Origin of the sequence: Geminisphaera colitermitum TAV2 (assembly GCF_000171235.2) — a bacterium.
Lineage (GTDB): Bacteria > Verrucomicrobiota > Verrucomicrobiia > Opitutales > Opitutaceae > Geminisphaera > Geminisphaera colitermitum.
On sequence record NZ_ABEA03000005.1, the window covers coordinates 1 to 57,022 of the forward strand.

Annotated in this window: 50 protein-coding genes and 1 pseudogene (1 of these 51 cut by a window edge); 31 read left to right on the top strand and 20 right to left on the bottom strand. The window is 59.9% G+C overall.

Going from position 1 to position 57,022, the window contains the following annotated elements; translation table 11 throughout:
* Positions 1 to 32 precede the first annotated feature (32 nt).
* From OBACDRAFT_RS00480 to OBACDRAFT_RS00490, 4 genes are all read right to left on the bottom strand, one after another.
* The gene (locus OBACDRAFT_RS00480) at positions 33 to 1,322 is read right to left on the bottom strand and encodes a uroporphyrinogen decarboxylase family protein (protein WP_043581979.1); all 1,290 of its coding nucleotides are present in this window, start codon (positions 1,320 to 1,322) and stop codon (positions 33 to 35) included.
* Between the two features lie 159 nt (positions 1,323 to 1,481).
* A complete protein-coding gene (locus OBACDRAFT_RS24745) occupies positions 1,482 to 1,688 on the bottom strand; it encodes a hypothetical protein (RefSeq protein WP_157836848.1) in 207 nt (68 codons plus the stop codon).
* Positions 1,636 to 2,346 carry a radical SAM protein gene (locus OBACDRAFT_RS00485; RefSeq protein ID WP_052360785.1) on the bottom strand — a complete coding sequence of 237 codons (711 nt, stop codon included), beginning with the start codon at positions 2,344 to 2,346 and terminating at the stop codon, positions 1,636 to 1,638. Before OBACDRAFT_RS00485 ends, OBACDRAFT_RS24745 begins: the two co-directional genes overlap by 53 nt.
* Before the next feature lie 9 nt (positions 2,347 to 2,355).
* Positions 2,356 to 4,650, bottom strand: a complete 2,295-nt coding sequence (locus OBACDRAFT_RS00490) for a pyruvate formate lyase family protein (RefSeq protein WP_052360786.1) — start codon at positions 4,648 to 4,650, stop codon at positions 2,356 to 2,358.
* A gap of 130 nt (positions 4,651 to 4,780) precedes the next feature.
* Here OBACDRAFT_RS00490 and OBACDRAFT_RS00495 point away from each other — a divergent pair, with 130 nt between their 5' ends.
* Positions 4,781 to 6,163, top strand: a complete 1,383-nt coding sequence (locus OBACDRAFT_RS00495; protein WP_052360787.1) for a GntR family transcriptional regulator — start codon at positions 4,781 to 4,783, stop codon at positions 6,161 to 6,163.
* 94 nt (positions 6,164 to 6,257) lie between these two features.
* Positions 6,258 to 6,878, top strand: coding sequence for a hypothetical protein (locus OBACDRAFT_RS00500; RefSeq protein WP_043581980.1), 621 nt, complete (start codon positions 6,258 to 6,260; stop codon positions 6,876 to 6,878).
* Positions 6,879 to 7,023: 145 nt separating this feature from the next.
* On the opposite strand, the gene OBACDRAFT_RS00505 is transcribed toward OBACDRAFT_RS00500, so the two are convergent.
* Both OBACDRAFT_RS00505 and OBACDRAFT_RS00510 read right to left on the bottom strand, forming a co-directional pair.
* A complete protein-coding gene (locus OBACDRAFT_RS00505; RefSeq protein ID WP_198529821.1) occupies positions 7,024 to 9,321 on the bottom strand; it encodes a pyruvate formate lyase family protein in 2,298 nt (765 codons plus the stop codon).
* 34 nt (positions 9,322 to 9,355) lie between these two features.
* Positions 9,356 to 10,273, bottom strand: a complete 918-nt coding sequence (locus tag OBACDRAFT_RS00510; protein ID WP_043581981.1) for a glycyl-radical enzyme activating protein — start codon at positions 10,271 to 10,273, stop codon at positions 9,356 to 9,358.
* An 89-nt stretch (positions 10,274 to 10,362) separates the two neighbouring features.
* On the opposite strand from OBACDRAFT_RS00510, the gene OBACDRAFT_RS00515 reads away from it, so the two are divergent.
* Complete coding sequence (locus tag OBACDRAFT_RS00515; protein ID WP_043581982.1) at positions 10,363 to 11,205, top strand: helix-turn-helix transcriptional regulator; 843 nt, start codon at positions 10,363 to 10,365, stop codon at positions 11,203 to 11,205.
* Between the two features lie 66 nt (positions 11,206 to 11,271).
* Here OBACDRAFT_RS00515 and OBACDRAFT_RS00520 read toward each other — a convergent pair whose 3' ends face one another.
* On the bottom strand, positions 11,272 to 12,309 hold the full coding sequence (locus OBACDRAFT_RS00520) for a LacI family DNA-binding transcriptional regulator (RefSeq protein WP_043581983.1): 1,038 nt from the start codon (positions 12,307 to 12,309) through the stop codon (positions 11,272 to 11,274).
* Positions 12,310 to 12,450: 141 nt separating this feature from the next.
* Between OBACDRAFT_RS00520 and OBACDRAFT_RS00525 the strand changes: the two genes are divergently transcribed.
* From OBACDRAFT_RS00525 to OBACDRAFT_RS00545, 5 genes are all read left to right on the top strand, one after another.
* Complete coding sequence (locus OBACDRAFT_RS00525) at positions 12,451 to 13,206, top strand: prepilin-type N-terminal cleavage/methylation domain-containing protein (RefSeq protein ID WP_052360789.1); 756 nt, start codon at positions 12,451 to 12,453, stop codon at positions 13,204 to 13,206.
* Positions 13,207 to 13,283: 77 nt separating this feature from the next.
* Entirely contained in the window at positions 13,284 to 16,682 is a 3,399-nt protein-coding gene (locus OBACDRAFT_RS00530; RefSeq protein ID WP_043581984.1) for a glycosyl hydrolase, read from the top strand.
* Positions 16,683 to 16,761: 79 nt separating this feature from the next.
* Positions 16,762 to 18,078, top strand: coding sequence for an MFS transporter (locus tag OBACDRAFT_RS00535; protein WP_052360804.1), 1,317 nt, complete (start codon positions 16,762 to 16,764; stop codon positions 18,076 to 18,078).
* A 61-nt stretch (positions 18,079 to 18,139) separates the two neighbouring features.
* The gene (locus OBACDRAFT_RS24750) at positions 18,140 to 20,791 is read left to right on the top strand and encodes a heparinase II/III domain-containing protein (protein WP_052360790.1); all 2,652 of its coding nucleotides are present in this window, start codon (positions 18,140 to 18,142) and stop codon (positions 20,789 to 20,791) included.
* The gene (locus OBACDRAFT_RS00545) at positions 20,788 to 21,633 is read left to right on the top strand and encodes a DUF2334 domain-containing protein (protein WP_052360791.1); all 846 of its coding nucleotides are present in this window, start codon (positions 20,788 to 20,790) and stop codon (positions 21,631 to 21,633) included. Before OBACDRAFT_RS24750 ends, OBACDRAFT_RS00545 begins: the two co-directional genes overlap by 4 nt.
* A 56-nt stretch (positions 21,634 to 21,689) precedes the next feature.
* Here the strand turns inward: OBACDRAFT_RS00545 and OBACDRAFT_RS00550 are convergent, their stop codons facing one another.
* The 4 genes from OBACDRAFT_RS00550 to OBACDRAFT_RS00565 all read right to left on the bottom strand — a co-directional run bounded on the left by OBACDRAFT_RS00550 (position 21,690) and on the right by OBACDRAFT_RS00565 (position 29,869).
* Positions 21,690 to 23,048, bottom strand: a complete 1,359-nt coding sequence (locus OBACDRAFT_RS00550) for an MFS transporter (RefSeq protein WP_232766466.1) — start codon at positions 23,046 to 23,048, stop codon at positions 21,690 to 21,692.
* A gap of 98 nt (positions 23,049 to 23,146) precedes the next feature.
* Positions 23,147 to 24,865 (bottom strand): glycosyl hydrolase family 28-related protein, encoded by a 1,719-nt coding sequence (locus OBACDRAFT_RS00555; protein WP_052360792.1) that lies wholly within the window; start codon positions 24,863 to 24,865, stop codon positions 23,147 to 23,149.
* Positions 24,866 to 24,890: 25 nt separating this feature from the next.
* Positions 24,891 to 25,496: a hypothetical protein gene (locus OBACDRAFT_RS00560; RefSeq protein ID WP_043581986.1), complete on the bottom strand. Its 606-nt coding sequence runs from the start codon at positions 25,494 to 25,496 to the stop codon at positions 24,891 to 24,893.
* A gap of 35 nt (positions 25,497 to 25,531) precedes the next feature.
* Positions 25,532 to 29,869: a glycosyl hydrolase family 28-related protein gene (locus tag OBACDRAFT_RS00565; RefSeq protein ID WP_043581987.1), complete on the bottom strand. Its 4,338-nt coding sequence runs from the start codon at positions 29,867 to 29,869 to the stop codon at positions 25,532 to 25,534.
* 183 nt (positions 29,870 to 30,052) lie between these two features.
* On the opposite strand from OBACDRAFT_RS00565, the gene OBACDRAFT_RS00570 reads away from it, so the two are divergent.
* The 13 genes from OBACDRAFT_RS00570 (at position 30,053) to OBACDRAFT_RS00630 (ending at position 41,958) form a co-directional block, all read left to right on the top strand.
* Positions 30,053 to 31,468, top strand: coding sequence for an alpha-L-fucosidase (locus OBACDRAFT_RS00570; protein ID WP_081721729.1), 1,416 nt, complete (start codon positions 30,053 to 30,055; stop codon positions 31,466 to 31,468).
* Between the two features lie 23 nt (positions 31,469 to 31,491).
* The gene (locus OBACDRAFT_RS00575; protein ID WP_232766458.1) at positions 31,492 to 32,583 is read left to right on the top strand and encodes a hydroxyacid dehydrogenase; all 1,092 of its coding nucleotides are present in this window, start codon (positions 31,492 to 31,494) and stop codon (positions 32,581 to 32,583) included.
* Between the two features lie 47 nt (positions 32,584 to 32,630).
* On the top strand, positions 32,631 to 33,587 hold the full coding sequence (locus OBACDRAFT_RS00580) for a hypothetical protein (RefSeq protein ID WP_043581989.1): 957 nt from the start codon (positions 32,631 to 32,633) through the stop codon (positions 33,585 to 33,587).
* 39 nt (positions 33,588 to 33,626) lie between these two features.
* Entirely contained in the window at positions 33,627 to 33,860 is a 234-nt protein-coding gene (locus tag OBACDRAFT_RS00585; RefSeq protein ID WP_043581990.1) for a hypothetical protein, read from the top strand.
* A gap of 159 nt (positions 33,861 to 34,019) precedes the next feature.
* Entirely contained in the window at positions 34,020 to 34,295 is a 276-nt protein-coding gene (locus OBACDRAFT_RS00590) for a hypothetical protein (RefSeq protein WP_157836849.1), read from the top strand.
* Positions 34,296 to 34,770: 475 nt separating this feature from the next.
* Positions 34,771 to 36,459, top strand: a complete 1,689-nt coding sequence (locus OBACDRAFT_RS00595) for a hypothetical protein (protein ID WP_043581994.1) — start codon at positions 34,771 to 34,773, stop codon at positions 36,457 to 36,459.
* A 63-nt stretch (positions 36,460 to 36,522) separates the two neighbouring features.
* Complete coding sequence (locus tag OBACDRAFT_RS00600) at positions 36,523 to 36,756, top strand: hypothetical protein (protein ID WP_157836850.1); 234 nt, start codon at positions 36,523 to 36,525, stop codon at positions 36,754 to 36,756.
* Between the two features lie 30 nt (positions 36,757 to 36,786).
* Positions 36,787 to 37,627, top strand: a protein-coding gene (locus OBACDRAFT_RS00605) for an IS5 family transposase (protein ID WP_088179263.1) whose coding sequence is annotated in 2 segments (ribosomal slippage) — positions 36,787 to 37,194 and positions 37,196 to 37,627 — 840 coding nt in all. Because the reading frame shifts where the segments join, the coding sequence is not laid out codon by codon here.
* A 904-nt stretch (positions 37,628 to 38,531) separates the two neighbouring features.
* Positions 38,532 to 39,224, top strand: a complete 693-nt coding sequence (locus OBACDRAFT_RS00615; protein ID WP_081721730.1) for an RNA polymerase sigma factor — start codon at positions 38,532 to 38,534, stop codon at positions 39,222 to 39,224.
* A 308-nt stretch (positions 39,225 to 39,532) separates the two neighbouring features.
* On the top strand, positions 39,533 to 39,661 hold the full coding sequence (locus OBACDRAFT_RS30440) for a hypothetical protein (protein WP_269799043.1): 129 nt from the start codon (positions 39,533 to 39,535) through the stop codon (positions 39,659 to 39,661).
* Between the two features lie 50 nt (positions 39,662 to 39,711).
* Positions 39,712 to 40,680 carry a hypothetical protein gene (locus OBACDRAFT_RS00620; protein ID WP_043581997.1) on the top strand — a complete coding sequence of 323 codons (969 nt, stop codon included), beginning with the start codon at positions 39,712 to 39,714 and terminating at the stop codon, positions 40,678 to 40,680.
* A gap of 119 nt (positions 40,681 to 40,799) precedes the next feature.
* Positions 40,800 to 41,540: an RNA polymerase sigma factor gene (locus OBACDRAFT_RS00625; RefSeq protein ID WP_052360795.1), complete on the top strand. Its 741-nt coding sequence runs from the start codon at positions 40,800 to 40,802 to the stop codon at positions 41,538 to 41,540.
* Positions 41,541 to 41,631: 91 nt separating this feature from the next.
* Positions 41,632 to 41,958, top strand: coding sequence for a BON domain-containing protein (locus OBACDRAFT_RS00630; RefSeq protein ID WP_043581998.1), 327 nt, complete (start codon positions 41,632 to 41,634; stop codon positions 41,956 to 41,958).
* Between the two features lie 124 nt (positions 41,959 to 42,082).
* Here the strand turns inward: OBACDRAFT_RS00630 and OBACDRAFT_RS31090 are convergent.
* Together OBACDRAFT_RS31090 and OBACDRAFT_RS00635 are read right to left on the bottom strand one after the other, a co-directional pair.
* Positions 42,083 to 42,169: pseudogene (locus OBACDRAFT_RS31090) on the bottom strand (IS5/IS1182 family transposase); the annotation flags it as partial.
* Positions 42,170 to 42,203: 34 nt separating this feature from the next.
* Complete coding sequence (locus OBACDRAFT_RS00635; protein WP_043581999.1) at positions 42,204 to 43,940, bottom strand: cation:proton antiporter; 1,737 nt, start codon at positions 43,938 to 43,940, stop codon at positions 42,204 to 42,206.
* 302 nt (positions 43,941 to 44,242) lie between these two features.
* On the opposite strand from OBACDRAFT_RS00635, the gene OBACDRAFT_RS00640 reads away from it, so the two are divergent.
* From OBACDRAFT_RS00640 to OBACDRAFT_RS00660, 5 genes are all read left to right on the top strand, one after another.
* Positions 44,243 to 44,974: a BON domain-containing protein gene (locus OBACDRAFT_RS00640; RefSeq protein ID WP_232766460.1), complete on the top strand. Its 732-nt coding sequence runs from the start codon at positions 44,243 to 44,245 to the stop codon at positions 44,972 to 44,974.
* Positions 44,975 to 45,098: 124 nt separating this feature from the next.
* Positions 45,099 to 45,305, top strand: coding sequence for a DUF3185 family protein (locus OBACDRAFT_RS00645; RefSeq protein WP_043582055.1), 207 nt, complete (start codon positions 45,099 to 45,101; stop codon positions 45,303 to 45,305).
* Positions 45,306 to 45,318: 13 nt separating this feature from the next.
* The gene (locus OBACDRAFT_RS26085) at positions 45,319 to 45,477 is read left to right on the top strand and encodes a DUF1328 domain-containing protein (RefSeq protein WP_043582001.1); all 159 of its coding nucleotides are present in this window, start codon (positions 45,319 to 45,321) and stop codon (positions 45,475 to 45,477) included.
* A gap of 42 nt (positions 45,478 to 45,519) precedes the next feature.
* The gene (locus OBACDRAFT_RS00655; RefSeq protein ID WP_043582004.1) at positions 45,520 to 45,837 is read left to right on the top strand and encodes an ElaB/YgaM/YqjD family protein; all 318 of its coding nucleotides are present in this window, start codon (positions 45,520 to 45,522) and stop codon (positions 45,835 to 45,837) included.
* Positions 45,838 to 45,850: 13 nt separating this feature from the next.
* The gene (locus OBACDRAFT_RS00660; protein ID WP_043582005.1) at positions 45,851 to 46,243 is read left to right on the top strand and encodes a phage holin family protein; all 393 of its coding nucleotides are present in this window, start codon (positions 45,851 to 45,853) and stop codon (positions 46,241 to 46,243) included.
* A gap of 365 nt (positions 46,244 to 46,608) precedes the next feature.
* Here the strand turns inward: OBACDRAFT_RS00660 and OBACDRAFT_RS00670 are convergent, their stop codons facing one another.
* The 6 genes from OBACDRAFT_RS00670 to OBACDRAFT_RS00695 all read right to left on the bottom strand — a co-directional run bounded on the left by OBACDRAFT_RS00670 (position 46,609) and on the right by OBACDRAFT_RS00695 (position 53,351).
* Positions 46,609 to 47,988 carry a PAS domain-containing sensor histidine kinase gene (locus tag OBACDRAFT_RS00670; protein WP_043582006.1) on the bottom strand — a complete coding sequence of 460 codons (1,380 nt, stop codon included), beginning with the start codon at positions 47,986 to 47,988 and terminating at the stop codon, positions 46,609 to 46,611.
* Positions 47,985 to 50,711, bottom strand: a complete 2,727-nt coding sequence (locus tag OBACDRAFT_RS00675) for a chemotaxis protein CheB (protein ID WP_043582058.1) — start codon at positions 50,709 to 50,711, stop codon at positions 47,985 to 47,987. Before OBACDRAFT_RS00675 ends, OBACDRAFT_RS00670 begins: the two co-directional genes overlap by 4 nt.
* Before the next feature lie 151 nt (positions 50,712 to 50,862).
* Positions 50,863 to 51,735: an ice-binding family protein gene (locus tag OBACDRAFT_RS00680; RefSeq protein ID WP_081721732.1), complete on the bottom strand. Its 873-nt coding sequence runs from the start codon at positions 51,733 to 51,735 to the stop codon at positions 50,863 to 50,865.
* Positions 51,736 to 51,861: 126 nt separating this feature from the next.
* The gene (locus tag OBACDRAFT_RS00685; protein ID WP_043582007.1) at positions 51,862 to 52,083 is read right to left on the bottom strand and encodes a dodecin; all 222 of its coding nucleotides are present in this window, start codon (positions 52,081 to 52,083) and stop codon (positions 51,862 to 51,864) included.
* On the bottom strand, positions 52,080 to 52,277 hold the full coding sequence (locus OBACDRAFT_RS00690) for a CsbD family protein (protein ID WP_043582060.1): 198 nt from the start codon (positions 52,275 to 52,277) through the stop codon (positions 52,080 to 52,082). The genes OBACDRAFT_RS00685 and OBACDRAFT_RS00690 overlap by 4 nt, the downstream gene beginning before the upstream one ends.
* A gap of 183 nt (positions 52,278 to 52,460) precedes the next feature.
* Complete coding sequence (locus tag OBACDRAFT_RS00695) at positions 52,461 to 53,351, bottom strand: hypothetical protein (RefSeq protein ID WP_052360798.1); 891 nt, start codon at positions 53,349 to 53,351, stop codon at positions 52,461 to 52,463.
* A gap of 395 nt (positions 53,352 to 53,746) precedes the next feature.
* On the opposite strand from OBACDRAFT_RS00695, the gene OBACDRAFT_RS28770 reads away from it, so the two are divergent.
* The 5 genes from OBACDRAFT_RS28770 to rpmI all read left to right on the top strand — a co-directional run bounded on the left by OBACDRAFT_RS28770 (position 53,747) and on the right by rpmI (position 56,989).
* A complete protein-coding gene (locus OBACDRAFT_RS28770) occupies positions 53,747 to 53,968 on the top strand; it encodes a hypothetical protein (protein WP_198529824.1) in 222 nt (73 codons plus the stop codon).
* Positions 53,965 to 54,642 (top strand): response regulator, encoded by a 678-nt coding sequence (locus OBACDRAFT_RS00700; protein ID WP_043582008.1) that lies wholly within the window; start codon positions 53,965 to 53,967, stop codon positions 54,640 to 54,642. Before OBACDRAFT_RS28770 ends, OBACDRAFT_RS00700 begins: the two co-directional genes overlap by 4 nt.
* Positions 54,643 to 54,865: 223 nt before the next feature.
* The gene (locus OBACDRAFT_RS00705) at positions 54,866 to 55,084 is read left to right on the top strand and encodes a DNA-directed RNA polymerase subunit omega (protein WP_043582009.1); all 219 of its coding nucleotides are present in this window, start codon (positions 54,866 to 54,868) and stop codon (positions 55,082 to 55,084) included.
* Between the two features lie 91 nt (positions 55,085 to 55,175).
* Positions 55,176 to 56,756: a chaperonin GroEL gene (gene groL, locus OBACDRAFT_RS00710; protein ID WP_043582012.1), complete on the top strand. Its 1,581-nt coding sequence runs from the start codon at positions 55,176 to 55,178 to the stop codon at positions 56,754 to 56,756.
* A 38-nt stretch (positions 56,757 to 56,794) separates the two neighbouring features.
* Complete coding sequence (rpmI, locus tag OBACDRAFT_RS00715; protein WP_043582014.1) at positions 56,795 to 56,989, top strand: 50S ribosomal protein L35; 195 nt, start codon at positions 56,795 to 56,797, stop codon at positions 56,987 to 56,989.
* Between the two features lie 11 nt (positions 56,990 to 57,000).
* On the opposite strand, the gene OBACDRAFT_RS00720 is transcribed toward rpmI, so the two are convergent.
* A protein-coding gene (locus OBACDRAFT_RS00720; RefSeq protein ID WP_043582016.1) for a B12-binding domain-containing radical SAM protein crosses the window boundary here: on the bottom strand, positions 57,001 to 57,022 show its final stretch. 1,451 nt of this gene lie beyond the right edge of the window; the window shows 22 of its 1,473 coding nt (coding positions 1,452-1,473); its start codon lies off the right edge, out of view; the stop codon is at positions 57,001 to 57,003.

Here is a 57,022-nt window from a genome sequence, read left to right on the forward strand (position 1 = left end):
GGGGATTGTGTCGTTGTTGTTGGGAGCGGGTTTTATGCTTTGGTTTCTCGGAGGGCTTCGAACATGGCGGTGATGTTTTGCGGGGGGACGTTGGCCATGATGTTGTGGACTTGTTGGAAGACGTAGCCGCCGGGGGAGGGGATTTGGGGGGTGGTCCAGGTGTGGAGTTGACGGGTGACGTGGGCGCGGACTTCGGCTGGGGAGGCGTGGGGGAGGATGTCGCGGGTGTCGCAGCCGCCGCCCCAGAATACGATGTCGCGGCCGTATTCGCGGCGGAGTTCGGTGGGGTCCATGCCGCGGCAGGTGATTTGCACGGGGTTGATGGCGTCGAGGCCCGCTTCGATGAGGTCGGGGAGGAGGTCGCGGATGCTGCCGCAAGAGTGGAGTTGAACTTTGATGTGTGGGGTGAGTTGTTTGGCGCGTTGCCACATGAGGGCATGGCGGGGTTTGAAGAATTCGCGGTACATGGCGGGGGACATGAAGGGGCCGTTCTGGGTGCCGAGGTCATCGCCGAAGAGGATGATGTCAACATGGGGGCCGACGGCGGCGAGGTAGTTTTCGAGGTTGGAGAGGTGGAGTTGGGTGGCGACGTCGAGGAAGGCGTGGGCTTTTTCGGGTTCGGCGGCCAGGAGCATGAAGAAGTTGTCGTTGCGGTAGAGGTATTGGCCGAGTTCGAAGAGGTTGCCGCCGAAGATGGCGATGATGGCTTTGTCGGTGGTGGCACGGAGGCGGGCGGCGCCGTCGGCGAGCGCGGTGCGGCCGGCGGGAGTGTTGAGGGGGGTCTGGGGCCCTGGGGGGGAGGCGATGGCGGTCCAGAGGCAGTTGGCGAGGGCGTCGGTGAGGAGCGCAGGTGTGATGTCTGCGGGGGCGTGGGTGTCGAGGGTGGAGGCGAGGGGGTAGCGGGTTTGTTCAAAGTAAATGGCTTCGCGGGGCATGGCGCCGAGGGGATGGCGGGCGGGGGGCGGGCCGTGGAGTATCCAGTCGCCGGATGCGTCGCGTTCGGGGGAGGCCCAGGCTGGCATCTGGCAGGGGGTGCCGTCGGGGAGTTCCCAGTCGGTCCACCATTGGTCGTCGAGGGCGAAGGCGCGTCCGAGTTCGATGGTGTCTACGCCGAAAAGGTCGAGGATGTCGTCATCAACGATGGCGAGTTGTTGAATGGGGTCGTAAACACGGAGGGGGCGGGGGGGGAGGGCGAGGTGTTTGCGGAGCCGGGTGTAGGCGAGGGCTGCGATGCCGGAGGAGCGGTGTCCGGAGAAGTCAATGGGGGTGCGGTCGGGCTGGCGGTGGTTGAGAGCAGCCTGGATGCGTTCGAGGGAGGTCATGGGTAATTTGTGTGGAGGGTGGGTTGGAGGATCCGGTGAGGTGGAGTGATCTTTCGTGGTTTTTGTAGAGCAATTGGCAAGCATTTTGCGAGGTTTTGCGAAAATGCTTTGTTCTCGGCCAAGGGGGGGAGGGGGAGGGGGAGGGGGGGGAGGGGGTTTTTAGTGTATTATCACTGGAAATACGCAGTGGTTTTGAAAGAAGGTGCGCCATGCGTTTTTAATTTTTAGGTCGGGGAGGGAGGGCGTGATTGCGGGGCGGGGAAGTCCGAGGCGGTCGTATTTGGTGAGGCCTGTGGGGTGCCAGGGGAGGATTTCAATGCCGGCTATGCGCGGATAGTCGGTGGCGTGGCCGTGCAATGGCTTCAAGGTGTTCCGGGGTGTCGTTGATTCCGGGAACGAGGGGGCAACGAAGGATGATGGTGGCTCCGGCATCGTAGAGGGTTTCAAAATTGCGGTGGATGAGGTCGGGGGGGGAGCCTGTAAGTTTGCGGTGGGTGTGGGGCGCGTCGGGGGTGTTGGTGGCCTTGTAATCCCAGAGGAAGAGGTTCACGTGGGGAGCGAGGCGCGCGTAAACAGCGGGAGGGGCGCAGCCGGAGGTGTCGAGGCAGGTGTGGATGTTTTCGGCACGGGCGGCGCGCAGGAGTTTTTCGGCGAAAAGGGGTTGATGTGCGGGTTCGCCTCCGGAGAGGGTGAGGCCGCCGCCGGTTGCGTCGTAATAGGCGCGGTCTTTGCAAATGAGTGGGAGGATTTTTTCGATGTTTGTCGTATGTCCGAAAAGTTGTGGTTCTTCGCCCGGGCGGGCGGGGGCGGCGTATTGGGGTTGTGGTGACAGAGATTCAGGGTTGTGGCACCAGAGGCAGCGGAGGGGGCAGCCTTTGAGAAATATCGTGGTGCGGACGCCGGGGCCGTCGTGCAAGGAGCCGCGTTGCAGGTCGAAGATGATGCCCGCAGTGTCATCGTCGGCGATGGTGGCAGGCGAGATGCGAAGCGTGGTTCGGGAAACGGGTTGCGCCTGGTGGAGCACGGGGATGGCTTATTCGTTGAGGGTGCGGGCGAGGACTTCGCGCTGGATTTCGGGGGAGAGGTCGATGAAGCGGGCGCTGAAGCCGCCGACGCGCACGATGAGGTGAGCCCAGTTTTCGGGTTCGCGCATGGCGGCTTCGAGGTCGTTGCGGTTGACGACGGTAATCATGGCTTGGGTGCCGCCGGAGGCGAACCAGGCGGAGAGGAGGGCGGTGGTCTTGGCAAGGAGGGGCGGGGTGAAAAGGGAGCGGGCAAATTTCATGTTGTGCACGGCTCCGGCATGGTGATGGGCAGGGAGTTTTTTGAGGGAATTGAGGAAAGCGGTGATGCCGCTGCGGTCGCGTCCGGGGGCGGGGTTGATGGCGTTGGCCATCGGGGCGCCGGCCAGGCGTCCGTCGGGCGAGGCGGGGGTGTTGAGGCCGAGGACGGTGTTGGCGCCGTTGTTGATGACGACGGCGAGGTAGGTGCGGAGGCCGACGCGGGGGGCCTGAGCCCGGGTGGTCTGGCAGATATGGTCGTGGACGCGGATTGCCATGGCGTCGGCGGTGTCGTCGTCATTGCCAAATTTGGGGGCGGCGAGGAGGGCGCGGCGGAGGCGGGCGGCAGCAGTGGAGCGGAAGTTGTCGTCGCAGGCGCGGGCGAGTTCTTCGAGGGTGCAGGTTTTGTGTTGGTAAACGTGGTGGTGGATGGCGGTGAGGCTGTCGGCGGTGTTGATGTTGCCGTAGGTTTCGAGGGTGCCGCCGGGGTGGCGCGCGCCGCCGGAGTGGAGGGGGGCGTGGCGGGCGGCACAGTCGTCGAAGAGGTGGCTGACGAGGAGAAGGGGGGCGTCGTTGGCGGTGATGTCGTGAGTGATTTTCTGGTGTCGTGAAAGGGCGGATACGGCGGTTTCGACGTTGGTGGCGTAAGCAGTCCAGAGGGTTTCGAAATCGGGGTAGAGTTCGTCAAGGGGGGGGGGGGAGGAGGGCGGCGCTGGGGGGTGAAGCGTTTCGTGGAGGAGGTGAAGGAGGTTGATGAGGCCGTTGGGGGAGCCGGTGCCGGAGTGGTCGATTATGTATTCGCCACATCCATACGGGATGTAATGGAGGGCTTCTTCGCGGGGGAGATCAAAGGCGGTGGCGACGGCGGGGATGTTGGCGTCGTCGTTGTAGAGAAGGGGGAAGGTGCGGCCTTCGCCAATGCTGGTGAGTGCGGCGCGCATGAGGGCGGGGTTTTGGCCGCGGTGGAAACGGAGGGTGAGTTGGGGCTGGTTAAGGGGAACGGTGCGAGTGGCTTCGATGGCGATGAGAGCGAAGCGGTCGGAGGAGCTTTCGTCGGGCCGTCCGAGGCCACCCACGACAATGCGGTTGTTAAACATGTTGTCATAGGTGGTGGCGATGTGGCGCCAGAAGTCCTTGAGTTGTTCGAGCGCAGCGTCGGGTGTGAGGAGGCCGGCGTCGAGGTCGTGATCGAGGAAGGGCGCGAGCCAGATGTCCATGCGTCCGTAGTTGACGACGCCGGCGGCGAGGGAGGCGAGCCATGCGAGTTGGATGGCTTCGCGGAGGGTCGCGGGGGGACGTTGTGTGAGGGCGTCAAGGGTGTCGGCAATGGCGGCGGCGCCACTGGCAGGGTGAGCGCGGGCAAGGGTGCGGGCTTCGGTGGCGTGCCGGCGGATGATGGCAAGAAGGGTTTCGAGGACGGTGCAGGTGTTTTCCAAAAGGTCGTGCGCGTCGTGTGGGAGCGGGAGGGGGCCGGGGGGGGCGGCGAGTTGGCGTTGGATGTTTTGGATGAGGCCGGGGAGTCCGTTGCGAAGGAGTTTTTTGTAATCGAGCGTGATTCCGGCGATGCGGTAGAGGGGGAAGGCGGAGCCGGGGTGGTTCGGCCAGTTGTCTTCGGGGAGGAGGCGGCGGACGTCTTCGGGGTGGGCGGCACGGATTTTCGCGTGGGTGGTGCGGGTGCGCCAGTAATCGAGCATGTCTTCGACGTGGCGCCGGTGCGTGGTGTCGATGGTTTGCGACGAGGCGTTGGCAAGGATTTGGCGGATGGGTTTTTCGAGGCAGTAGCAGCCGATGCCCATGAGCTCGGGGCTGAGGCCAACGAGAGGGTAACGGATGCGTCCGGCGAGAGGATCGCCGGGTTGGAGGGGTTGGAACATGGCGGGGAGTTGAAAGCGAAGGATTTCAGCTTCGCGCCGGGCGGGGGATGCGTCATTGAAATGTTGATACGCGTCGGTGATGGCGAGTTCGAGAGAGAGGGGGGGGGCGGCGTCCCAAGGAGGGGGGAGGGGGCGGAGTTCGAGGGCTGCGGCAATGCTGTGGTCGGTTATCATGAGGTGAGAGGGGCGGGCGCGGGGAGAGAAAATCCGGGTGGCTTGAATGGGCTGAGAATGTGAGAGCGCGGGCTTGCTTTTGATAAAAAGCTCTGTTTCAAGTAGAGCAAATTGCTACACTGTCAATCCAATGAATGCTCTGCCAGCTCCCCAGTTGAAGTATCGCCACGTCGAAGATGAGCTTCGGAAACTTGCCCGGACTTTGCCTGTTGGCGCACGGTTTCCAGCCGAACGAAATCTCGCGGTCACCTATGATTGCAATGTGCTCACGGTGCGTCGGGCGCTAAAACATCTGGTGGATGATGGGATCATTGTGCGGCGCATCGGGAGCGGGACGTTTGTGGCGCTGCAGGGGGAATTGGCGGGCAGCGTCGGGGAAGGAATGGCGGCGGAGGCGGGTGTCAATGAAGCAAGGAGAGGTCTGGCTCCGGACCGTGCGGCAGTGGCGGCGCCTGTGGCCAACCGGATCGGTTTGCTGGTATCGACCAAGGGCGGGGCATATGCCTACCGGATTTTGCAGGCGATCGCACACGAGGGATTGGAGGAGAATGTCGATATGTGCTCGCGGTGGGTGCGCGATTTTTGTGACGACGCGTTTTATCAGGCGGAGCTTTTGCGCAAGGAGGGTTGCGTAGCGCTGGTAATCCCGTGGTTCCCGCACGAGCGGATGGATGACGTGCGTGTGTTTGTGCAGCGCAGTTTGTTGCCGGTCTGTTTGCCGATGGCGATTCCCGGGTTGGAGCGCAACAGCTTCGTGGAACCGTCATTGTTTGGTGCGGGCACGGGCGAGGCAGTGGAGGCGTTATGCCGTTATTACCGTTCCATGGGGCGGTCGCGCATTGCATTTCTCGGCCCAGATGCGCCTGCGGATGTGATTTTCCAGCGCTTCGTGAGCGCCTACGTGTGCGACATGTCGCGCGAGGGCTTGCCTGCGTTGTGCGGTCTGGTGAAACCGGGTTCACAGGCGATGGATCAGCTCGCGGAGCGGTGGCGTGAATTTACCGGCGATGGCGACTTGGCGGTAATCAGCTATGACGACGAACACGCGTTGCGGTTCATGACCGCGATGCACAAGCTCGGACTGAGCGCACCAGGAGATTTTCGCATCATCGGTTTTAACGACACAGATGCCAGCATCTACAGTGATCCGCCGTTGAGCACGATCCACCAGAATTTTGATTTCATCAGCCACTGGCTGGTGAAAAACGCGCTGGCCTTGGCACAGGGTAAGGTATGCCAGGCGACAAAGGTGCCGCCAATTTCGTTGTTGATCCGCGGGACATGCGGCGGGCTAGGCAAGATCAACCGGGAATTGCGTGAACAACTTGAAACACTCGGCCTGCTGATTGAGGAGGGCGGGGGCGGAGATAACCGCAACAACGCGTCCGGTTCGCCCGTGTCCGCATCCACCGTTACCAATGCTGGTGACCGCGCCGGGTCCTTGGCCAGAGCCGCGAACGTGAAAAAAAACCTGACGAACAAACGCGAACGGCCTTCGCGCAAAACCGGATAATGGCAGCGTTCACATGGTTGCCGCCAATCCCGTTCCCCGCTTCCGGAGTATTCCCCGACATCTCATGTCTGTATCATAATAAAACTACAAAACCATGAAACACACCCAAACCTCACGGATTGGCCAAAAGGCCGGTTTGTATTCGTTATTCACGACGGCAATTTTGTGCGTCTTCGTTCTGGCCGCGCTCGTGACAACAGCTCCAACGGTATTCGCCGCCGAAAACCTCATCCCGAACGGCGATTTTTCCGCCGCGACCAAAGATCCTGCGTGGCCCGACCACTGGGGAAAAATCAAAACAGGCAAATGTACATGGGAAACCGATGCCGATGGCAAAAAGTTCATGCGCCTCGAATCCACTGCTCCCGGCCAGACCGTGTTGCAATACCGGGTCATCCTGATTCCCGCCGACGCGAAGGCTGTCGAATTGAGCTGCCGTGCGCGCGTGACTGGCCTGAAGCGTGTCCCCGGTCAGTGGTTTGATGCGCGAATCATGGCGAATTTTTTGAGCGATTTCCCGACAGGCGCGAAGGTGAAGGGTGCCAAGCCCGTGGCCTTTAACAAGGATACCGATGGTTGGGTCGAAAAGAAGGTGATGTTCAACGTCCCAGAAGGTGCGAAAGCGATCGAACTCATGCCGACCTTGTTCCAAGTGGAGGCAGGACAGTTTGATTTGTCAGAGGTCGCATTGCGCGTGATTCCGGTTACTCCATAAGTAAGCGCGGAATTGAGACGACTTCGACCCGCCACGAGAACGCCGTTACGATTGCGAAAACGGCGGATGTTGAACATGGGATTGTGGCTTATATTTCATCAACCGAACCTCCCCCCTCCTCTGCTATGGGACAACTGTGGTTTTGTCACAATTTTCGCCTGGACAGGATGCGATCCACCACGAGTTGGCGAAATTGCGGCGAGAGCATGGCAAAATAGGAAGTGAATCCCGTCACGCGCACGATGAGGTCGGGAAACTTCGAAGGGTCCTTGTGCGCCTCAAGCACGCGCTCCTCGTCAATCAGGTTGATGTTCAGCAGCGTGCAGCCTTGGTCGAACATCGTCTTGATGAGAGCTGTGATTTTTTCAATCGCCTCCGGACTTTCGGCGATGGACGGATCGAGTTCCAGTTGCACTGGCGCCGTGTTGCCGTAGCCTGGTTGCACGGCGGCGATGGCGTTGACCAAAGCCGTGACCGCGCCGTCCTTGCGAAAGCCGGGCAGCGGATTCGCCCCGTGATTGATGGGCTGGCCGGCGCGACGGCCGTTCGGTGTGGCCGAAACCGCCTCGCCAAATTCGATCGTGTTGGCCCAGGAAAAAAGTCCGGGGATGAAATTGTAGTCGGGATAGCGCCGGTTTTGGTCGCGCACCATGCCACTCCACGTCCCGGTGATCCGCACGGCCCAGCGTTCGGCGCGATTGCCGGTGGCCTGGCCGTAGCGTTCGCTGCTTTGTAGCATGAGCCGCACACGTTCGCCCTCGATGTCGGGGAAGTTTTTTTCGATATGCCAGTTCACCTCGGCCCAGGTGAGGCAGCCTTCGTCCGCCACTCGTTGTTCGAGCGCGGCAAACGAATCGGCTACGACGGCGATGCCCGCGCCGTCAATCGCGAGATTGCAATACCGCGCGCCACCGGCGGCCATGTCCAAACCTTTTTCGAGCGGACCGTGGCAAAGGAGATTTGTCACCAGTTCCGGCTCGTTGTGCGTTTGGTGGCACATGTGAAAATGGTTTCCATCAGCGGTCTTTTCCACGGCCACGCGCAGGTGCGCGAGATAGATTTCCCAAAGCCGTTCGAGGCCTGGCGCGGCGGTGCCGTCGTTGGCGGCAGCGAACATTTCTTTCCATGCGACTTCAAAGACCTTGGCGAGATTCACTTTGACCACGTCGTTGAGCGTGTATTCGAGGCCGGGGAGTGACATCCAGTTGCAACCGACAGCGATGCGTTGCCGCGCGAGTTCTTCCGAGTAGCCGGCGCGCATGAACCCGGCCACCAGCGCCTTGTCGCCGCTGAAGCGCGGCCAGCCTTTCTTGTGATGGAAAAGCAAATACACCCCGCGCCGGAACAGTTCGGGATCGAGGTCGTCGTGAACGCGGATCGTGAGATTGCACGGGCCGTCCATCAATTCGGCGGCATCCAAGATGATGTGCGAAATGCGGCTCGTCATGTCGCGTCCGTCCGGGCCGGGACCAGCGAGTTGGTAATACTGCGCGTCAACCAGCAGCAGGCAGGCGATGGTGAAAGCGGCCTCCTCGTCGTCGATCAATCCGGCGGCGGCATCGCGCTCGTAGTAAGGCCGGAGCAATTCGTCCAACTGGCCGCCCGCGCCGCAGCGGTTGTAAGTGCGCTTGGCCAACACAAACCACGCGAGCCACTGGCAGGCTTCGCGCAATGTGCGCGGCGCGCCCTCCACTACCCACTCGTTTACAGCTTTCATCTCGCGCAAATTCTCGCGGAGTCGCGGGTCGGCTTCGGTAGCGAGTTGGCGGTCAACTTCGGCGATGGTGCGACGAATCCAGCCTTGAATCGCCAGCGCGGTGCGCTCCTCGCATTCATAGAAAACCGCCTTGTCGTGGCCGTTCAAGGCGCGGTAATGCCGAAGTTTTTCCAGAATGCCGCCCCAGCCGAGCCGCAATCCCATCGCGAGGTCGCAGGCATAGTGCGCGTCGTTGCCGATGCCATGCACGATGTTGTATTTTTCGTGAAAGGGCTTGAGGTGCGTGTATTCAAAATCAGCATTCCAGATGCAACTGGCCGCGCCGGGTTTTTTGCGCGCCTTTGGGCCGGCGCCATTCGCGTTGTTGGCGCAGGATGGAGCTTTCATTTTGGAGAGATAAAAATAAGTCTGCCCGGCTAGCGCATCATGAGGGTTGACGTAAACCGGCTGCGCTGCGAGCAGGCTTTCAAAATTCCGAGTCCAGCCCATGAAGCCGTAAAACGAACCGTCGGCATGGTTTGGCGTGATCCGCCAGTGGAAGTCCGCCGGGGCGACGTGACGCCCGTAATCGCCTTCGTCCATGCCGCCTTCGTGGTCGATTTTTTCCTGGGTAACGGTGAGTTTTTTCTCTCTGAGTCGGCGCATCCGTTCGGCGAAGGAAAGCGACGCGAAATTCTCGGCAACGGGATTTTCAGTGATGATCATGGCGGCGGTCTGGTTTTTCATAATACGGGGGGAGAGAGGGGGAGGGGACCAGCATTCAAGCGATGCGAACCTTGATGCCGTGTTTTGCGGCGACGGCGCGAAACCGGCCCATGGCCGCCTCGGAAATCATGGGCGCGTCCTTGAGCAGATAGGGTTTGCCCATGCAGCGATATTTGTCTGAGCCGAGCGGATTGTAGGCGAGCAGTTCATAGTAATCCAATGCGGGCAGCGTGGCAGCAAACATTGCGATGGCCTCGATCGCATTTGCGTTGTCGTTAAAATCGGGAATGACCGGCGTGCGAACAACCAGCGGCAAATCTAGCGCGCCGAGATGGCGAGCATTTTCGAGGATGCGCTCGTTGGCGACGCCCGTCCATTCGCGATGCGTGACGGAATCCATGTGCTTGATGTCGAACATGACCAGATCCAGCAACGGCAGGAGCGATTCGAGCTGTTCCCACGGCACGGCCAGATTCGTTTCGATGGCCGTGTGGATGCCGCTGGCTTTCAGCAGCGCGAGGGTTTCGAGTGCGAAGTGCGTTTGCACCGTCACCTCGCCTCCGGAAAGTGTCACGCCGCCGCCGGAGTTCGCATAGAAATTTTTGTCCTGCAACGCCTCGGCCAGAACATCCTGCGGCGCCACTTCGCGGCCAACCTTCACCAAAGCTTCCGCGTGGCAATCACCCCGGTAATGCCGCGCCACGCCGGTGTCGTCGGTGAAACACAACGCTGCATCGGCGCTGGCGCCAGCGCCGGATGTATCCGGAGCGGCAAGACAATGTCCGCAACCGATGCACCGTGAGCGGAAGAACTGAAGTTCGGGACGCGGGTTGATCGTCTCCGGGTTGTGACACCACGCGCAACGCATGTTGCAGCCCTTGCAAAAGACCGTCGTGCGGATGCCCGGCCCGTCATGCAGCGCGAACCGCTGGATGTCGGTGATGATTCCGGTGATGACGTGAGCGGCGGGCATGGTTGTTTCCACGCATCCAGCTTAGTCCGCGTCCCGACTGCGGGAACGAATCTTGAACGCGCCGCGCAAATTGATTGAATGATCATGCTATGCCAAGCCGCGCCACCAAGCATCTCTATCTCCCCGCACGCGACCGTTCGTTTTGGAGAAATGAGGCCAGCGCCGCATTTCCTCTCCTTTATCTGGCTTGGGGACGCCGCGACTTCCATGAGCAAGGCGTTCCCGTCAGCACGCATGAAGGCTGGGTCTGTGTCTGCATCGAGGAAGGAACCCCCACCATCATTCTGAATGATTGTCCCATCAAGCTCGCCCCCGGCCAGCTCGTTTTCATACGCGAAAACTGTCCATACGGATGGGCACGCGCCGGACACAAAAGCTGCAAGTTTTTGCTCTGGATGTGGCGGCGCCCCTTGCGTCCGGAACTAGCCGACATGGTAGACAATGCCAGCGTCATACAAAAAACTCCCGTCGCCCGGCGTCCGCTATGGAATCGGCTTCATGCGATGTGCCGTGAGGAAATCCTGCGTCAGGATGAGTGGAGCCCCGGCTGGCTTGAGAGTTGCCAGCTCCAGATTGAGGTTCTCCTGCTGCGTTTGATGAAGGCCGTTCCCGAGGAAAAACCCGTTGCCCACCGCGTTGCCCTCGCGCTGGCGTGGATGCGTCTGCATCCGGACAGTCAGGAGCCCATCGGACGTCTTTGCGACTACTTGGGCCTCTCGCAGCCCACGCTTTACCGGCTCTTCAAAAACCAGACCGGTGAAAGTCCGCTCGCCCATTTCCATCGCATCAAGATGAATCGTGCGCGCGAACTCCTCGGCAATCCGAACGTTTCAATCAAAGAGGCGGCCTTCATGCTCGGATACCGGCATTTCAATGATTTCAGCCGGGCCTATCGCCAGCACTTCGGTCACGCTCCGTCGCTGATGCGATAAGGTGCGACGACGCCAACTCCATTGCCACCCGCAGCAATTTCCACATCCCCACTGCGAAAATTGCCATCAGGGTTCCGGTCTCGGTCGCAATGTTTTCCCTTCCACCCATGTGCCTTCGACCAGCACCCGTTGCGGATGAGCCGGGATGCCGCGCTCGCCGCGATGCAAGGCCGAGACCAAAAAATCCACTGCTGCCGCCCCGATTTGTTCGTTGTCCTCCCGCATCCCGGACACCGTTTCATCAGACGATGCCAATGACGGGCACGCGATCCCAACCTCGTCCGGCACCTTGACGCCAAGCGTCTCCAGCACCTTTTCCCAACCTGAGTAAACAGGTGTCAGGATGACATCGGGGCGGTGGCGTTCAAACCATGACCGGGACTGCCACTCCGCGCACACCGGCACATGCCGACCCTTCCCATATAGTTCCCAAGCGGCTAGATAGCCGGCCAGATAATTGTGGTCCGTGCGCTGGTCATGCCCGGCCTCCATGCTCAGACCGACGCGTTTGTATCCACGCGCCAATACCTCTTTCGTTGTTGCAAACGCCGCCCGATACTGCGCCGAGGCCACGGAATGCAGTTTCGGCTCCACGATGCTGTAACCAAACGTCACCGCCGCAAAATCCTGCCACGGAAACGCCATCAGATTCATGTCCGGATACGGCTGCGGGCACAACAATACCCCATCAATACCGCGTGATTTTGCGATTCCCGCCGCACGCGCCCAGGAGACGCCCATCTCCTGCAAGTCGAGCACCTCGATTTGGTAACCATGCGTCTCCGCCCGCTGCCGGGCCGCCTTGAAATAGGCGGCGAAATGCGACAACTCGCGCCAGCGAAATGGCCCCACGGTCTGCGCCAGCCATCCCAGCGTCCCGCGAAACTCTGTTGTTCTCCGCCCATGCCGGTAGGCCGCCAGCACGGACAGCATCGGATCGGGTACATAACCCATCTGTTCGCAGATTTTAAGAATCCGTTCTTTGGTTGTCGCCGGCAGCCCCGGATGTCCGTGCAGCGCGAGCGATACAGTCGCGCGATTCACACCGGCGACTCGAGCCACATCCAATTGCGTTACGCGTGTTTTCTGGGGAGGGGAGGGCATTCACCTGTGTAAATTACACGCCCATTGCTTGGGTAAAGCAAAAACATGAACTTTTGCGCCATACCGACCTGATTGCCCCGGCATCCGTTCCCGATTTCGTCCCCTGTGCATTCGCTCCATCCCTGAATTCAACCCAAACCCATGAATATCCAAATCCCAAATCATCGCCACTCCGTCAGGGCATTCACCCTGATCGAATTGCTGACCGTCATTGCCATTATCGGCATCTTGGCGGCAATCATCATCCCGACTGTCGCGGCCGTCCGGAAAACCGCAAAATGGGCGCATGGCACCTCCAACATCCGACAGGTAACCATGAGTGCGTTGCTCTGGGCGCAGGACAACAAGGGACAGATCCTCTATAATCAAGCCAACGTAAGTTACAGCGGAAACAGCAACTGGGATCGCATCCTCTCCATGTATATCGCCAACTATCCGGACAATACCGGGCGCCCCTGTCCGCCTGTCATGCACGACCCGCTTGTCTCGGCACGACCCGCCCCCGGCAGCGGAAATGAAAATAAAATTCTGCACTTCCAACCCCTAGGCAACTTTACGATTACAGAAGCCACGAAAAGCAGTAATGTCTTTCTGAAATACCAAAACATCAATGCCTTCACCGCCCCATCCCAGCAAATTTATATCATGGATGTTTGCGTTCAGGATGACGGGACTCCTTTCGGGATAACCATTTCTCAAATTGACAGTGAGGCTTACCTGGCCCGCGCATCCACCAGCCCCGACGACATGGCCAACACATTGAATGTTGATGCTCCGGGCAGCGGCAGAATCCGCTGGACGGACAAAAAAACCAAGGTCGGGTTTATGGACGGTCACGCCAGAATCATGAAGCCGGAAGAGATCAAAAAACGGATGACGAATCCGTATAACCAGTGACAAAAACCGGCGCGTTTCCATGCGCCCTCCCCCCCCCCCCCCCCCCCCTCCCTCCATAGTCATAGTCATCCTCTTTCATGCAGAAAAAAACGCCCACGATCGCCCACGCTCTTTTTGTAGTTATTTTTTCGATATTCACATCCATCCACGTCGGCGCCGCAGACGGCGTTGGGGATGATCCGCTTGAGGCGGGTTTTGTGCAACCGCCGCCCTCGGCGCGTCCGCTCACTTGGTGGCACTGGATTAACGGACACGTGAGCAAAGACGGCATCCGTGCCGATCTCGAAGACATGAAGGCCGCAGGAATCGCGGGTCTCCAATTTCTTGACGTGGACGGTCACGGCCTCGCCGCCGGGCCGATTCGGCACGGTTCGGATGCATGGCACGAAAACGTTCAATATGCGATTGAAACGGCAACCCGTCTCGGCCTCACGTTTGACATCATGAATTGCGCGGGCTGGTCCACCAGTGGCGGACCGTGGATCACGCCGGAGCACTCCATGAAAATGCTCGTCTGGAGCGAGACGCCGGTCGTTTCGGAAAACCCGGCGCGAAACATCACCGTGACGCTCCCACAGCCGGAAGCCGTGCGAGGACTTTACCGCGATGTCGCCGTTATCGCCGTGCCGTCCGATCTCGAATCCGATTCCGAATCCGGCGGGACAGACGCGGCGTTTTCCTGCAACATTATTGCTGGTCTCGACCCTACGCCGCTTGCCGCCGCCGGAAATACCAAGGCTCTGCGTCTTCCGGCCGACGCGGCCACGCCGTCATTCACCTGGAAATATGCGGATGCGCGCGAACGCCGCATGGCGCGCCTCATATTTGGTGACAAACAACAAAAAGGACGGCTCGCCGGACAAATCGAGGCGTCCGACGATGACGGGAAAACGTTTCGCGATGTTGGCAAATTCGACTTGCAGTTTGGCCACGCCAACACGCGGACGGTTGAAATCAATTTTTCGTCGACCAAGGCGCGGATATTTCGCCTCACCTTTCGCCGCGCCACTCCCGACGCCGCGCCCTGGCCGCTTTCGCTCGCCAGCCTTTCGCTCTCAAACGAGGACCGTATCGAAAATTTTCGCACAAAAAGTTTATCGACCCTCCTTTGGGGACAATTTCCTCAAAAACCCCGCGTCGCCACCGCGTCGTCCGAGGCCGCTTTGCGCCCCGAACAGATTATCAATCTCACCCAACAATTCTCCGAGGCGAACGGGCGCGTCGAGGCCGCGCTTCCTGCCGGACGCTGGACGCTGTTGCGTTTCGGTTACACGACGACCGGTAAAATCAATCATCCCGCGCAACCCGAAGGCCGCGGCCTCGAAGTTGACAAATTCGACGCCTCTGCCGCGCGGTTTCACTTTGAAAAATCCCTCGGGCGTATTCTGGACACTGCTGCCGCTCGTAATGGAAAATCGGTGACAGGCGTGCTGGTGGACAGTTGGGAGGCCGGTTTGCAAAACTGGACGCCGACGTTTCCCGACGAATTTCGCGAACGGCGCGGTTACGATTTGCTGCCGTGGTTGCCGGCCCTCGCAGGTCGCGTGATCGGTTCCGTCACGGAGACTGATGCCGTGTTTCGCGACTTTCGCCAGACGGCCTCCGATCTCGTGGCTGAAAACTACTACGGTACGCTCCGAAAGCTGGCCAACGCGCAGGGACTCAAACTCTACACCGAACCCTACCACGGGGGGGCGTTTGAGGAGTTTCAGGCGGGCGCGCAGGCGGATGTCGTCATGACCGAGTTCTGGGTGAGCAACTGGGATGAGCATTCGAAGCGCGTCAAAAAAATGGCATCACTCGTTCACAGCTTGGGAAAAAATGTGCTTGCGGGAGAAGCATTCACCACAATGCCCGAAGCCGGACGCTGGCGACAGACTCCCGGCAATCTCAAATACTACGGCGACCGCGCCTTTCTCGAAGGACTCAACCGCATCGTGTTTCACACCTACGTCCACCAGCCGCGTTCCGACTTGCAGCCCGGTTTCACTCTGGCGCGCTGGGGCAGTCAGTTCGGGCGGCTCAACACTTGGTGGACGCTGGGCGCACGCGCATGGACCGACTACCTCGCCCGCTCGCAATGGCTGCTGCAACAGGGCCATTTTGTCGGTGATGTGCTTGTCCTGAAAACTGTCGGCATAAATACGCTGGAAGGTCCCAGCTATTCTCCGGTTTTCCCTGATGGTTACGCGTGGGATTTCATCGCGCCGGCCCAACTGAAGGACGCGAAGGTCGGGGGCGGATACGTGTCGCTGGCAAACGGTGCGAGTTATCGCGTCGTTTTTCTGCCGAACTCGTGGGTGGCGGATGTTTCGCTTTTGCGTTGTTTGGAAAAACTCTGGCAAGCCGGCGTGCCGGTTTTTGGTCCGCCGCCCAGCGCCCCCTCTGGACGCAATGATATCACCGGGGAGCGCGCCGAGTGGGATCGTCTGCTGAAAAAACTCTGGCACGAAGAACGCGTCCACAAAGGCGGCGAAATTGATGCATGGCTCCGCAAAAACGTCCCGCCCGATTTTACCACACTCCCCCCCCCCCCCTCCACGCGCGCCGGAGTTGACAATGCGAACACGAACGCGCCACTCCCCTTGCGTTACGTTCACCGGAGCGTGTCCGGCGGCGACGCGGAAATCTATTTCGTTGTGAACAGCAATCCGTATCCGGTTTCGACCCGCGCCACTTTCCGCGAAAGCACAGGCCGCGCCGAAATCTGGAATCCGGTTAGCGGTGAACGTCACGCGGCTGGCGTTTTGAGAAATGAAAACGGCCACGCCACCGTCGAACTGAATCTGGACGCGATGGAATCGGTATTCGTCGTTTTTCGCAAAAAGCAGGGAACGTCTCCGTCCTCGCTCGCGCCCGCTGATGACACCGGCGGCGCAGATGGCAAAACGCTCGTGCTGGACGGCCCGTGGGAAGTGGAGTTTCGTCCGCCCATCCGAAAAGCTTTCACGCGCATTTTTCAAAGACTGGAAGCATGGAATGAGTCCGCCGATTCCGACGCGCGCTATTTTTCCGGAGCCGCCGTTTATCGCGCGGAGTTCTTGAACAAAGGCGGCGCAGATGGACGGCGCGCGGAGTTGTTGCTTGGCGAAGTGTGCGACATCGCCGCCGTCCGCCTCAATGATCGTGATCTGGGTGTGGCCTGGACCGCGCCATGGAGGTTATCGATTCCCGCCGGTGTCTTGCGCGAAGGTGCGAATAAAATCGAGATCACGGTCGCGAATCGTTGGGTTAATCGTCTCATCGGCGATGAAGCACTTCCGCTCGACGCCCGTTATACGACATCGAGCGATTACCGCGCCGATGCTTTGTTGTTGGAATTGCCCGCGTGGTTCAATGACCCCGCAGCCGTGGCCAGACGCGAACGACAAACATTTTCCACATGGCGCGCTTACACCAACGTTAACGAACCTCTCTTGAAGTCCGGTCTGCTCGGGCCTGTTTCCATCCGCATTTTTGCGGACAGGGAGGAATGAGCGGAGATGGTTTCGCTCATGAATCACTGATGTTCGAGAGATTTTCCAGATGGCACCTATGTCCGAACGCGTTTCCCCCATGAATCCTCCGCCCTCCGCTCCTGCCGATGCCCGGCTAAGTCCTGACACCGGAATCATCACCCGCCAGCAATGGAAATGGTCCGCGCTCGCCGGCATGGCCTCCTATCTTGACGCCGGCTCCATCGTCGCCCTCGGCGCCGGCCTCGCGCTGTTTCAGACCTACCTCGGGCTGACCGACCGCGCGATCGGTTTCCTTGGCGCGATCGGTCCCAATGCCCTCGGTTGCGCCATCGGCGCCATTTTCGGCGGCTGGCTTGGTGACAAGCTTGGTCGCAAGTTTATCTACCAGTACGACCTCATGGTCTATGCCGCCGGCATTCTGTGCATCGCTCTGGCCATAAACTGGCCGATGCTGCTCGTTGGAACCTTTGTCGTCGGCCTTGCCGTGGGCATTGACGTGCCCACCTCCCTCGCGCTGGTTGGCGAGCTTGCCCCGGCCAATGCCCGCGGCAAGTTGCTCGGCTTCACCCAAGTCGCGTGGAGCTTGGGCCCCGTGATCGTTCTCGTGCTGGCATGGCTGCTCACTCCCTTCAACGAAGGCGAGGTACTCGGTTTCAAAATTATCGGCGCTCGCATCGTCTTTCTGCATCTCTTCGTCGCCGCTGTCGTCACATGGGCGCTGCGGCGCGGCCTGGCCGAGTCCGTCCGTTGGAAAAACGCCGCACGTTCAACGACCAAAGCCCAGCGTCAGATACGCAATCTTTTCAGAGGTGCCAATCTTCGCGCCCTTGTCTGGACGGGAGCGATCTACCTTTTCTGGAATCTCGCCGCCGGCACCGCCGGGCAGTTCAACCCCTACATCATCAGCACGCTCAACGCCGGCAGTCAGGGGGCCAGTGTGCTGGTCTCCAGCGCGAATTTCATCATGGCCATGATCATTACGATCACGGTTTTCATGCGGTTTTCCGACCGCGGTTTCAAGACTCGCAAGACGCTCTGGGCCATAGGCGCGGTCACGCAGGTCATCAGCTATGGACTGTTCCTTGTTTTTCCGCTGACCATGACCACGGCGCTCCTGAATATCGCGCTCTTTGGCGGCGGCTGTGCGCTGGCCGGCGAGGCGTTCTACAAGGTTTTCAGCCAGGAACTTTTTCCCACGATCCTGCGCGGCACCGCGCAAGGTTTCACCTTTGGAACGGCGCGGACGCTGCTTGCCATCTGGAGTTTCTTTGTGCCGATGCTGGCCCACACCGACCTTCGCCTGATCGCCGGGCTGCTCACACTGTTTCTCCTGATCAGCGGAGCAGTCGGCTTCTTTTTCATGCCCGACACCTCCGGCAAGTCGCTCGAACAAATCGAGGCCGAACGCGCCTGAACGCCGGACAAAACCCGTCCCTGAAAATCAACAGCGAAGAATCAGACTGCTGAAACCCGAAATGAAAACGATATGCTTTCTCCATGTCATCGCGGCCACACTGCTGCTTGTCTCCGCTGTTCGCGCCGCGATTCCGGTTGATCCCGCCGCCGTTGCGACGCTTGCGCAAAGGGAAGCCGAAACCTGGCGTCGCAACGCTCGCACCCACGCCGTCCTTGTGGGCGCAGGCGAAAATGGCCGCGAACGGATCAACGCCCGCGCCGCCTCCGCCGAACCAAGTCTTGTCGCGCTCCACAAAGAACTCCTTGAGCAGGCGGCCCTTGTTCTCGAACTGCCGGTTCTCCCTTACCGTACGCCGGAGGAACTCGCCAAAGCTTGGTATCAAAGTCCCTACAACACGCGGCAGGAACTCTGGATGGGCGAGCTTGCCGATCAACTCGTGCTGCTCTCTGTTGCCGCCGCCGTGAAACCGGAGGCGGCCGCGCTGCGCAATCGTATCCGAGAACTCGCTACGGCGCTTTGCCGCTTCCCGCATTGGGGCGCGGAGGAGCCGGGCGTGCGCAAAGCCAATCAGGATCTCGCCGCAGGTCATGCCGCCCGCGCCCTCGCCATCACTTGGACGTGGAATCCCGACATCTGGCGGGACGACGCGGCCGCCAGCGAACTAATCCTCCAAACCGTCCGCGAACGGGTGAACATTTTGTGCGACGCGATTTCCGGAGGCGTCTACTGGGCCGGCCTTTACCAAGACAATCACAACCACATCAACGCCGTCGGCGTCGGGATATGCGGAGCGGCCTTTCTCGAAGCGCTTCCCGACGAGGCCCCCCGATGGCTTGCCGCCGCCAAGCTTAACTTCGACGAAGTGGCGCGGCATTTCCACTCCGACGGCAGCTCTTACGAGGGCGTTTCCTACTGGTCCTACAGCGCCAGCTTCATCCTGCAATATCTCGAAGGCGTCCGCGGCATCATTGACGTGGAACCGTATTACGCCGGCGCCTGGCTTCGCAACATGTCCACTTACCGCCTCCACGCTTCCTCTCCCGGATTCGCCAGCACGCTCCCGTGGGGGGACACCGTTGCCCGCGATTCCAGCGGCCCGCACCACATCCTCAACCGCCTCGCCGCCCAATACCGCGACCCGTCCGCGCAATACCTCGCTGCCCGTCTGCCCTTCCCGCCCCAGCGGGGGCTGGACGTAGTGGCGTGGAACTGGCTCTGGCATGATCTCGCCGTTCCCGCAAACCCGCCAGTCGAACTCGACGGTCACTTGCGCGACCTTGACGTGGTGGACACGCGGAGCGGCTGGGGCGCGGGCGATTATCAGTTGTCCATAAAATCTGGATACACCAACCGCAATCATTCCCACCTCGATGCCGGTGCGCTTGCCTTTGCCTTCGGCGGCGAGTGGCTCCTTCCCGCGCCCGGTTACGGCACCGGCAATGGCAACGCCGATTTCTGGGATTTTTACGGGAAAAATGGAAAGTCCGGAAGCCGTTGGAATTATTTTTCAAACGCCACTGAGTCGCACACAACTCTCCTCGTCAACGGGCGCAACCAACTCTCCGCAAAACAATCCCGTTCCACCGTGCGCACTTTTCTATCCACCCCTCGCACTCTCTGGACGGAGTTGGATCTTGGCGAGGCCTACGCGGATGTTCGCTCAATCTGGCGGCGCGTCCTGCACCGTCGCGGCGATTACATTTTGGTGTTCGACGACGCGACGTTCCCCGTCGCGGGTAAACTCGAATGGCTCCTGCAACTTCCCACGGACGCCCCAGTGCGGCAGCACGAGGCGAACATCCGCGGCGCGGCGGGTTCGCTCGACGTCACGTTGCTCGAACCGATCAGCGTCACGCTCGCCCGGCGCACTCCGCTCAGCCCGCACAACGACGTTCCCGCTAACCGCCTGAAGAGCTACGCCGCCGCGCTCGACGCGCCCGCCGGCAAATCCGTGAGCTTCCGTTCGCTGTTCATCCCGCGTTTCCCGGAAACGAAAAAAACGCCCGTCCTGAAACGAATCGGCAACGACCATTACGAAATTCACGGCGACGGTTGGGTTGACGAAATCCGCGCCACCGGCGTGGAGGCAAACGCGCCCGCAAGCGTGTCGCTGGTTCGCCGCGAATCCGGAAAAATCAGCGACGAATTTCGGGCTCCGTCGGCGGGAAAAAATTTATCGGCGGATGTTCGCCACAATCCCTCCCCTCCCCCCCGGCCCCTGCCACCGTTGCCCGTCCGCGAAGCAAAACGCATGACGTCCGTTCCCGCCGCGAGCCGCGTGATTATCGAGGCCGAGGACTTTTCCCAACAGCTTTACGGCATGACAAAAATCTCCAATCGCACCGGCAATTTCGGAAAATCCCTCGGCGGTTTCGGACAGGACAGTTCGCTGCACACCATTGTCTGGAAAGTCCAGGTGCCCGTTTCCGGCACATGGCATTTGCGCATTCGTTACTGCGCCGCGCTCAACAACACCAAAATTGCCCTCCTGATTGACGGAGCCGCGCCATCAGCCGACGCCCTCGGCCTTTCGCTGCCCGGCACCGGCAGTTGGATTTACACCAACAACTGGAAGGAACACGATCTCTCCAATCCCGACGGTTCCCCGCTTCTCCTTTCACTCAGTGCCGGCGAACATGAAATCCGCCTGACGCGCCCCACCTCGCCTCTGAATCTCGACCGTCTCGAACTCGTCAGCCCAACGCCATGACAAACATCCGTTTCCTCCCGGTTCTTTTTATTTCTATCGTCGCCACAACAATCGGCTTTGCCGAGACGTCGGCTCGTCCGGCCAGGTCATCCGACACGCCAGTCTTTGACGCTTCGACATTGCCCGACCCGCTGCCGGCCATTGTGCTGAAGCTCGACGATCTCACCACTCGCAAGGACATTGTTCCGCCCGCATGGAAACGACTCACCGACTTTGCCCTCGAACGTAAAATAAAAATATCCATCGGCGTTATCGCCAACTCTCTGGAAGGCGATAAACCCGCCTACTTTAACTACATCAAGGAGCTTCAGAAAACCGGCCTCATTGAATTCTGGTTTCACGGATACGATCACCGGATGTGGGAGGAGGGCGGCGTGAAGTTGCAGGAGTTCAAGGGCACGTCCTACGAGCACCAGAAGGAACATTTCGAAAAATCCCAGACACTCGCCCGCGAAAAACTCGGCTTCGCATTCACCATCTTCGGCTCGCCTTTCAATGGTTTCGACCCGGCCACGATGCGCGTGTTGTCGGAGGACTCCGACATCCAGATTTTCCTCTACGGAAATCCCCGCGACACGAGTTCCGGGAAAATCATTCTCGACCGCGTTTTCGGCGTGAACATCGAGGATCCGACTTTCGTGCCAAACCCGGAAAAATTCATTTCCGGCTACATCGGCAAAGCCAAAGGCCGGCGTTTTTACGTGATTCAGGGGCATCCGGGTTCGTGGAAAGACGAGCGTTGGGACAATTTCGTTCGCATCGTGGACTTTCTACAAAAACATCGCATCCCTATCCTCACTCCGAGCGAACTTGTGGAAGTGTTTTCCATAACCGGACGGTAAACGGACGATTGTCGAAGCGGCGTGTTTTTTTGTAAATCGCCGCCGTTTCAAGGGTATTATTCCGGCGCGATGTAATTTTTGGGTCCGCCGAATTTTTTGAATTCGCGCCACACCAGTAGTCCGATTCCGGCGGACAGAAGTGCCATCAGGCACCCGGCGGTAAACGTGTGATAATACACATTGCCCGTCCAATCTATCAGCGAGCCGACCAGCGGATTAAAAACCATGCTCCCGATCGCTGTCATGGTGCCGCCAGCCGAAGAAAACTGTGCGTATTTTATGTGAGGATACAAACGCTGTCCGAGCGAGGCGACGCATGTCCAGTAACACCCGCTCAGTACGCAGTGCAGCACTATGGCCACCGCGAAACTTCCCGTCGTCCGAGCGAAAAACGCCCCCCATAGCAACACCAGCGCGTAGCCGGTTAGCGTCGCAATGGTCATGCGCAGGGGATGGAAAACGTCGCACAACCAGCCGAGAAAAAATGCCAGCCCGAGGGAAATGAGAAATGAGAGGGACATGCACTTCCCATAGTCGTCCATGCTCATATTGATGCTTTTCGCGTAGGGGATAATAAAGGTGTTGACCGGCATGAAGGTCAGCGCGGCCAGCATAAAAAACAGAAAAACACCGATGTAATATGAGCGCGAAAAACATTCGCGGAAGTAGGTTCGCGCACCGGTGACAAAGCCCGCCGCCAGCCCGCCTCCACTTCCGCCGCCGTCCGCTTGCTTCGGTGGAGAGAGAGAGGGGAGGGGAGGGTATTTGCCTTCGCGAATTTTCAGGCAGACCGACAAAAATCCCACCCCGTAAAAGAGGCCGATGCAAACCAGCAGGATCGTGAAATGCGTCTCCACTTTTCCCATTAACCAGTAGTTGAAAATCATGCCGTCAACCAGGCTGACGATGCGGAACAGGCCGTGAAAACGTCCCAGCAATTCCTTGGGCACGACATCGTTGATGAGTCCGCCAAACACCGCGTAAGAAGCGATGGTTGCGAACTCGAACGCAGTCCAGAACACTCCGAAGCAAACCAGCGAAGCCATCCGGTCGTCGAGCGTGACGCCGAGTCTGCCCAAAAATCCGCCCAGCATTGGACCGAAAATCGGACTCAGTCCGATGCCGATCATACCGAGTGCGGCGACAGGTGTTGTGACCAGAAGAAACGGAATCCGCCGTCCACGCGGTCCACGATGCCGGTCGGACTTCATGCTGATAATCGGCCCGATAAGCAGCGCAATCGCCGCAGGAAACGAACTAATCAGCAGGGCAAAGACCAGATTTGAAACCCCTAGGTGTTTCAAATACCATTGCGCCATTGGCCCTGCGGACCGCTCCCGCATCGACCAAGAGAAATCCCCCCACAACAGCCAGAAAAACAACGCTACCAACCCCGCCGATGTGTAGGTCAACATTCCCGCCCGCCACGTTTTTTTCGGAGGAGAATTCGGTGTGGCTTGGGGAGTCGAATTGGCAGACATTAGTCAGGGGGGCGAAAGCGAAAAACATCCGTCTACTTTGTCTTGGAATTTCGAACGGCGACAGAGCCGAGCCGACGCAAGCGTTGATCCTGGAACAAGGAAAACGGTTCAAGAGTGTCGCCTTTACCCTCGCCTTCGAGATAGTCGATCGGGTCGGTGCCGGCTGGGAAATCATGTTTCAGGATTACGCGGGTGCATTCGCCGCGCGTGCCGATGATGTATCCATAACGCGCCTGTTCGCTGAGAACGACGGCGGCCCATTTCTGGCCTTTTTCTCCAGTCATCCCGCGCGTGTTCCAGAAAACGGAATGAACGCCTGCAAGCCGGTGTTGCGGCACGCTGCCATAGGGCCGGTAACGCACCTCGAAACGGCTGTCCTCTGCCGTGCACACATCAATCAGATTGGCTTGACTGAAATGCGCATGGTGGTCGCTCCCCGCCCCGCCCGTTTTGTAGTAGCCCGTCGCGCCCGTGGCACGGCCCGTTTCGGCGTCAAGACAATCGTGTATCACATTTCCCGATGCTCCCATGCCAGTGATCTGGAATCCATGGCGGGCGTAACGCGCCTCGCTGCGCTGGATGAGACATTCGGCGGCGTCGAACAGTTGATAGAGATAGCCGTTTCCACCGCCACCGCCATATTGGGGACGTCGGAGCGAACAATTTTCCACAGTCACGCGAGTTGACTCACGAATACGTATGCCACAACTGAGCAAATGAGCGGTGGAGGTATTTCCTTCCGGCTGAAAACTAGAAACCCTCCGCACCCAACAGTCCTCGGCGCGTTCGACCGTGATGAACCATGCGTCGGTGATTTCATAACCCGGCATCCCTTTCACCGGGCTGTCCCCCTCCTGCCACCGGGTGCCCGGGTGCTGGATGTTGCCAACCGAAAAATCCTCTAGCCCCACTTCGGAAAGCGGGGCGCTGGCAAGCAAAACGACGCGTGCCTTGTCCCTCAATTTCAACGAATAGCGGATTGGAGCGCTGACCGTCAGGATGCCCGCGGATATATCCACTTTTTTAACGGTCCGTCGATAGACCAGTCCGCGGAGCGTTCTGGCTCCCGCATGTCCTTCCCACGCGGTTTCCTTGTGTTCGCGTATCCACTCTTCGGTAATGTCGTTGCGGACGATGACCGTGTCGCTTGGCTTGAATCGGCGGGCGTCGCTCACGGGAATTTTTGTGGTTGAGTTCAGAAGATCACGCGAGAGTGGCGTCTGAAATGAGCCAGCTTGCCAGAGATCACCGTCTCCGGGATTGCGAACGCGAATGACCGTCTTGTATCTCATTAGCGAATACGTAGTGTTGAGCAAAAAAGTATGTTCGCTTCCCGCGCCACGCAGGACGACTTTCGGTTTGTCGATCAACAGTGCTTCGTTTTTTTCGGAGGGGACGGAGAGGCGGAAGGTTCCGGCCGGGAGAAAAACCACGCCGCCGCCCGCCTTGCCCGCGGCGTTAATGGCGGACTGGATTGCGGTGGTGGCATCGATCGCGCCTGTCGGGTCGGCGGAGTAAGGAGCAGCGGTCACGTCGAAAACCGGTCCCTTCACGTCGGGAATCGCGGCCTCGCCTGAATGATAACCGGCGTAGGAAAAGTCCTGGAGCACCTTGTCCGTATCGAGATTGGCCGCCTCCGGTTTATTTCCGTTTTCCGGATACAATTCGGAACGCCATTTTCCGTCACCGGCTGCAAGCAGCGTCGAGGAAATGAACAACGGCAGAAGGAATTGGCGGATTGTTTTATTCATTGGATTGGACGACAGGGGGAGGAGGCTATGGGTGACGGCGGCGAATGAAGGCAAATGTCAGCGCGATTGCCGCTGCTAAAAATACAGATGTCGCCGGCTCGGGAACCGCACCGGCCACGGTGATCGTAACGCTCGCATGTTGGCCAAGCTCATGCGCAGTGAAATTGTTGCTCACCCATCCGTCACCAGGCTGGCTGTATGTCTGAAGAACGTAAGATCCCACGGCGGAAGCATCGGCAAGAAAACTGTATCGGCCAATTAACCACATGCCATTACCGATCGCCGCCGAATAGTCCTCAAGCGCGGCGCCCAAGGGCGACGAGTTTACCGGATTAAGGAGACTTGAAGGCGGTAGCACGGGTGTTCCTAAAAAGGTGAACGGGCTTCCAGTGATGTCGCGCCCGATAAGGCTGAACTTTCCTGATGCGTTCGCATCCTTCCAAAAGAAGTCAAATGCGTTGAGCGGCTCATTGTTGGTGACTTCGACGCGTAAGGTTACGGAGAACGTATCGCCAGGGTTGATGGTGATGTTGGTTTCGTCGGTGACGAAGTTGACGGCGGCTTGCGCGGTCAACGCGGAGAGCAGGAGGAGCAGAAGCAACAGGACGGGTTTGCTTAGTGGTTTTTTCATGGGAGGACGGAGGAGGAGGTTTTTGAAGATTTTGTTCAGAAGGCGCGGAGTTGCGGGAGATAGAACCAGATTTCGCCGTTGATGGGTTCGTCCGCGCTGCGACCGGCGATTTGAATCAATTGCAGAACACGAGTGGCGTCCTCCGGCAACGTGCCGAGGGCGGGATGCAACACGCCGCGAACGCCGAAATCGGGGAAATATTCGCGATTGGCCGAACCGCCGTCACCGCCGTCGCTGGCGGTGGGCGCGCCGGCTTCGTCGCTCTTGACTGGGAACCATCCACTCTTGCTGTTGGTAATCATGGACACGGCGGCGATACCGGTCAAACCGGGTCGCACTTCATAGCCGACCACGCTGTCAACTTTGCTCGTTCCGGGAACGAAGCCGTGAAGCGAAACGGGGCCGTTGAATTGCACAACAACGCCGCTTGTTCCAGTCACGTTGTTAAAAATGACTTTGCGCACGGCCACACCGTCAATCACCTCGTCGCCGATGCTGGCGCCGGCAGGCAACGCTGGCAGTGTCCAGCCCGACCAATCGTTCGGATTGTAGAGCGCGTTCGGGCGCTCGAAGAGTTGCGTGTAGTTTTGGAAACTATGGCGGGTCGCGCTGAAAATCGCCTTTGCCATCGCCGCCGCGCCGCGAGGCGTGGGGTGCACGTTGTCAGTTTTCAAGTAACCCTCGCGCGTGACAAAACCGCGCGGTTCCGTCGTCATAGCATCCCAAATATTGGCGACCCAAACGCCGTTCGCGGGATCGTGTTTGGTGTCGATGTAATCGCGGATGGCAAGGTGGTCGGCAAGTTTCGCGCCTTTGACGGCGGGGTCACTGTCGCCGACGTAAGTTTGAAACGGATATTCGTTGAGAAGGATGAGTGCTTTGCCCGCCGTTTGGTGCGCGGCGATAATGGTGTTGATGTTCGTTTTCCCCTTCGCAACGGAGATGCCCATATTGCGGTCGTTGGCGCTGATGAGAACGATGCTGCCGACGGTCGGTTTGTTCACCAAGGGCGTGAGGTAGGTGGCGACAAATTGATCCGAACTGATGCCGCCTTTTGAAGAGAGGTTGTCTTTTTTGATGGTAATCGCGCCTTGCAAAAGTTGCTCGGCCCATATCTGCGGATAACGGCTGTCGCGTGTGCCGGAATTGTAGGCGACCGAACGACTGTCACCGCCAACTCCCCAATCTCCAACGGGCAAACGCGGGATTCCAAGACTTAGAACGCTGCGTTCTCGATTAACATCCGCCATGTTTATAGTGCCGTCACAAGTCACATCAAAATGGAATCCGGAAGCATCCACGGAAGTGCCCAAACGACTGCGCGACAAATTGACGTCAACCATGTTTATGTTGCCATCGCCGTTCAAATCGCCCGGCAAAATGCCCGCCGTAAGCGAGACCGCGTCGAGCATTCCGCCGTCTTCGGCGATGATGTTTTGCAGTTGGATTTTCAGCACTTGCGCATTGGCGACACCCGTAACGGTGACGACGGCCTGATAGTCCACGATTTCCACGGGCAACTCGACTTCACCCTCACCGATGACAACCTCCGCCGCACCGACGGACGCAACTGCTTTGTCGAACTCGACAACAAACGTCAGCTCGTCGCCGAAGCGGCATTCGACAGATGGCGGTTCGAGTGGCTCGTCAAAATCGTCGACCCAAAACTGAACCGGGATGCCGAATGTTCCCGCGCTTCCGTGGGCGCGTATGGAAAGCGCCTCGACCGGTTGCGGCGGCAATGCCGACCCCGGCTCCTCCGGGATTTCAGGTTCGCCCGGAGTTTCAGGATCCTCCGTCTCGTCATCGCCGACGCCGGAGAGGGGGGGGATGACGGCTTCGTCGGTCAGCGAAAAATTATCCAACAAAATTTCGCCGACAAAATCACTTGTTGCGCTGCCGTTGGCGGGATTGCGCGTGATGTTAAAGTTGTTGATGGTGACCGGCGCAGTTTCGTTCGTCCAGTCGCTGCCCTTGCCGCCGCTGCCGGCGACCCCCGAGGCGATTTTAGTGTTGTCAAGCCAGACATCCATTGTGCCCGTGGCGACGCTGCCGCCATTGTAAACGAGCGTTTCGGCGGAGCTGTTAAAAACGATTCGTAAGGTATGCTTTTGGTTTTGTGAAAACTCGCCGAGCGTGGCCGACGTGTCGGGCACGTTGTTTGTTCCCGTGACGCGCCGCACGCCACCCTGTCCGATGCAAAGCGCGAAGACGGTGTTGCCATTCGCCGCCCAGCCGTTGCCGAGCCGCAACATCCAACCTATGCCCTGCGCAGCGGCGTTTTCCGGCTCGTAAAAATCGAACGCCAACATGCCGCTATCACTCTCGCCGCCGAGAGCGTTGGATGCCGTTGAAAGAAGAAAATTGTAATTCCCGTAACTCGCCGTGCCGTTCGCGTTGCTGGTGTCGGCGACGCGCAAATACCGGTTTTCCGTTCCGCTGCCGAAATGGTTTCCCGAGTCGGTGACGATGCGCGAAAACAATGTGTTGCCGTCGTCGGTTGTTTGCGGCGCGGTTTGCGGCGACCAGCCGTTTAGCGTGTAGGAAAGCGGCAGGGCGGAGCCGCTCGTGTAATCATTAAAATCGTTTGAAAAATTTGTGTTTCCCTGCGAGCTGAGCCGCCGCGCGCGCTGGTCGAGGAAGAGCGAAAACGGTTGCAACGTATCGCCCAGGCCCTGGCCCTCGAAGTGATCCTCCGGCGTGGTGAGCACATTGACTTCGGGATGGCTTCTGCGCTGCAAATTTGGACGGGGGCCGCGCGACCCGATGGCGTATCCGAAACGCGCCTGCTCGCTGAGCACGACGGGCTGCCACGACGGCCAATCTGTGTCGTTGGTGGCGGTGCCTTCGAGGTTCCAGAAAATGGAATGAATCGCACTGAGACCGTGCGAAATGCTGCCGGAGGGTCCGCGGAAACGAGCCTCAAAACGGCTGTTCAAGGTTGTGCAAACATCAATCAAATTGGCCTGGCTGAGATGCGCGTGAAAATCGCTTGCCAAGCCGCCCGTCGCGTAACCGCCCGCCGGAGCGTTCGGTCCGCCCGTGGCGTGACCCGTCAGCGCGTCGAAACAATTATGAATCACATTTCCCGCCGCGCCGATTCCTGTGATTTGAAACCCGTGTCGCGCGAAACGCGCTTCGCAATGCTGGATGAGACTTTCGCCAGTGTTGTAGAGTTGAAACATGTAACCGTTGCCACCGCCGCCGCCGTATTCGGGACGTCCGAAAGCGCAGCGTTCAATCGTCACGTGCGTCGAATCCTCTGCCGAAATACCACCGCTCAAAATGTGCGCGGTGGTGGTGTTTCCCGACGGTTGATAGCTCGAAATCCGCCGTGCCCAGCAATCGCGCACACGCTCGAATTTGATGAAAAAACAACCCGTCACATCGTAACCCATCGTGCCTGATTTGCTCGTGTCGTTTTCGTCCCAGGTGGTGCCGATGTGCTGGATGTTGCCGACGGAAAAATCTTCGAGGCCGACTTCGGAGAGCGGAGCGGCGGTGAGACGGACGACGCGGGCATTGTCGCGCAATTTCAGCGAATAACGCACGGGCGCGTCCACGGTGAGCGTGTTATTGGCGGCGTCCACGGCGAGCACGGTGCGGCGGTAACGCAAACCGCGCAGGCCGTTGGGCGAGGAACTGCGGGCTTCCTCATTTTGCCAGTCGTTGGGGCCGAATTTGGCGGCGTTTTCAGTGTAATCGGAGCGGGATTTCCAATCGGTGCCGTGTTCCGTCACCCAGGCCTCCGTGATGTCGTTGCGAACGACGACAGTGTCGCCAACCGCGAACGCGGAGGTGTCCGTGACGGGGATGGTTTTGGTCGAATGCAACAAATCTTGCGAAAGCGGCGCGTAGGCGTTTCCCACGGCGAGCGGCGCGCTATTGAAGGAGCCTTTGACGCGAATGACGTGTTTGTAACGCATCGAGGTCGAGGCGTGCAGGAGGAAGGTTTGGCCGCGACCCGCGCCGCGCAAGACGACGTTCGGTTTGTCCATCAACAATGCCTCGTTTTTGTCGCCTGCCGTGGAGAGCCGGTAAGTGCCGACAGGAAGAAAGACTACGCCGCCTCCCGCGTTACCCGCAGCGTTGATGGCGGTCTGAATCGCGGCGGTGGCGTCGGTCGCTCCGGACGAGTCGGCATTATAAGGCGCGGCAGTGACGTCATACACCGGGCCGGTGATGTTCGGGATCGTCGCCTCGCCCACGTGGTAGCCGGCATAGGACAAATCTTGAAGAACCTTGCCGGTGTCGAGATTGGCGGACTCCGGATAGTAGCCGATTTCCGGATACAGTTCCGAGCGCCACGAGGCGGCCGAGAGTGTGGCGGCGGAAAGCACGGAGAGAAGAACGAGGCGGAATGAGAGGTGCATGATCGGAAAAGGGTTAACCGGAGCGGGAGGGGAAATGGATGAACGTCCACGACTGTTTCCGTCCGTGGACAGATTGGCCAACACCGGTTCATTTACACACGTGAACGACCGAAGGGATCTTCACCTGTGTAAACAGGACGCCTGTTGTCACGGGGCCCCTAGCCGCGCGAGCCTCTTCCTCCCATGATCCCGCACAGCCCGCATAAAAACGCCTCCGACCAAGACCGGCCCGCTCCCGCCAATCCGCACGCATGGTTTCGGGAGGCAACCTATGGACTTTTTATTCACTGGGGCCCGGCCTCCCGGCATGGACGAGGCGAGCAGATTCTCATGCGTGATCTGCGCGACCAGCGCGAATACGCCCGACAGGCCTGCGCGTGGAATCCTTCCGCATTCGATGCCGGGGAATGGGCGCGAATCGCTATGCGCGGCGGGTTTCGTTACGCGGTCTTGGTCACACGTCATCACGACGGTTTTTGTATATGGGATACCGATACGACCGATTACTCCAGCGCGAGCCAGGCGGCGGGCCGTGATTTTGTGCGCGAGTATGTCGAGGCGTTCCGCGCCGCCGGCCTGCGTGTGGGGCTTTATTATTCGTGGAATGATTTTCGCATCCCGGCGATGTTCGCCGGACCCAAGGACGATCCCGCCGGATGGGCCCGCTTCTGCAACTATACACACGCTCAGGTGCGCGAATTGATGACCCGCTACGGCAAGATAGACCTGCTCTGGTTTGACGGTGTGTGGCCGGGTTCCGCCGCCGATTGGCGTAGCGCCGAACTCGTCGAGGAAGTGCGCCGCCTGCAACCCGGCATCCTCATCAACAACCGGCTCGGTTTCGTCGGCGTGGAGGAGGATCAGTATGGCGCGGGCGGCGATTTCGGCACGCCGGAGCATCACAGCACGGCGCTTCCCGGTCGCCTCTGGGAATCGTGCCAGGTGAGCACATGGCGACTCTGGGGATATTGTCCCGGAGAACGCTGGCGCGCCGCGGATGTCCTGCTGGATTCGCTGACCGAAGCGTCCACCCAGGGAGGCAATCTATTACTCAATGTTGGCCCCGACGCCGAGGGCCGGATTCCGGCGGAATTTGTCGAACGCAGCAACGCCATCGGAGACTGGTTGCGCATCCACGGCGAGGCCGTTTACGGCACGGAGACCGTCGCCGTCGGTGAATGCACACTGTTCGGACGCCAGACCCGGCGCGGCAATACGCTGTATCTGATCATTCGCTTCTGGCCCGGCTCCACCTTGCGCTTTCAAGGTCTGGCTACGTCGGTTCGTCGCGCAACGTTGCTGACCACCGGCAGGGAAATAAGCTGTCGGCGGGATGACGGCGGGCGAGGCATCATTTTGGAAGGACTTCCGGAAACGTCACCACATCCCATGTTCCCGGTCATCCGCTTGGAACTGGACGGCGAACCGCGAACGTTGCCGACATTTCTATCCGGCATGTGGGGTGGCAACCCTGCGCGGCTGCTTGCTTGGGCGCGAGAACGCGGCGACGGCGTCATGGCCGACGGCTCCCACCGTCCGATTACACAGCCTCTCTCTCGTAGTGATAAAATGATGACACCTGTTCACCCGTGTAAATAACACACCACTGGCAAGTGCGCATCATGTCGGTGAACAGTCAGGCGATGCTCCAGACCCTTCAGATTGCCTCCACCATTGGAGACGGGATACCGTCGCCACGGAGCCGTGCAGGCGCTCAGGTAGTATTCACATTAGCCGACGAGGACCGCCGCCTGTTTTTCCCGGATCACAACGATTGCCTGCCCGTCGAAACCATCTGGATCAACGCGCCGTGGATGGAGCGTGCGGAGTGGGACGAGTGCCTCGCAGAGCATCGCCCGCGCGTGCTCGTCACCGGATGGAACACGCCCGCGCTGCCGGAGAGGCACGCCGCGGTGCGAGGAGGCTCGGTTGACTATGTATGCCATGTGACGGGGTCGGTGCGGCAGATCGTAACGCGCGAACTCATCGCCTGCGGTCTGAAAGTCAGCAACTGGGGAACGCTAGCCGCCCCGCAGGTCGCTGAACATGCGTTGCTGCTGGCGCTGGCGGCGTTGCGCAACCTTGGTGCCTGGCGGGAATTCATGTGTCGCCCTGCCGATGAACAACATTGGCATAAACATCAACTGGCGACGCGCACGTTGCATGGCAAACGCGTGGCGATTCACGGTTTTGGCAGCATTGCCCGCGAATTTATCGCACTCCTGCAACCATTCCACGCGCAGGTGACGGCCTTCTCAGAGGGCGTGCCCCCGTCATTCATGCAAAAGCACGGAGCGTCCCCGGCGGCATCGTTGCGCGAACTGGCCGAGAACGCGGACGTGTTTATTGAATGCGAGGCGTTGACGGAGGCGAACGTAGGAAGCGTCAACGCCGCCGTGTTGTCCGCGTTGCCGCGCGGAGCCGTATTCGTAAACGTAGGACGCGGAGCCGTCGTGAATGAGACCGCGCTTGTCGAGATGGCCCGTGAATACGGCCTGCGAGTGGCGGGCGATGTGTTTGCCAGTGAACCCTTGCCGCCCGATTCGCCCATTTTCGCGCTGCCCGGCGCAGTCCTTTCCCCGCACATAGGCGGCCCCGCGTTCGACACTTATCCGGCCTGTGGCGCGCGTGCACTGGAAAACGTCCGCCGTTACCTCGCCGGTCTTCAACCCGAAGGTCTTATCACCACCGAAATTTTTGACCGCTCCACCTGAGTGGCAAAATAGAAACCCGAACATCAACCCAAAACAATGGATCGCATATGCATATATACATAAAAACCTCGCTTGTCCGCATCCTGTCCGCGCTCTGCGCGTTCTTGGTCGGAGGCATGACAGCTCACGCCGCCGACGTTTTCTATCAAGACTTCGATTCCTACACAGCCGGAGCCGCGCTGCCACGTGCTTATTCGGGGGCGAACACCTTCAACACGGAGTCGTCTGGGGACGTTCACGACGGAATCAATTACTTCACCAATATTGTCCAAGACACCACCAACCTCTTCGGACGCGGCACCACCAACCAATACCTGCGTTATGAGGATACGAATGCCTTGGGCGGCAATTTGATGCGGCTCTCCACCGGCACCAACCGCATCAGCACCCAAGTCGGTACACTCTCGTTTGATTTCGTCATCCCCTCCGCCGGCACACGCACCGGCTGGGGCATTTATCTGGGCAACGGCTGGCCCGGAAGTGGAAACTCGGTGTTCGGTATGCTTCTCAGATTTAACGACAAGGGCATCTACGCATTCCAAAACAAGGGTGCCTCTTTAGCGACTGCTCCAATGTCAGAGGATGCCTATTACACCTTCGGCACGGCCGCCACTCTGTCCATTGTGTTCAACAGTTCCCCGACCGCCATCACCTATGACGGCTACACGCTCGCATCGGGCGCGATGGACGTGTGGCTCGGCACGACGCGCATCGGACAGGGCATCCCCGCGGCAGGCGGCAAAGGCCAACCCGATCCAGATGGTTGGGTTCCTGGCTCCAGGGTAGGCGCCACAGCAATCGACATCAACAATATCAACATATCCTTCAACTATGGCAACGAGTTCACCGGCGCCCTCCTCATCGACAACTTCAAGATCACCGACACGGCGATCGCCCCGTCCGCGGTTCCTGAGCCCGCCTCGGCGGCCTTGTTCGGTGGTATCGGAATTCTGGTGACGACGCTCGTCTGGAAGCGCCATCGCGCCATGTCCGCCGGTCTGTAAGAGCCTGTTTGTTGTTTTCCGGAACGCGCCGGACCGGACATGGTCTCGCGTTCTGGAATCACTGAGCTTATCCGCCGCTCCATCGCGCTGTTCGACGTAGTTCAGTCGCACAAGCGCGGTTGCCTGATGCTTGCTCTGCCTGAAAACGCCGTCGACCTAGAAACGCTCCTGCATGCCCTGCACGCGGGCAACCAGCGTTTCGAGGTTTTCGCCGCGCATAACTTCCCATCCGGACTTGATCCGCCCTCAAGAGAAGTCCTCAGTCCTTCGTGATTGTCCGTGATTCTCTTGGCTGGAATACTGCCAGCATGTCGCTTCCAGCATCCGACAACGACGACGTGACGAGCCTCACGACCTTTGAGGTTCTGGTTTTCGCGCCTTCGCGCTGAGCACGCCGAGGCGCAATACACTGCTCGCGGCCGCATCCGCCGCATGACCGAGGACGTGGCGCTCATGGAGAAGCAAATTGCCGGCATGGAAAAGGACCTGTCGGTCCGGGCGGATACGCGCGGCGATAAGTTTTCTGTGATCGTAGATCGGCGTCACTTCGTGGAACGGCTGGAAGCCGGCGCCGCGTTGATCAAGGCCGTGGACCGTCTCCTCGACAAGCGGGCCTCGGAAATCGTCATGCAGATCGCCGGCTTCAACGTGGAGTTCCGCCACACGCTGCCGGATACGCTGACGATCCGGGGAGCAGCACGAACCTGACCGCGCGCTGATCTTGGGCCACCATGGCCCAATAATGGTTCAGTGCTTCGACCACCTCGTCGGATCGCAGCGTGAGCGACCGGCTTGTTCCGGCTTTCGCCTGCACGGTTTTGACAACTGCAGCCGTTATGACCTCGAAATCCTCGGAAGACTCGATGTAAAGCGCCTCCGCGTCGCCCAACTCCAGCCAAGCGAAAACCGTTAACCACCATTGGAACACAAAGCCCTCCGTTGTCGCCGTGGCGCGGCGACGTTCATCCGCCGGCAGGGCTGGAGGGATTCCCGACACGAATCCCATATCATGGATGCGCAGCGGGTAGCGCAAGAATGTTCACTGCGACGCTCACTTGCCCGGCAAGACATGAGGCACTGTCCGGCGATGGAGCCTTGGTATCGTGTCGAGCGTTGGTCTGATCGTTTCTCTTTTTTTGGGTTTTTTCTTGAAATAACAATATGTTATTACTATTTGTAAATAATGGCAGCAAAACGTGCGCTTAACGAAGACGACTACACCCGCGCGGCCCTTTCCCGCGAGATTGCCCGACTTAGATCCGATGCTGTGGTATTGGACCGGTTTCTCGCCTTCGCGGAGACCGAAGGTGGCGTGGACCGAGCACGGTTTCTGCCCCGTTTGCGCGTAATTTTTTCCGGCCGCGCAGCGCCGGCCTTTATCGCTCTGCTGATCCAGAAGTTTTTTTCCCATCATCTCCATCTGGGTATTCAGCGCGAGGTTTGCGCCGGAGTGGAGTTTCGAGCGACGCCAAGCATGTTACCCATCCTGAAAGCGTTCGCCTTTTCCCATCCGGGAGTGGATGTCATTTCCTCCTGGGCCTGGGTTCCGGAAGGACAGGTTTCGAGCGGATCGATCTACGGCACCATTCACAAGCCATCGCTCGACGACGAGGCGGCCAAGGCGGCTGGGCTCGACCAAGCGGCCATCGCCAAGCGCACTAAGGCGTATCAGAAATGGTTCAGTAAGGAGCTGGAATCGTGGCCTGACGTCTATGAGAGAAACGGGGAACGGCATTCAGTTTTTTACCGCATGCATCGCGGATACGATCCGCTTGATCCATACGCCGCAGATGAAGACTCGAAGGACGACGCCCACGATCAGGCACTATACCTCTGGGAAGCCTGCGCCTTACTCGACGTGGTGCACCGAGGGGAGTCCTTTTGCCTCTTCTCGCCGTTGATCGATGAGTTTTATTTGCAAGAATTCTCCCGCATCGCGAAAGAAGATGGACAGAAACGATCGTGTGACGGCCTGCGGGAACTATGGGAAAAGCCTGAAAGCCATTACCTACATTGGCTAGCGGTGCTAGCGAGAGCAGGCCGATTACCGGCACTTTTACAAACGGCCTTCGCGGACCTGCGAGCGTCCCTGATTCCGAGATCACGACGACTTGAACGATCAATCGATGAAATCCTGCTCTATGCTCACGAGGATACGATCTTGCGTGCGCCGCCGTTGCTTCGGGCGGACTTTCTTCTCGCGCGCAATGAGATTAATCGGGCGACCAGTAGTTTCTATCTCAAGCACGCAGAGGAGATGGGCCGAGTCCTCGAACGGCTCTTGGCTGAGGGTGAAGCGTTTGCGGCGATCGAAAGCGAGGCGCTTAAATATGTAACGCCGACGATCACCGCGACGCTGGGCAGCATTACCGATGACGAAATCGACGCGTTCCTGCATGATTGTAGTTACCAATCAAGCAGGCTGGCGATGCGATGCATTCGTAGTGAGCTGCAGAAACCGGCTCCGTCTGCTCGCACCCCTCGTTATCACTTCGGGTTGGATTTGAAGAAAATGGTTCTAGAAATGGCAGCAGGAGCCGGACCAAATGCGACGCCATATTGGCTTAGCGCCGAGGGCGCCTACACGATTTCAGCGGAATTATACGGTGCTCTTCGTGTAAAATACGACGCTGTCGCCGAACTTACTTCGGCGACTGACTACGGAGTTCTGAAAGTGCGATTGAAGGGTTCGAAGGCGAATCCGGTGGTGTTTGATGTGAAGCTTGAACAGAATGTTCGAGAGCGGTGGGAGCAAGAGGAGTCAGAGATATTCGAGCGCATTCGGAGGTTTGTCACGGTTCTGCGCAATGCCAACAGTGTCGGGACCACTTTTGGGCGACGCAGCCCGGGCCAGCCCGCCATCACAACATAATTGGATATGCCGGCCGGTGCCAACATGTCGCGTAACGACCCCATGACCTCCCGGGCTCCGCCGATGCGCAACCGTGACCGAAAATCGGAACTGAGCTATGCACTGAAGCGCCAAGCCCTCTGGAGTGTATCCAGTTTGGTCGCGCTGCTGATTGGTGTGGGAATCATCGTCACAATGCAGAGACCAGAAAGCGCAGAAAAGATGTGGGATTTGCTCGGTCCCATCATCTCGATGGCGATTGGTGGGATTCTTGTCTATGTAGGATCGGCTAAGAGATTATCCCTAAATTACTCTTGATATTCAGGAGAAGAAAGAAGAGAGAGGAGCATGAGCCGAACGAAGCGATGGGAAGTGAGTGACGGATTGTGGGAGCGGGTGGAGCCGCTGCTGCCGAAGGAGGCGCAGAGGGATGCGGGGAAGCAGTATAAGCGAAGGCCGGGGGCTGGGCGTCCCGGGGTGGACAAGCGCAAGGTGTTCGAGGCGATAGTGAGGGTGTTGCGAACGGGATGCCAGTGGAACAGCATCACGAAGGGAAGGGACGGGGTGGGGTCGAGCAGCGTGCACCGCTACTTTCAGGCTTGGACGAAGGCCGGAGTGTTTCTGGAACTATGGCGCAAAGGTCTGGCCGAATATGATGAGATGGAGGGGATCGCGTGGGAATGGCAGTCGATTGACGCCACCCAACTGAAGGCCCCCCTTGCGCAAGAAGCAGTCGGACCCAATCCGACGGACAGGGGGAAAAAATGGGACCAAGATAAACGCCCTGACCGAAGGCGGTGGAGTCCCTCTGTCTGTGTTCATAACCGGCGCAAACGTGCACGAATCAACCACGGTGAGCCAGCTCATCGGGGCCAAGGTGCTTCATCAACAGCCTGACGGCGAAGAAATGGATGAAAACCTCTGCGCCGACAACGCCTACACCGGACGAGCCGATTTGATCCGCGCACTCGGTTACATCCCCCACATTTGCCCCCGCAGGCAGGAGGCCGAGGCTCTCAAACATCAGCCGGGATTCAAAGCACGCCGTTGGGTCGTGGAGCGCTTCTTCTCATGGCTTAAGCGCAGCCGAAAAATCCTGGTGCGCTATGAAAAATCGCTCCTCTCCTATTGGGGCTTGGTCTGCCTCGCCTGCTCCCTGATCTCCCTGCAACGATCAGACATTATTTAGGGATAATCTCTAAATCTCGACGATAGGCCATCAGGTTGAGGAAGCGCCGCTTGTGCGAACGGATAACCTGACAAAACTACTCGTGAAGAAATGAATATTTGGCCTTGGATGTATACCGACCTCAGCCTCCCATCGGAGAGCGACGCAATAGGGGACAACAGCAGAGGGCGGCGGTCGTGCCGGTCGATCGCGAGGTAAAGCAGCAGCAGGACGATGCCTCTGGCGCCGGGCGAAAGTTGCTCCACGTTGGTGCCATCGTATTCAAGACCATACCCGCCCCTCCACCTCTCGCCCCTTTTCTCTCTCCTCAATCGCACGCATCGACCAATCCACCAAGTTACCCACATTGTTCCGTCGTGACAACATCGCCGCATGGGACCAATGAGTTGAATACCGAGATTCGAACTCCGTGAGATTCCTTGACGCTTTTGTAAGCCGTCCCGCAGAGTTGAGACGAGACAGACACCATTCTTTCGATTCAAATTCGCTCCGTAAGTTGCTGGAGGTTCGTGTAAAGCATTCAAATGGGCAGCCATTTATCAAAAGCCCTCGCAACGAATAAGTTGCGGGGGCTTTTGTTGTATGCATATTCTGGACTCGATCGGTTGCATTTGTGTGTATTGACAAATTCTTAGCCATGCCATCAGCCACACAAATTCAGGCTCCGTTATTCGTTGAAGTTACGCGGGTTGGAAAAACGAAGGAGGCCAGATCGTGTAGAACTGATAACCGGCCTCGACATGCTTTGGTAGCATAACACCCCATTTTCAGCGGGACAGGTTCGGGTAGTCTTGGGCTGATGGTAAAGTTACGACGTTTTTGCGATCCCTCGTCGTCATGCGGCCGACTTCCGCCCGGCCCACGACCCGCCGCCGATGCGCAAGCGAAGCCCCGCTGGCCGTCCATGTCCGAGCCTTCGTGTCATGGTTCTGCCGATACGATTCCCAGTCCGGAGACAGAGCATGACGCAACGCTGGTGAAACGAGTGAACGCCGGGGATGCCGCAGCCTTCGCCGAGATCGTCATGCTTCATCGCGGGAAACTATTCGCCATCGCCTTCTCCCTGCTGCGCAACCGCGCCGATGCTGAGGAAATCGTCCAGGACACGTTCATCCGCGCGTATCGCGGCCTGGCGCTCTTCCGCGGCGAATGCCCGTTCGCCGCCTGGCTGCGCCGGATCGCCGTCAATCTCTCGCGCAACCGCTACTGGTATTTCTTCTGCCGCCACCGCCATGCGACGCTCTCGTTTGACTGCACACTCAATGCCGGAAACACCGCGACCTTCGCGGACCTTATCGCGAGCGATGATCCCGATCCTGTGCGCGAAACGATGAAACACGAATTTCTCGCGCACGTCGCCGCGTGCATGAAGGAGCTCGGCGCCCTTCAGAGCGAAATCCTCACGCTGCGCAATCGCAAGGGCTGCTCCTATGACGAAATTGCAGAAACCCTCGGCATCAGCGAGGGCACGGTGAAAAGTCGCATCGGACGGGCGCGGGAAGATCTTCTCAAACTTCTTGCCCGGATCTATCCCGAGGCTGCAGGGGGAAGCCCGCTCTTTTCCCGCTGGTTCGAACCCGGCCGGCCGGCCACGTAGTTGACTTTGACCGATTGGGAGTCACCGGAAGACAGGTGGTGGCCGTCCGCTGTTTTTCTTTCAAAACTTCGGGCCGACGAGGGAACCACCCGCCTTGCGTGACCACAGTGGGAGCCATGAGCAAAATATCATCAACGCCCCGCGACCTTCTGGTCGAAGAACTCAAGGGCCTCTGGAACGCCGAGAAGCAGCTTCTCGTTCACGATTTGGGTCGCCCGGTCTGAACCGGCTTTCCGCCGATGTGCGGAATGTGTATCCGAATTATAATTACCAAGTAATCAAGCAACCACTACTGAAAACACTGTTTTATGAATGACATCGTCCACATCCTCCCTCCCATCGCCGCAATCGGCTATTCGCTCGTTTATATTCTTCTCGGCGGCGGCCTGCTCGGCGCGGCTCTGATTTTCGTGATCGCCAAGGTTCTAGGCAGGTAAAGCCGCCCGCGCCCGAAAATTCAGCTTATTGAAAATTAACAAATTATTTTATGAATTCCGTCTCATTACTTTCTCCCTCGGAGCATGCCGTCTCGTCCGTCACCTATGACAGGCTGGGCCATGCGTTCCGCTCCGTCTCTTGGGCAGCCATCCTGGCTGGCCTCATTGCAGCCATCGCCCTTCAAGTGTTGTTCATGTTGCTGGGAGCGGGTCTGGGGTTTGCCATTTACAGCCCACTGACGGACGAGAGTCCTGTCGTCTCCTTGGGGGCGGGCGCCCTGATCGTTCAGGGCCTGAGCGCCGTCGTCTCGCTTTGGTTTGGCGGCTGGGTGGCCGGCCGTTTTACGCCGGCGGGTGTACGCGGCACCGCCTGGCTGCACGGTTTTATCGTTTGGAGCGCGGCCACCGTGGCTGGAGTCTTATTTGTTTCCGCCGGTGCGGGCTGGGCGTTGGGTGATTTATCCAAAATCGTAGGCGGCGGCCTCTCCTTGGCCGGCCAGCCGGCGGCGGCACTCGCGGGCGGCGCAGCGGACATGGCCAGGGACGCGATCAGGCAATCCGACAACACCTTCGCCAGCTTCACCGACGAAGCAGTAGGCAGCCGTCCTGCGGGCGAGACCGGCAACACCTCCATCCGCGCCAAAAGAGAGGTAGGCATGGCCGTGGCCCGGTTTTTTAATCCGATGCAGGAGGAAAACAGGGATGTGAACCGCACCGCCTTGGTCAAAGTCCTCGTCGATGAAGCCGGTCTGAGCGAGGCAGCCGCCAACAAAGCGGTCGCGGATTGGACGGCGACGTATGAGCGGCTGAAAGCCGATCTCACCGCGGTGAAGGAGGCGGCGGAGGTCAAGGCGCGCGAAGCGGCCGAAGCGGGGGCGAGGACGCTGGCGATCCTTTCGTTCGGTTATTTTATCGCTTTCGCCATCGGAGCGGTGGCGGCCACTTGGGGCGGGTATCAGGGGGGCGGATACGCGCGAACCTGCGAGACCCGGATCGTCCACGCGGCGGTGAAGGAGTGAGGCTGGCTCCTCGCCATCCGGCTGAGCATCCGGCTGAGGACCGCCTCAGCGTTAACCTCCTTCACGGACGGGCACATCACCCCATGTTCGCAGGCGCCGGGATGTAATAAGCTGCAGGCGTGATTTCCTTTGCCGATTCGGTTTCGCCTGCATCCCGCCCGGATTCCCCTACTCGAGAGGAGCGCGCCGAAAAATCACGCCGGGAGGCCGTTTACGACGCCGCCCTGGTGGTTCGTTTTGGCGGCGGGGATGAAGCCGCGTTTATTGAAATCGTGGGCCGGCACCAGGTGCGCTTGTTTTCGGTCGCGTTTTCCATGCTTCGAAACCGCGGGGACGCCGAGGAGATCGCGCAAGACGTCTTCATCCATGCCCACCGGTGTCTCGGCACCTTCCGGGGCGAGTCCTCGCTCGCGACCTGGCTGCACCACGTCGCCCTTAATCTGGCGCGCAACCGCTATTGGTATTTCCATCGCCGATACCGCCATGCGACCATCTCGCTCGACTACACGGTCGGCGAGGAGGGTGCGTCCACCCTGCTGGATTTGATGGAGTGCGGCACCCCCAGTCCGCCCCGCGAGGCGGTGACGCGCGAATTCACCGAATTGATCGCCGTCGGCATGGCACGGCTCGAAGACCGGCAGCGCGCGATTCTCACGCTGAGTCACACGCTCGCTTACGGTGAGATCGCCCGGGTGCTGGGCATCAATATCGGCACGGTGAAAAGCCGCATCGCCCGGGCCCGGGACAACCTCCGTGCGTGCTTGTCCGCTGCATGTCCCGAGTTCGAGGCTGGCGCCCGGCCGATGGCGTGGCTGGAGCCGGCTCGCCATCCTGAAGGCCTCACGCTCGGGCGAGGATGAACGCGGGACGTTGCGTCCGCCCGCCGCCGCCAAACAAATATTGTCGAAATAAACGAACCACGGGCAACCGGAGGTTACCATCCATCTCGTAATGAAAACTTCCTTTAAATCCATCGCGCTCTCCGCGCTCCTCTGCACCGCCCCCGGCGTTTTATTCTTCGCCACGGGCTGCGCTTCCTCCTCCACGGGTGAAAGCACCGGTGAATACGTCGATAACAGCGCCATCACCGCGAAGGTGAAGACCGCCTTGCTGAACGACCCGATCGTAAAGAGCTTCGATGTGAGCGTCGAATCCTACAAGGGCGTCGTGCAATTGAGCGGCTTCGTTAACACCTACGAAGAAAAAGCCCAGGCAGGCCGCGTCGCTGCTGGAGTGAAGGGTGTGGCCGGCGTGAAGAACAACCTCATCGTCAAATAACGATCCCACCGGGATCTCGCCAAGAGAGGGCCGGAACGGACGAAAATCTCCGGCTGCGCCTCGGGGGATCAAGCATTCCTCGATACGCAGTGAAAGCCGGCCCTTCATGGTGTCCGGGAACTGGCGTAACAATGACTCGGACCGGCATACCATGCGCATCCACGACCAAATGTATCTTGGTGTTTCGCCCCCTTTTGTCAGGCTGATCGCCAACATATATCATAAGCCCTTAAGGGCAGTGAAAATCATCCGGTCCGTTTATCAAACAGCTCTTCCCGAATCCGCTCGCGTTCCCGGTCGATCTGCTCGCGTGTCGCGTTGAACTGGCCGAGGATAAATTCCGTCATCGCCAGCGCGACTTCACCCTCGCCTGTAAAGACGCGATCCGCCCCCGCGATGCGCAGGGCGGCCACTTCGTGCAGGGAAGCGGTCCGCGCGAGCACACGAATGCGCGGATTGAGTTCGCGCGCGATGCGAATCACCTCGCGACCTGCCTCGATGCTTGACGCACTGAGGATGAGAACGGCGGCTTGTCTGAGGCCCGCCTGACGGAGCGTCTCGGGACGGCCGGCATCGCCGTACACCGCCTCCACCCCTTCGGATCGCAGGTGTTGTACCGTCTTGAGATCGAGTTCGACGACGGTTGATTCGATGTCGTTGTCCTTCATCAACCGGACCACCGTCTGCCCCACCGGCCCGTAACCCACCACCACGGCCCGATGTCGCGCATCCACCTTCGGCGTTCTGGTGGCCGCGCGCGCACCGTGATCATGCACGTTGAGCCAATGCCAGAGCCACGGCATGCGCGAGACCCATGCTTCGACCGGCTTCACGGTGCGATAGAGAAGCGGGTTAAGCGTGATCGAGACGACTGCGGCTGCGACCAGGATGTTGCTCGCCTGCTCGGGCAGGACGCCCAACTGGCGACCCATGGCCGCGAGGATGAAGGAAAACTCGCCGATCTGGGCCAGCGCCACCGACACCGACAAGGCCACCCGGAACGGATAACGCATCGCCACGACGAGGACGAGTGCGGCCACTGGTTTTCCGATCAGGACGACGCCGAGCGTGGCGAGCGCGATCCAGGGCGTGGCCAGCAGACTGCCAAAATCGAAAAGCATGCCAATCGAAACGAAGAAGAGCACCGCGAACGCGTCGCGCATCGGCAGCGCGTCCGTGGCCGCCCGCAGGCTGAAGTCCGACCGCCCCACGACCATGCCGGCCAGGAACGCCCCCAGCGCCATCGACACGCCGAACAACGCCGCCGATCCCACGGCGATGCCGAGGGCGATCGCCAGCACGCCAAGCGTGAACAACTCCTGCGAACCCGTGGCGGCGATGGCCGTGAGCAGGCGCGGGATCAGCCAGTTGCCGACCGCAAAGGTAAACGCGACCAGCGCGCCGATCTTCAGGGCCGCCACACCCATCGCCAGCGAAATCCCGCCGCCGCCAGCATGTCCGCCCGGTCCGAAAAGCGCCGGGAGCAGGACAAGCACGAACACCGTGAGCAGATCCTCCACCACCAGCCAGCCGATCGCGATGTGCCCGGTCGGCGTGTGCAGATGATTGTTGTCCACCAGCACGCGGGTCAACACGACCGTGCTCGCGACGGAAAGGGCGAGGCCGAAAACGATGCCCGCCGGCCAGCTCCACCCGAACCAATGCACCACCACGGCGCCCAGCAGTGTTGCCACGGCACTCTGCACCAGCGCACCCGGAATCGCGACGCGCCTGACTGCCAGCAGTTCCTTGAAATGAAACTGCAGGCCCACACCGAACATCAGCAGGATGACGCCGATTTCCGAAAGCTGCTCCGCCATCTCCTTGTTGGCGACAAAACCGGGCGTGTGCGGGCTGACAACGATGCCGGCCAGCAGATAGCCGACGATGGGAGAAAGTCCCAGGCGCTGCGTGCCCAGACCCAGCACGAGTGCTGTGATGAAGCCGCCGGTCAGGGTCAGAATAAGGTCGAATTGATGCATGGTCCCGGACAAGGACGGACGGCGATCTTCGGTCGGGCGGTTCGCTCGGGATCGACTTGCCGGTTGGCCCCGGTGAAAATATAAGCACGAACGTTGCCGTCCGACATGGGGTGTTCACCCACCCCGGCGGCGATCCTCCGACGGGGCAGGCTCCGCCAGCGATTGCCGACGCGCACAGACCCGGGATCTCGCCTTTGCCACGAGACAACCAAGGGGCGGTGGCACGATGGTAGGATTAGACCCCATAGCGGCGGCGGCGCGGATGGCGTAGGGTTGTGCTTCAGCATATGAAAATTCAAAACATGTCAGTCCTGTTAGCCGTCCTCATTGTCAGCCCGATCGTCCTGTTCGCCTCACCCGAAACCGATCGCAAGATCGAGGATGCCGCGAAGGCGTCCTGGAACTATCGCGCAGTCCTTGATGGCAACGTAAAGGTGAAAGCCCGCGACGGCGTGGTCACCCTCACCGGCACCGTGCAGGACAAGGACGAAAAAGCCCTCGCCGAAGACACCGTGGAAAATCTCCCGGGCGTCACCAGCGTGGACAACAAACTCGCCATCAAGTCCACCTATCCAGAGCACTCTGACGCGTGGATGGCCTTCAAAATTCGCAGCCGGTTGCTGACGAAAGCCAACGTCAGCATCGCCACCACCAAGGTCGACGTGCAGGACGGTGTCGTCACTCTTACCGGCACGGCCGACAATGTTGCCCAGAAAGAACTCACCGGGATTTATGCCGGAGAGATCGACTGGGTGAAATCGGTCACGAACAACATCGTGGTGGAAGCCAAACCCGCCACGGAGACAACGGTCGGCGAGACGATCGACGACGCCTCCATCACCACCCAGGTGAAATACGCGCTCTTCAGCCACAAGTCGACCAGCGCCCTCAAGACCAAGGTCACCACGGTCAACGGCGTGGTCGCCATCACCGGTGAAGCCGACTCCAATGCCGAAAAGGCTCTCGTCACCAAGCTCGCCGGAGACGTTCGCGGCGTGAAGTCGGTCAACAACAACATGACCGTAAAAAGCTAAGCGCCAGCGGCCGGGGGGGGGGGGAGCCGGGTTTCTTCAAACACCACTATCCATCCCCGCCACGAACATCGGCGCCTGCCCATTGCAGGCGCCTTGTTACGCAAACGTTCAAACTGCAAAAAACATGAATAAAATCATATCAGTCGCTCTGCTCGCAGGCGGCATCGTTCTCATCATCTACGGCGTCAGCGCCTCCGACTCGATCGGTTCCGCCTTCTCCCGCTTTTTCACCGGTGCTCCGACCGACAAAACCATATGGCTGCTCCTAGGTGGCATCATCGCCTCCATCGCGGGTCTGGTCGGTTTGCTCCGCGGACCCAAAACCCTGTAACCCACATCCTCACATGCTAAGCTACGCTCTCATCTTTCTCATCGTCTCGCTCATCGCGGGCGTCCTCGGCTTTGGCGTCATCTCCGGCACTGCCGCCACGATCGCCAAGGTTCTCTTCATCATCTTCCTCGTTCTCTTCATCATCTCGCTGGTCCGCTCAAGGCGGACCTGACCGCTTCCGGTCATCTCCATTCAATCACCTGTTTATATGCCTATGAAAACCAATACAGAAACCGCTGCCCGCACCTCCAAGGAACTCCTGGACGAACTTCACACCCTCGTCGCTGAAGTCGAAAAGCTGGCCAATGAGCCCGCCAATGAACAAACCGCGGACATCCTCGGCAGACTGCGCGAACGCTACGACGCTGCTCAGGAAAGCCTGGCTGGTCTCTGCGCGTGCGCGAAGAAAAAAGTCGCCGCCGGCGCGCACTGCGCCGACGAGGCCATCCGCTCCCATCCCTATCAGTCTCTGGCCATCGCGGTCGGCGCCGGCCTGCTCGCCGGCGTCCTGATGGGCCGCCGCAGCAAGTAACCCGTTGCTTGAAATGCAACCGTCAACTCCTCCCGATTCGCCCGGTTTCGTGGACTCGGTGCGCGCGTTGAGCGATGGTTTCATCGCCAGCCTGCAACACCGTCTCGAACTGTTTTCCGTCGAACTCCAGGAAGAAAAGTTTCGCCTGATCCAGGCCTTCATCTGGATCAGCGCGATTGCCTTCACCGCCATGATGGCGGTCATGTTTGCCAGCTTCACGCTGGTTTATTTCTTCTGGGAGAGCGCCCGCCTTGCCGTGCTCGGCGGGTTGACGGTCATCTATGCCGGGACGCTGGCGGCGCTCGTCATCGCGTTTCGCCGCCACCTCGCCCGCCAGGCAAAACCATTTGCCGCCACGCTGGATGAAATCGGGAAAGACCGCACATGTATCCGTCCCGGGAACTGAGCATACTGGCTGGCCGCAAGGCCGCGTTGCGGCGGGAGATCGCACTTCATCGCACACGATGCGCAGAGGCGGCGGCCCGCGTGGCGCGGCCTTTGGCGTGCCTGGACCGGGCGCTGGCAGCATGGCGGCGGCTTCCGCCGCTTGCGCGGTTTACAGCCATTTCGCTGGGCTTCCGCCTCCAGAGCGCCGTTTTTCCACGTCTGAAATTCCTGGGCCCGCTCTTCGGCTGGAGCTCGCTCGCCATCGCCGTCATTCGTATCATTGCTTCGGATACATCAAACAGGGAAGGTTCCCGCGTCGCCACCTCGTTAGACACCCGGAGCCGGGTCTGACGTTTCGATATCGGGTATTGGAAAACGAATGAATCAATCCGGAATGTCCTGAACCGGCACCTCAGCCCGGACGGTCGTGCCCGCGCCGGGCGCCGACTCGACGCTGAAGCGACCGCCGACCATCTCCACGCGCTCGCGCATACCGACCAGACCGAGGCGCTGGTTCCAACGGGCGGAGGTGAGACGGGCCACGTCGAACGCCTTGCCGTCGTCGCTGATCTCCAAGATCACCCTGCCCCCGATCTTGAGCAGACGCACCGTCACCACGCGCGCCTGCGAATGCCTGGCCATGTTGACGAGAGATTCCTGGGCGACCCGGTAGAGAACCGTGCGCCTGTCGTTGTCCAGGACGTCGGCGTCGGTCGAGGCCATGAACCGGATGCAGCGGCCCTTCTTCCGGTGGAAACTGTCGATGTAGGCGCGAAGCGCCGGGATCAGACCGAGGTCGTCCAGCATCGCGGGCCGGAGCTCGCGGGCGAAGCGGTGCACGGTCAGCACCGACTTTTCGACCAGCCGGCGCAGGGGAGTAATTGTTTTTCGGATACGATCCGGGTTGAGCTCCGCCTCCTTCGTGAAGTTGACCAGATGGACGATGATGCCCACGAGGAGCTGGCTGATTTCGTCGTGCAGTTCGCGGCTGATCTTCTTCCGCTGGTCTTCCTGCACCGTCAGTATCTGGTGGGAGATGCGGCGCAGCTTTTCCTGAAGTTGCCGCGATTGCTCCAGCAGCCGGCGGGTGTGCAACTCGCTTTTTTTGAGTGCTGTCTCCGTCGCCTGACGCCGGACAATCTCCTCCTCCAGCTTCCGGTTCGAGGCGGCGAGGAGTTCGACGCGGCGTTGCGCCTCCTCCGCCTGTTTGCGCGCCTCGATGTTGGTGACCGCCACCCGGCACCAGGTGTCCGCGCCAGCCCGGGGTGTGGCCGACGTGGCTTGCAGGTCCGCCCAAAAAACGGTCCGGTCGGCTGCCATCAGCGATGTTTCGCAGGACTGCCGGCCTTGTCCGGTGAAGATTTTTTCGAAAAAGGCGTCGAAGGCCGGCCTGCTGCGCGGTGCCACGAAGGTCTGGAAACAGCGGCGAATAAGTTGGCATCGCACGACCCCGAGCAGGGTGGACCCGGTCAGGTTCGCGTCGAGGATCAGGCCTTTTTCGTCGAGGGAAAAATAGCCGACCGGAGCGAATTCATAGAGGTCGGTGTATTTTTCCAGACCTTCCTCCACCCGGGCCTTGGCCTGCTTCAGCTCTTCGTTCTGCAGTTCCAGTTCGATCTGGTGGATCTGCAATTCCTGAACGAGACGCTGCGAGTCGGCATGGAGCGCGGTGAGCGATTTTCGGGCCGGCCTCCGGCTCAGCCGGTCCTCGGCGCGGCGGCGCAGCGCGTGGGCGGTCTCCGGAGGCGTCGGCTGCTTTTTCATGGCCTGGGTTTCCTCGCGGCGGGCGCGGGTTTGTGGGGCGGCGGAGGCCCGGGAGCCGGATCTGGGGAGCGGTGCTGCCCGGCGAGTTGCCTGGCCAGTCGGTCGTGCTGCTCGCGCAGGTCGGCCTCCACTTTCTTGGACGCGGTCACGTCGGTGAAGGTGATGACCACGCCGTCGATCCGGTTGTCCATGGTGCGATAGGGCATGATACGCACGATGAACCAACGTCCGTCCTTGGTGGTGATCGAGGTTTCCGAAAACACGAGGGTCCGCAGCACTTCCCGCGCGTCCTCGACGAGGGCGGGGTAGAGCAGGTCGGAGGCAAGGTCGGTGATGGGCCGGCCCACGTCGCCCGGGATGAACTTGATGATGGTCCCGGCCTGGAGGGTGAAGCGCCGCACGCAGAGCGCATTGTCCAGAAACACCGTGGCGATGTCGGTGCTGTTGAGCAGGTTTTTCATGTCGTTGTTCGCCGCGGAAAGTTCGTCGAGTTTGGATTGCAGCTCGGCGTTCACGGTTTGCAGTTCCTCGTTGAGCGACTGCATCTCTTCCTTCGAGGTGGTGAGTTCCTCGTTGGTGGACTGCAGTTCCTCGTTGGTGGATTGCAGCTCTTCGTTCATGGACTTGAGTTCTTCCTGCGATGTCTGCATCTCCTCGCGGCAGGCGTGCGCCTCCTGCCGGGCGCGTTGCAGTTCGCGCTCCAGTTCGCGGATGGCGGGACTGCGAAGGGAGGCTTTCCCGGCTTTGCCGATGGGGGAGGTCTCGACCGGGCCGGCGGTGTCGGAAAAGACGATCAACACCATGCCGCGCAATTCCCCGGGTTCGTCGAGCACCTGCACGAGAAGGTCCACGGAGCGCGCGCCGTCCCCGACCTTGATGCCGCGGACGGTGATGGCGGTTTTTTTCTGGTGCGCTTTTTGGAGGGCGTCGACCAGCGGGTGGCGCAGTCCTTCGCGGGCCATGGCGATCACGTTCCAGTTGGCCTTGCCGGCGGCGGGTTCGAGGTAGTTGCCGGTGCGGCCGTTGATGTAGAGGATGTCTCCCCGTTCGTTGACGAGCACCGCCGGTGGGGCGAAGCGGGCTTGGAGCAGATGATCGGCGAGCGACTGGAGGCTGGGGCTGGGGCGTTGCGCCGCCTGCGGAGTGTCCGTCCGTTCCGCCGCGGCGGACGCGAAGACGGCGGGGAAGTCGAGATGGCTGCCGGGCGGCGCCGATTCGGTCCGCCGGAAAATCCGCTCCTTGATCGCCAGCGGAGTGAACAGGCCGGCAAAGCCGCCGATGCTCTCCGCGCTGCCGAGAAACAGCACGCCGCGGGGGTTGAGGCAGTAGTGGAAAAGGGGGAATAGTTTCCGCTGCAATTCCGGGGTCAGGTAGATCAGCAGGTTCCGGCAGCAGAGGAGGTCCAGCTTGGTGAACGGCGGGTCCATGATGAGGTTTTGCGGAGCGAAGGTCACCGCCGCGCGGATCTGCTTGTTCACGCGGTAACCATCGGGTTCCTTGACGAAAAACCGGTCGAGCCGCGTCGGCGACACGTCGGCAGAGATGTTTTCCGGGAAAAGCCCCTGGCGGGCACGGGAGATTGCGTCCTTGTCCAAGTCGGTCGCGTAGATTTGCAGGGCAACATGGTCCGCGGGCCGGGCGTTCTGGAGCGCCTCGGTGAGGAGGATGGCGAGCGAGTAGGCTTCCTCGCCGGTCGAGCAGCCGGCCACCCATGCCCGCAGGGTCCCGCCGGGGCCGCGGCCCGCGAGCAGGGCAGGGAGCGTTTGGGCCAGTTGCTGCCAGGCCGGGGGGTCGCGAAAGAAGCGCGTCACCCCGATCAGCAGTTCCTTGAAGAAGATGTCCAGCTCCTGAGGATTTTCCTGCAGATACCGGACGTAGGCGTCGATTTTGCTGATCCGGTGGATGCCCATGCGGTGTTCGACCCGGCGGTCGAGCGTGCTGCGGCGATACAGGGTGAAATCGTTGCCGGTGTGGGCGCGCAGCAGAATCACGATCTTTTCCAGAGCGCCCCGGATGTTTCCCTCCAGAAGCAGCGGGCCGGTCTTGCCGATGCGCGGGCGGTGCTGGCGGTAGGCGATCAGCCTGTCGGCCAGTTGCCCGGCGGGAGCCACGATATCCGCCAGACCCGCATCGATCGCGCTGCGCGGCATGGCGTCGAACTTCGCCGTGGCCGGGTCCTGCACCAGGGTGACCCCGGCCTTTTCCTTGATGGCGCGCAGGCCCAGCGTTCCGTCGCTGCCCATGCCGGAGAGGATGATGCCCACGCTTCGCTGTTGCTGGTCCTCGGCGAGGGAGCGGAAAAAGAAATCGATGGGCAGGCGCAGGCCGCGGGGCGCGGCGGGGACGAGCAGGTGCAGCGTCCCGTGGAGGAGCGACAGGTCGCGGTTGGGCGGGATCACGTAAACGCGTCCCGGACGGACCCGGATGCGATCCGTCACCTGCGTCACCTTCATGGAGGTGGAGCGCTGGAGCAGTTCCGGCATCATTCCCTTCTGCGTGGGGTCCAGATGCTGGACGACCGCAAAGGCCATGCCGCAGTCCGGCGGCACCTGTTCGAAGAACTGCACGAGGGCCTCCAAGCCTCCGGCCGAGGCTCCGATGCCCACGATGGGGAAGGAGCGATCTACCGGTCGTTTGATCGGCGCGGAGGGCGCGGGGGTGGCAAGTGATGCCGCACGGGCGGGCCGGCGCTTCTGCGATTTAAGGGGTGTTGGATTTTTCAAAATGTGATCAAGCCTTCCCATGTCCGGGTTTTGCACCGTTGTTCGGCTCTGTCCTCAGCAAACTCCATAATCGGCAACGTGTCCAGTCTGCGTCCGGCAAGTGACTGGTGTATTGTTAAAAATACTACAAATCCAACATGAGTCCCGGTTTTTACGCGGCCGCTTTGCGATGACCCTGACGCCGCCGCCAGAGGGTGAAGCCGAGGGCGCCGAGGGGGGCCAGCCAGAGAACCGCGGCCGGCTCCGGAACGGGCACCATGGTAATGCCGTCGGCGGCATACGTCAGGCCGCCGGTCCAGTCGCCGCCACCGAGTCCTCCCAAGGCATCAATCTGGTTGTTGCCGAGGGTGACGGCGGCCAGCGCGAGGAGCCGGGCTCCGCCAGCGGTTCCGTCGCCAGCGGTGATGCTGGTGCCGGAAATGTAATTTCCCGCGATCACGTTGTCGGCGCCGAATGTGATTTCAGTCCCGGTGTTCCAGAAAATGCCGAGGTCGCTGCCGCCGTTGGAACCGGCATTGATTACCGTGACCGAGGCCCCCACGGAGGTGGTGAGCGAGGTGCCGATCTGGAAAACCCAGAACGCGTCATCCTGTCCGTTGGCGTCGAGCACGAGTGCTCCGGTCAAAGCCGCCGCGGAGTCAAATTTGTAAATACCCGGGAGCAGGGTTTGCCCGCCCAGATTCACGTTACCCAAGTTCGTGTCGAACGCCATGAGGGCCAGCCCTGTGGCTGCCTTGATGAGATCGAGATGCGCTTGGTTGGTCACACTGCCGGTTTCGATGATGCCCCCGTTTACGATCAATGCCGGAGGAAAGCCGGAGACCGCGGTGCCCGGACCGACACCAACGTTACCGTTGCTGATCACCGTGCCACTGGCACCGGAACTGGTGATGGTCGTGCCGCCAAGCAGCGTGAAGTCACCTGCGGAAAGCAGGATTGACTGGGCGGAAACGGTGGCCGGAACGCCAAACGTTGCGGCGAACACCGTCACAGGTAAAAGAATCGGACGTATGATTTTTAGCATGGAATAGTATACGCCGTTTGAAGCTCTGCCGTTATTGGGTCTTACCCTACCAGAGGACGCGCGCCCGCTGTTTTTGGCCTCCGTCCTCCCCGCGGTCGTCACCGGTCCGCACCATTACCGTTATCATCAAGGACGCACTCCGTTTTCCACGGAGAAGCCGACCTTGATGGTGACCTGCCAGTGTTGCACCTTGCCCTTGTCGATGTTGCCGCGCGTTTCCACCACTTGGAACCAGCAGAGGTTTTTTACAGTTTTGTGGGCGCGCCGGATGGCCTTGTCCACCGCGTCCTCAATGGACGTGGTCGAGGTGCCGGTGAGTTCGACGAGCTTGTAGACGTGATCTTTCATGGCCGTTTTCCGTATTCGTTGATCGCCTTTTCGATTGCGTCACGGCTTTCACCGGTGCGCTTCTGTATCCGGCCGATCAATTCATCCTGTTTGCCTTCGGCGCATTGGAGATCGTCATCGGTGAGTCTGGCCCACTTTTGCTTCAACTTTCCCTTGATGATGTTCCAGTCGCCTTTGATTTCGAGTGTGTTCATGGTGAGTTTTTCGATTCCTTGTTTCCGTTTGTCGCCAACGTGACGGCAAACGTGCATTCCGTTATCGGGGTGCCGACCCATACTCTATGGTCAGGGCGGGCCCGGCTGCCATGGGGTGTAACCCTAACGGCGGAGGATGGATGCCTCCGCCCGAGGGGCGTCGGGATGCGCGATCCTATGAAATCAGGAAGACGGGCTCACCGGGATCATGGTATCCGGAGGCGGAAGCCGGTAACCTGAATCCCAAGTCTGTCCGCCGGACGGCATGCGGAGGAGCACGACTTCCAGAGATGTTCGGTTATAGGTTCCGTTGATCATGCTTAGCGTTCCGTTCCGGACGCGGTCATTCAGTATGGGGCTCAGATCGAGGATGCGGTTTCTTGCGTTCGTCGCAATCCGGTCGAGCGCGTCGTCCATCTGCGACTTCGAGCCGCCGTATAGGGCTTCAAGTTCGGGTGTCGGCTGCACGAGCACCAAGAAAAGAGGCGCATTGGTGGTGAGGAATTTTTCGACAATGCGCCGGACGTCGTCCTCGGTAATGTTCTCAAGGTCCACCGCCTCCGTTACAATCGCGCCTGGTTCGGCATCGAGGATTTCGGGGACCAAGGGCGCCAGTTCCACACTGGTCACCACGAAAGCATCCACCGCCCTGACCCTGCCGGACGGGGGCTGCTGCCCGGATGACGGTCCCTGTAATCCTGTCTCTTGGGAGTGGCCTGTTCGCATGCGTTGATTGCCGGCATTGAGCTTACGAACGACATCGGATGCCTGCATCGAAGAGGCGGTTTCCTGACTGCCGCCTTGGGACTGATTCGTGGTGGCGCCGGACGAGGGTCCGTCAGCGCCCAAGGTGAACACCGAGGTTAGCATGGCGGCCGACAAAACAGATGCGAGCCGGAGGGATTTCAGGCCGCCCTCCGATCTGAATTTTTCGGGCCGAGGCAGAAACCGGAAGAGGTTTTTCAGGGCGTTGCGTGCGTGCCGGACGAATTGGCCAGACTGTTCGACCACGAGCCCGGTGGACATGTCCGGGGCGTCGGTGGGAACGATAAATTTGCAGATGTAGTTTTCCATATATTTTGTTTCTCGTGCATTCCGAGGCTTGGAGTTCCGGCTGTTTGCCGGAGCTTGGGCGGAGGGGGATGCCAGCGTGAAACAACAATACGGCAGGAGGCCGACCGTTCACTATGGGGTGTAACCCACATCGCGGACGACGAAATGCCGCCACGCCCCGGAAACGGCGGCGGGGCGTCGGAGCGGATGGATGATGATGAACTCTGTTGCACGACGACGCATCGCAGGAAAAACAACTGGATAGGTTCAGTGGGGTGATCACCCCACAAACGACTTCTCGCCATCATCGGCCGTTCGCATTAGGTAACAGACAGACGCAGGTACCGATATGCCTTCCCCGGCCCTGAGAGGAACCGCCATCCGGCGACAAAAACCCCGCGTGACAGGACGCAGTCATGAGAACCGACACCAATATAAAATTCGAGAAACGGTATCACATCGCGTTGCAACGTCACCTTCGCCAGCAGACGCATGGCAGGTTGCCTGTCCGTTCGGCAGGTTTGCCCGGGCGCGCAGCCGTAACTTCAAGGCTGAATATCGTGTCGGCGCCGGGCGAGGGCACCACCGTGCGGGCCCAGATTCCATTTCACCGCAATCAGGGAGGAACGGATTCATGAAACGGATCACCGTATTACTCGCCGAAGACCATGCCATCGTCCGCGAAGGATTGCGGTCGCTGCTGGCGCTGGATGCCGCCTTCGAAGTCGTCGGCGAAGCCTCGACCGGCCGCCAAGCCGTGGACTTGGCCCGAACACTCTGCCCCGCCGTTGTCGTGATGGACATCGCCATGCCCGTGCTCAACGGCTTCGAGGCGACGCGCCAGATTCTGCTCATCGCACCCGCCACCAAGGTGCTGGTGCTCTCCGCGCACAGCGACGACGAGTATGTGGCGAAAATGGCCGCGGTCGGCGCGTCCGGTTATCTGGTTAAGCAAAACTCCGGGCAGGTGCTGGTCCGCGCGATCAAAGAAATCGTTGCCGGGCATCCGTATTTCAGCCCGTCGATTTTGAAACGCCTGCAGGACGCGGCGCGACGGTCCCTCGAAACCGGCACACCTCGTGCGAAGCCCAGCCAGTCGCTGACCACGCGTGAGGCGGAGGTGCTGCAACTTGTGGCTGAAGGTGCCGCCAACAAACAGGTCGCGGCCGAACTCGGCATCAGCATCAAGACGGTCGAAAAACACCGGCAGCAACTGATGAACAAGCTCGACATCCACGACACCGCCGGACTCACCCGCCACGCCATTGCCACAGGCGTCATCGAGAACAGCATCCAAGTGACGACCGACTGACACATGCCGGTAATCTCTCCCCCCCCCCCCCCCCTTAAACTATAAACATTTCAAGCGGTTGCCCCGCGAGCACGTTGCCCGACCCAGCCGCCGGGAACGGTGATATATATCGCGTTTTTGATAAATTAGTTATAAAATGCCTGAACCAGCCGAGAACCAGGGGCTGGGAATCTGTCATTCACCACCACAACCACAATGCCGTGCAGCACGGCCCGCCATTTTTATGAGAGACGACTACATCCAAAACGCACTCAAAGTCATCGACGACCCATACATCCTGATCAATGTCGTGTCGCGCCGAGTCAAACAGCTCCGGCAAGGCCACCGCCCGCTCGTGGAATCGCTGGAAAAAATGGAGCCCGAAGACGTCGCCTTGCGCGAAATCTTCGAAGGCAAAATCATCTACAAACTCCCGACTGTCCAAGAACTGGCGCGTCGGTGAGTTTCACCCTCCCCCCCCCCCCCCCCCCCTCCGCGTCACCGCCCGGCCCTCCATTTTTTAACGCTCAATCACAACTCACGACTCAACTACCATGGCAGCAAAACAACTCCTTTTCGACGAGGCGGCCCGTCAGAAAATTCTTCGCGGCATCGAACTCCTCGCCCGCGCCGTAAAAGTCACGCTCGGTCCCAAGGGCCGCAACGTCGTCATCGACAAAAAATTCGGCTCACCCACGGTGACCAAGGACGGCGTCACCGTCGCCAACGAAATTGAACTGCCCGATCCCTACGAAAACATGGGCGCGCAGATGGTGAAGGAAGTGGCATCCAAAACCTCCGAAGCCGCGGGCGACGGCACCACCACCGCCACCGTGCTCGCCGAGTCCATCTACAAGGAAGGGCTGCGCAGCGTCACCGCCGGCTGCAACCCCATCTTCCTCAAGCGCGGCATCGACAAGGCCGTGGAGGCCGCGGTTCTCGAACTCGCGCGCGTGTCGCGGAAAGTATCCACCGGCGACGAAATCCGGCAGGTGGCGACCGTCTCGGCGAATTGGGACGACTCCATTGGACGCATCCTCGCCGACGCGATGGACAAGGTGGGCAAGGACGGGACGATCACGCTGGAGGAAGGCAAATCCGTCGAGACCACGCTCGAGGTGGTCGAAGGCATGCAGTTCGACAAAGGCTACCTCTCGCCCTACTTCACCACCGGCGAGGATCGCATGGAGGCGGTTCTGGAAGACGCGTATGTGCTCGTTCACGAAAAGAGAATCACCAGCGTGCAGGACCTCCTGCCCCTGCTTCAGATAATCGCGCAGGGGAAACGTCCGCTGCTGATCATCGCGGAGGATATCGAAGGCGAGGCGCTCACCACCCTCGTCCTGAACAAGATTCGCGGCATCCTGAATGTCTGCGCGGTCAAGGCCCCCGGATTCGGTGACCGCCGCAAGGCCATGCTGGAAGACCTCGCCACGCTTACTGGCGGACGCTGTTTCACCGAGGACCTCGGCATGAAGCTGGAGAACATTTCCCTCAGCGAACTCGGCGGCGCCAAGCGCATCACCGTGGACAGGGAAAGCACGATCATCATCGGCGGGGCGGGCACGCCGGCGGATGTGCAGACGCGCATCAAACAGATTCGCCGCGAGATTGAGGAAACCACTTCGGATTACGACCGTGAAAAACTCCAGGAACGTCTGGCCAAACTCGCGGGCGGCATCGCGGTGATCAAGGTCGGCGCATCGACCGAACTCGAAATGCAGGAGAAAAAGGCGCGTCTCGACGATGCGCTGCACGCCACCCGGGCCGCCGTGGCGGAAGGCATTGTCGCCGGAGGCGGCGTCGCCCTGCTGCGCTGCGGCCCGGTCATCGATGCGCTGAAACTCGAAGGCGACGAAGACATCGGTGCTCAGATCGTGCGCCGCGCCATCGAGTCTCCCATCCGCGCCCTTTGCGCCAACGCCGGTATCGAAGGCGCAGTCGTCATTGCCCGGGTGGAGGCCGGGAAAGGTAACCACGGCTTCAACGTCGCCACGGGCGAATACGAGGACTTGCTTAAGGCCGGCGTCGTCGATCCGGCAAAAGTAACCCGCACCGCACTGCAAAACGCCGCCTCGATCGCCGGCCTGCTCCTCACGACCGAGTGCCTGATCACCGAAATTCCCGGCAGTTAATTACGGCCGCATTCCGTATCATTTAACCGAATACATTTATGCAAAAGACCAAAAAATCCATCTCCAAGCGATTCAAGATAACCGGCACCGGCAAGATGCTGCGCCGGACACCCGGCTTCCGGCATCTGCTCGCTTCAAAAAGCACGAAATCCAAACGGCGCGCGTCGAAGGACAAACTCGTTGCCCCCGGGCACGCCGCTGCGCTGAAGCAGTGCCTGCCCTTCGGTCTCTGACAGACCCTCGCTTACAACCGGGCGGCGACGCAG

Bases quoted from the DNA above. Each gene is read 5' to 3' on its own strand.
- OBACDRAFT_RS00480 (WP_043581979.1), bottom strand. From the start codon at position 1,322: ATGACCTCCCTCGAACGCATCCAGGCTGCTCTCAACCACCGCCAGCCC.
- OBACDRAFT_RS00490 (WP_052360786.1), bottom strand. From the start codon at position 4,650: ATGATAACCGACCACAGCATTGCCGCAGCCCTCGAACTCCGCCCCCTC.
- OBACDRAFT_RS00495 (WP_052360787.1), top strand. From the start codon at position 4,781: ATGAATGCTCTGCCAGCTCCCCAGTTGAAGTATCGCCACGTCGAAGAT.
- OBACDRAFT_RS00500 (WP_043581980.1), top strand. From the start codon at position 6,258: ATGAAACACACCCAAACCTCACGGATTGGCCAAAAGGCCGGTTTGTAT.
- OBACDRAFT_RS00505 (WP_198529821.1), bottom strand. From the start codon at position 9,321: ATGAAAAACCAGACCGCCGCCATGATCATCACTGAAAATCCCGTTGCC.
- OBACDRAFT_RS00510 (WP_043581981.1), bottom strand. From the start codon at position 10,273: ATGCCCGCCGCTCACGTCATCACCGGAATCATCACCGACATCCAGCGG.
- OBACDRAFT_RS00515 (WP_043581982.1), top strand. From the start codon at position 10,363: ATGCCAAGCCGCGCCACCAAGCATCTCTATCTCCCCGCACGCGACCGT.
- OBACDRAFT_RS00520 (WP_043581983.1), bottom strand. From the start codon at position 12,309: ATGCCCTCCCCTCCCCAGAAAACACGCGTAACGCAATTGGATGTGGCT.
- OBACDRAFT_RS00525 (WP_052360789.1), top strand. From the start codon at position 12,451: ATGAATATCCAAATCCCAAATCATCGCCACTCCGTCAGGGCATTCACC.
- OBACDRAFT_RS00530 (WP_043581984.1), top strand. From the start codon at position 13,284: ATGCAGAAAAAAACGCCCACGATCGCCCACGCTCTTTTTGTAGTTATT.
- OBACDRAFT_RS00535 (WP_052360804.1), top strand. From the start codon at position 16,762: ATGAATCCTCCGCCCTCCGCTCCTGCCGATGCCCGGCTAAGTCCTGAC.
- OBACDRAFT_RS24750 (WP_052360790.1), top strand. From the start codon at position 18,140: ATGAAAACGATATGCTTTCTCCATGTCATCGCGGCCACACTGCTGCTT.
- OBACDRAFT_RS00545 (WP_052360791.1), top strand. From the start codon at position 20,788: ATGACAAACATCCGTTTCCTCCCGGTTCTTTTTATTTCTATCGTCGCC.
- OBACDRAFT_RS00550 (WP_232766466.1), bottom strand. From the start codon at position 23,048: ATGTTGACCTACACATCGGCGGGGTTGGTAGCGTTGTTTTTCTGGCTG.
- OBACDRAFT_RS00555 (WP_052360792.1), bottom strand. From the start codon at position 24,865: ATGAATAAAACAATCCGCCAATTCCTTCTGCCGTTGTTCATTTCCTCG.
- OBACDRAFT_RS00560 (WP_043581986.1), bottom strand. From the start codon at position 25,496: ATGAAAAAACCACTAAGCAAACCCGTCCTGTTGCTTCTGCTCCTCCTG.
- OBACDRAFT_RS00565 (WP_043581987.1), bottom strand. From the start codon at position 29,869: ATGCACCTCTCATTCCGCCTCGTTCTTCTCTCCGTGCTTTCCGCCGCC.
- OBACDRAFT_RS00570 (WP_081721729.1), top strand. From the start codon at position 30,053: ATGATCCCGCACAGCCCGCATAAAAACGCCTCCGACCAAGACCGGCCC.
- OBACDRAFT_RS00575 (WP_232766458.1), top strand. From the start codon at position 31,492: ATGTCGGTGAACAGTCAGGCGATGCTCCAGACCCTTCAGATTGCCTCC.
- OBACDRAFT_RS00580 (WP_043581989.1), top strand. From the start codon at position 32,631: ATGCATATATACATAAAAACCTCGCTTGTCCGCATCCTGTCCGCGCTC.
- OBACDRAFT_RS00585 (WP_043581990.1), top strand. From the start codon at position 33,627: ATGGTCTCGCGTTCTGGAATCACTGAGCTTATCCGCCGCTCCATCGCG.
- OBACDRAFT_RS00590 (WP_157836849.1), top strand. From the start codon at position 34,020: ATGACCGAGGACGTGGCGCTCATGGAGAAGCAAATTGCCGGCATGGAA.
- OBACDRAFT_RS00595 (WP_043581994.1), top strand. From the start codon at position 34,771: ATGGCAGCAAAACGTGCGCTTAACGAAGACGACTACACCCGCGCGGCC.
- OBACDRAFT_RS00600 (WP_157836850.1), top strand. From the start codon at position 36,523: ATGCGCAACCGTGACCGAAAATCGGAACTGAGCTATGCACTGAAGCGC.
- OBACDRAFT_RS00615 (WP_081721730.1), top strand. From the start codon at position 38,532: ATGTCCGAGCCTTCGTGTCATGGTTCTGCCGATACGATTCCCAGTCCG.
- OBACDRAFT_RS30440 (WP_269799043.1), top strand. From the start codon at position 39,533: ATGAATGACATCGTCCACATCCTCCCTCCCATCGCCGCAATCGGCTAT.
- OBACDRAFT_RS00620 (WP_043581997.1), top strand. From the start codon at position 39,712: ATGAATTCCGTCTCATTACTTTCTCCCTCGGAGCATGCCGTCTCGTCC.
- OBACDRAFT_RS00630 (WP_043581998.1), top strand. From the start codon at position 41,632: ATGAAAACTTCCTTTAAATCCATCGCGCTCTCCGCGCTCCTCTGCACC.
- OBACDRAFT_RS00635 (WP_043581999.1), bottom strand. From the start codon at position 43,940: ATGCATCAATTCGACCTTATTCTGACCCTGACCGGCGGCTTCATCACA.
- OBACDRAFT_RS00640 (WP_232766460.1), top strand. From the start codon at position 44,243: ATGTCAGTCCTGTTAGCCGTCCTCATTGTCAGCCCGATCGTCCTGTTC.
- OBACDRAFT_RS00645 (WP_043582055.1), top strand. From the start codon at position 45,099: ATGAATAAAATCATATCAGTCGCTCTGCTCGCAGGCGGCATCGTTCTC.
- OBACDRAFT_RS26085 (WP_043582001.1), top strand. From the start codon at position 45,319: ATGCTAAGCTACGCTCTCATCTTTCTCATCGTCTCGCTCATCGCGGGC.
- OBACDRAFT_RS00655 (WP_043582004.1), top strand. From the start codon at position 45,520: ATGAAAACCAATACAGAAACCGCTGCCCGCACCTCCAAGGAACTCCTG.
- OBACDRAFT_RS00660 (WP_043582005.1), top strand. From the start codon at position 45,851: ATGCAACCGTCAACTCCTCCCGATTCGCCCGGTTTCGTGGACTCGGTG.
- OBACDRAFT_RS00670 (WP_043582006.1), bottom strand. From the start codon at position 47,988: ATGAAAAAGCAGCCGACGCCTCCGGAGACCGCCCACGCGCTGCGCCGC.
- OBACDRAFT_RS00680 (WP_081721732.1), bottom strand. From the start codon at position 51,735: ATGCTAAAAATCATACGTCCGATTCTTTTACCTGTGACGGTGTTCGCC.
- OBACDRAFT_RS00685 (WP_043582007.1), bottom strand. From the start codon at position 52,083: ATGAAAGATCACGTCTACAAGCTCGTCGAACTCACCGGCACCTCGACC.
- OBACDRAFT_RS00690 (WP_043582060.1), bottom strand. From the start codon at position 52,277: ATGAACACACTCGAAATCAAAGGCGACTGGAACATCATCAAGGGAAAG.
- OBACDRAFT_RS00695 (WP_052360798.1), bottom strand. From the start codon at position 53,351: ATGGAAAACTACATCTGCAAATTTATCGTTCCCACCGACGCCCCGGAC.
- OBACDRAFT_RS28770 (WP_198529824.1), top strand. From the start codon at position 53,747: ATGAGAACCGACACCAATATAAAATTCGAGAAACGGTATCACATCGCG.
- OBACDRAFT_RS00700 (WP_043582008.1), top strand. From the start codon at position 53,965: ATGAAACGGATCACCGTATTACTCGCCGAAGACCATGCCATCGTCCGC.
- OBACDRAFT_RS00705 (WP_043582009.1), top strand. From the start codon at position 54,866: ATGAGAGACGACTACATCCAAAACGCACTCAAAGTCATCGACGACCCA.
- groL (WP_043582012.1), top strand. From the start codon at position 55,176: ATGGCAGCAAAACAACTCCTTTTCGACGAGGCGGCCCGTCAGAAAATT.
- rpmI (WP_043582014.1), top strand. From the start codon at position 56,795: ATGCAAAAGACCAAAAAATCCATCTCCAAGCGATTCAAGATAACCGGC.